At 38.2% G+C, this 57671-nt stretch carries 52 protein-coding genes and 6 tRNA genes (2 of these 58 cut by a window edge); 25 read left to right on the top strand and 33 right to left on the bottom strand.

Annotation, left to right across the window (positions count from 1 at the left end; translation table 11 throughout):
* From AC52J8_RS03425 to AC52J8_RS03410, 4 genes are all read right to left on the bottom strand, one after another.
* A protein-coding gene (locus AC52J8_RS03425; protein WP_005804673.1) for a patatin-like phospholipase family protein crosses the window boundary here: on the bottom strand, window positions 1-291 show its beginning. It extends 684 nt beyond the left edge of the window; only the first 291 of its 975 coding nucleotides appear in the window; its start codon is at window positions 289-291; its stop codon lies off the left edge, out of view.
* 170 nt (window positions 292-461) lie between these two features.
* Window positions 462-1937, bottom strand: coding sequence for an alanine/glycine:cation symporter family protein (locus AC52J8_RS03420; RefSeq protein ID WP_057062565.1), 1476 nt, complete (start codon window positions 1935-1937; stop codon window positions 462-464).
* 99 nt (window positions 1938-2036) lie between these two features.
* Window positions 2037-2177 (bottom strand): hypothetical protein, encoded by a 141-nt coding sequence (locus AC52J8_RS03415; RefSeq protein WP_014207545.1) that lies wholly within the window; start codon window positions 2175-2177, stop codon window positions 2037-2039.
* 183 nt (window positions 2178-2360) lie between these two features.
* Window positions 2361-2564, bottom strand: coding sequence for a hypothetical protein (locus AC52J8_RS03410; protein ID WP_086399865.1), 204 nt, complete (start codon window positions 2562-2564; stop codon window positions 2361-2363).
* A 509-nt stretch (window positions 2565-3073) separates the two neighbouring features.
* Between AC52J8_RS03410 and AC52J8_RS03405 the strand changes: the two genes are divergently transcribed.
* A complete protein-coding gene (locus AC52J8_RS03405) occupies window positions 3074-3781 on the top strand; it encodes a nitroreductase (protein WP_086399666.1) in 708 nt (235 codons plus the stop codon).
* Window positions 3782-3806: 25 nt separating this feature from the next.
* Here AC52J8_RS03405 and AC52J8_RS03400 read toward each other — a convergent pair whose 3' ends face one another.
* Window positions 3807-5021 (bottom strand): multidrug effflux MFS transporter, encoded by a 1215-nt coding sequence (locus AC52J8_RS03400; RefSeq protein ID WP_014207547.1) that lies wholly within the window; start codon window positions 5019-5021, stop codon window positions 3807-3809.
* Between the two features lie 127 nt (window positions 5022-5148).
* On the opposite strand from AC52J8_RS03400, the gene yccS reads away from it, so the two are divergent.
* The 4 genes from yccS (at window position 5149) to AC52J8_RS03380 (ending at window position 11643) form a co-directional block, all read left to right on the top strand.
* Window positions 5149-7323, top strand: a complete 2175-nt coding sequence (gene yccS / locus AC52J8_RS03395) for a YccS family putative transporter (protein ID WP_017400237.1) — start codon at window positions 5149-5151, stop codon at window positions 7321-7323.
* 100 nt (window positions 7324-7423) lie between these two features.
* Complete coding sequence (locus AC52J8_RS03390; protein ID WP_092585839.1) at window positions 7424-7999, top strand: SdpI family protein; 576 nt, start codon at window positions 7424-7426, stop codon at window positions 7997-7999.
* Window positions 8000-8154: 155 nt separating this feature from the next.
* Window positions 8155-10743, top strand: a complete 2589-nt coding sequence (locus tag AC52J8_RS03385; protein WP_496538859.1) for a PepSY domain-containing protein — start codon at window positions 8155-8157, stop codon at window positions 10741-10743.
* A gap of 114 nt (window positions 10744-10857) precedes the next feature.
* Entirely contained in the window at window positions 10858-11643 is a 786-nt protein-coding gene (locus AC52J8_RS03380; protein WP_086399664.1) for a YdcF family protein, read from the top strand.
* 378 nt (window positions 11644-12021) lie between these two features.
* Here AC52J8_RS03380 and AC52J8_RS03375 read toward each other — a convergent pair.
* The 8 genes from AC52J8_RS03375 to AC52J8_RS03340 all read right to left on the bottom strand — a co-directional run bounded on the left by AC52J8_RS03375 (window position 12022) and on the right by AC52J8_RS03340 (window position 13911).
* Window positions 12022-12097 (bottom strand) — tRNA-Val (locus tag AC52J8_RS03375).
* A gap of 66 nt (window positions 12098-12163) precedes the next feature.
* Window positions 12164-12240, bottom strand: a tRNA-Asp gene (locus AC52J8_RS03370).
* A gap of 36 nt (window positions 12241-12276) precedes the next feature.
* Window positions 12277-12352: transfer RNA gene (locus tag AC52J8_RS03365), tRNA-Val, on the bottom strand.
* 89 nt (window positions 12353-12441) lie between these two features.
* A tRNA-Asp gene (locus AC52J8_RS03360) sits at window positions 12442-12518 on the bottom strand.
* 47 nt (window positions 12519-12565) lie between these two features.
* A tRNA-Asp gene (locus tag AC52J8_RS03355) sits at window positions 12566-12642 on the bottom strand.
* Window positions 12643-12666: 24 nt separating this feature from the next.
* Window positions 12667-12742 (bottom strand) — tRNA-Val (locus AC52J8_RS03350).
* Window positions 12743-12948: 206 nt separating this feature from the next.
* Window positions 12949-13452 (bottom strand): cell wall-recycling L,D-carboxypeptidase ElsL, encoded by a 504-nt coding sequence (elsL, locus tag AC52J8_RS03345; RefSeq protein ID WP_032005430.1) that lies wholly within the window; start codon window positions 13450-13452, stop codon window positions 12949-12951.
* A gap of 90 nt (window positions 13453-13542) precedes the next feature.
* On the bottom strand, window positions 13543-13911 hold the full coding sequence (locus AC52J8_RS03340) for a YbaN family protein (RefSeq protein ID WP_017385889.1): 369 nt from the start codon (window positions 13909-13911) through the stop codon (window positions 13543-13545).
* A gap of 103 nt (window positions 13912-14014) precedes the next feature.
* On the opposite strand from AC52J8_RS03340, the gene AC52J8_RS03335 reads away from it, so the two are divergent.
* From AC52J8_RS03335 to dapE, 3 genes are all read left to right on the top strand, one after another.
* On the top strand, window positions 14015-14896 hold the full coding sequence (locus AC52J8_RS03335; protein ID WP_086399663.1) for a DUF1853 family protein: 882 nt from the start codon (window positions 14015-14017) through the stop codon (window positions 14894-14896).
* 123 nt (window positions 14897-15019) lie between these two features.
* Window positions 15020-15163, top strand: a complete 144-nt coding sequence (locus AC52J8_RS03330; protein WP_014207555.1) for an entericidin A/B family lipoprotein — start codon at window positions 15020-15022, stop codon at window positions 15161-15163.
* Between the two features lie 126 nt (window positions 15164-15289).
* A complete protein-coding gene (gene dapE, locus AC52J8_RS03325) occupies window positions 15290-16426 on the top strand; it encodes a succinyl-diaminopimelate desuccinylase (RefSeq protein ID WP_086399662.1) in 1137 nt (378 codons plus the stop codon).
* A 134-nt stretch (window positions 16427-16560) separates the two neighbouring features.
* Here the strand turns inward: dapE and AC52J8_RS03320 are convergent, their stop codons facing one another.
* From AC52J8_RS03320 to pilG, 7 genes are all read right to left on the bottom strand, one after another.
* On the bottom strand, window positions 16561-17442 hold the full coding sequence (locus AC52J8_RS03320) for an alpha/beta fold hydrolase (protein WP_086399661.1): 882 nt from the start codon (window positions 17440-17442) through the stop codon (window positions 16561-16563).
* 309 nt (window positions 17443-17751) lie between these two features.
* Window positions 17752-18219: a hypothetical protein gene (locus AC52J8_RS03315; protein WP_197738970.1), complete on the bottom strand. Its 468-nt coding sequence runs from the start codon at window positions 18217-18219 to the stop codon at window positions 17752-17754.
* The gene (locus AC52J8_RS03310) at window positions 18219-22724 is read right to left on the bottom strand and encodes a hybrid sensor histidine kinase/response regulator (RefSeq protein WP_086399660.1); all 4506 of its coding nucleotides are present in this window, start codon (window positions 22722-22724) and stop codon (window positions 18219-18221) included. The genes AC52J8_RS03315 and AC52J8_RS03310 overlap by 1 nt, the downstream gene beginning before the upstream one ends.
* A gap of 147 nt (window positions 22725-22871) precedes the next feature.
* On the bottom strand, window positions 22872-24950 hold the full coding sequence (locus tag AC52J8_RS03305) for a methyl-accepting chemotaxis protein (protein ID WP_005072794.1): 2079 nt from the start codon (window positions 24948-24950) through the stop codon (window positions 22872-22874).
* Window positions 24951-24992: 42 nt separating this feature from the next.
* Window positions 24993-25529: a chemotaxis protein CheW gene (locus AC52J8_RS03300; protein WP_002116439.1), complete on the bottom strand. Its 537-nt coding sequence runs from the start codon at window positions 25527-25529 to the stop codon at window positions 24993-24995.
* Between the two features lie 60 nt (window positions 25530-25589).
* Window positions 25590-25952 carry a response regulator gene (locus tag AC52J8_RS03295; protein WP_002116220.1) on the bottom strand — a complete coding sequence of 121 codons (363 nt, stop codon included), beginning with the start codon at window positions 25950-25952 and terminating at the stop codon, window positions 25590-25592.
* 22 nt (window positions 25953-25974) lie between these two features.
* The gene (gene pilG, locus AC52J8_RS03290; RefSeq protein ID WP_000389061.1) at window positions 25975-26358 is read right to left on the bottom strand and encodes a twitching motility response regulator PilG; all 384 of its coding nucleotides are present in this window, start codon (window positions 26356-26358) and stop codon (window positions 25975-25977) included.
* Window positions 26359-26641: 283 nt separating this feature from the next.
* Here pilG and AC52J8_RS03285 point away from each other — a divergent pair, with 283 nt between their 5' ends.
* From AC52J8_RS03285 to AC52J8_RS03270, 4 genes are all read left to right on the top strand, one after another.
* Window positions 26642-27280, top strand: coding sequence for a hypothetical protein (locus AC52J8_RS03285; RefSeq protein ID WP_044100316.1), 639 nt, complete (start codon window positions 26642-26644; stop codon window positions 27278-27280).
* 68 nt (window positions 27281-27348) lie between these two features.
* Window positions 27349-28458: an efflux RND transporter periplasmic adaptor subunit gene (locus tag AC52J8_RS03280; RefSeq protein WP_086611500.1), complete on the top strand. Its 1110-nt coding sequence runs from the start codon at window positions 27349-27351 to the stop codon at window positions 28456-28458.
* Between the two features lie 15 nt (window positions 28459-28473).
* Window positions 28474-31572, top strand: a complete 3099-nt coding sequence (locus AC52J8_RS03275) for an efflux RND transporter permease subunit (protein ID WP_068565015.1) — start codon at window positions 28474-28476, stop codon at window positions 31570-31572.
* Between the two features lie 58 nt (window positions 31573-31630).
* Complete coding sequence (locus AC52J8_RS03270) at window positions 31631-33346, top strand: proline--tRNA ligase (protein ID WP_086399659.1); 1716 nt, start codon at window positions 31631-31633, stop codon at window positions 33344-33346.
* 53 nt (window positions 33347-33399) lie between these two features.
* Here the strand turns inward: AC52J8_RS03270 and AC52J8_RS03265 are convergent, their stop codons facing one another.
* From AC52J8_RS03265 to AC52J8_RS03250, 4 genes are all read right to left on the bottom strand, one after another.
* Window positions 33400-33741: a YegP family protein gene (locus AC52J8_RS03265; RefSeq protein WP_005064346.1), complete on the bottom strand. Its 342-nt coding sequence runs from the start codon at window positions 33739-33741 to the stop codon at window positions 33400-33402.
* 211 nt (window positions 33742-33952) lie between these two features.
* On the bottom strand, window positions 33953-34297 hold the full coding sequence (locus tag AC52J8_RS03260) for a zinc ribbon domain-containing protein YjdM (RefSeq protein ID WP_002116259.1): 345 nt from the start codon (window positions 34295-34297) through the stop codon (window positions 33953-33955).
* Between the two features lie 90 nt (window positions 34298-34387).
* Window positions 34388-34744, bottom strand: coding sequence for a DUF488 domain-containing protein (locus AC52J8_RS03255; RefSeq protein WP_057070571.1), 357 nt, complete (start codon window positions 34742-34744; stop codon window positions 34388-34390).
* Window positions 34745-34881: 137 nt separating this feature from the next.
* Window positions 34882-35334, bottom strand: a complete 453-nt coding sequence (locus AC52J8_RS03250; RefSeq protein ID WP_086393562.1) for an SRPBCC family protein — start codon at window positions 35332-35334, stop codon at window positions 34882-34884.
* A gap of 38 nt (window positions 35335-35372) precedes the next feature.
* Here AC52J8_RS03250 and AC52J8_RS03245 point away from each other — a divergent pair, with 38 nt between their 5' ends.
* From AC52J8_RS03245 to AC52J8_RS03230, 4 genes are all read left to right on the top strand, one after another.
* A complete protein-coding gene (locus AC52J8_RS03245; RefSeq protein WP_002116161.1) occupies window positions 35373-35489 on the top strand; it encodes a hypothetical protein in 117 nt (38 codons plus the stop codon).
* 59 nt (window positions 35490-35548) lie between these two features.
* Window positions 35549-36271 carry a CAF17-like 4Fe-4S cluster assembly/insertion protein YgfZ gene (gene ygfZ / locus AC52J8_RS03240; RefSeq protein ID WP_086399658.1) on the top strand — a complete coding sequence of 241 codons (723 nt, stop codon included), beginning with the start codon at window positions 35549-35551 and terminating at the stop codon, window positions 36269-36271.
* 146 nt (window positions 36272-36417) lie between these two features.
* Window positions 36418-37128, top strand: coding sequence for a DsbC family protein (locus tag AC52J8_RS03235; protein WP_017482156.1), 711 nt, complete (start codon window positions 36418-36420; stop codon window positions 37126-37128).
* Between the two features lie 184 nt (window positions 37129-37312).
* A complete protein-coding gene (locus tag AC52J8_RS03230) occupies window positions 37313-38137 on the top strand; it encodes a tetratricopeptide repeat protein (RefSeq protein ID WP_005064315.1) in 825 nt (274 codons plus the stop codon).
* Window positions 38138-38168: 31 nt separating this feature from the next.
* Here AC52J8_RS03230 and AC52J8_RS03225 read toward each other — a convergent pair whose 3' ends face one another.
* The 4 genes from AC52J8_RS03225 to AC52J8_RS03210 all read right to left on the bottom strand — a co-directional run bounded on the left by AC52J8_RS03225 (window position 38169) and on the right by AC52J8_RS03210 (window position 43098).
* Window positions 38169-39092, bottom strand: coding sequence for an AEC family transporter (locus tag AC52J8_RS03225; protein ID WP_039762970.1), 924 nt, complete (start codon window positions 39090-39092; stop codon window positions 38169-38171).
* A 56-nt stretch (window positions 39093-39148) separates the two neighbouring features.
* The gene (locus tag AC52J8_RS03220; RefSeq protein WP_005064310.1) at window positions 39149-40258 is read right to left on the bottom strand and encodes an NADH:flavin oxidoreductase/NADH oxidase; all 1110 of its coding nucleotides are present in this window, start codon (window positions 40256-40258) and stop codon (window positions 39149-39151) included.
* A 9-nt stretch (window positions 40259-40267) separates the two neighbouring features.
* Entirely contained in the window at window positions 40268-42397 is a 2130-nt protein-coding gene (locus AC52J8_RS03215) for a TonB-dependent receptor family protein (protein WP_197738969.1), read from the bottom strand.
* A gap of 134 nt (window positions 42398-42531) precedes the next feature.
* The gene (locus AC52J8_RS03210; RefSeq protein WP_032038267.1) at window positions 42532-43098 is read right to left on the bottom strand and encodes a DNA-3-methyladenine glycosylase; all 567 of its coding nucleotides are present in this window, start codon (window positions 43096-43098) and stop codon (window positions 42532-42534) included.
* 75 nt (window positions 43099-43173) lie between these two features.
* On the opposite strand from AC52J8_RS03210, the gene mutM reads away from it, so the two are divergent.
* Complete coding sequence (gene mutM / locus AC52J8_RS03205; RefSeq protein WP_002133839.1) at window positions 43174-43998, top strand: bifunctional DNA-formamidopyrimidine glycosylase/DNA-(apurinic or apyrimidinic site) lyase; 825 nt, start codon at window positions 43174-43176, stop codon at window positions 43996-43998.
* Between the two features lie 19 nt (window positions 43999-44017).
* Complete coding sequence (locus tag AC52J8_RS03200) at window positions 44018-44308, top strand: peptidylprolyl isomerase (RefSeq protein WP_002051379.1); 291 nt, start codon at window positions 44018-44020, stop codon at window positions 44306-44308.
* A gap of 88 nt (window positions 44309-44396) precedes the next feature.
* On the opposite strand, the gene AC52J8_RS03195 is transcribed toward AC52J8_RS03200, so the two are convergent.
* The 4 genes from AC52J8_RS03195 to typA form a co-directional block, all read right to left on the bottom strand.
* Window positions 44397-45578 (bottom strand): maltoporin, encoded by a 1182-nt coding sequence (locus AC52J8_RS03195; RefSeq protein WP_057070583.1) that lies wholly within the window; start codon window positions 45576-45578, stop codon window positions 44397-44399.
* A gap of 199 nt (window positions 45579-45777) precedes the next feature.
* Window positions 45778-46119, bottom strand: a complete 342-nt coding sequence (locus AC52J8_RS03190; protein WP_017385594.1) for a gamma-glutamylcyclotransferase family protein — start codon at window positions 46117-46119, stop codon at window positions 45778-45780.
* A 134-nt stretch (window positions 46120-46253) separates the two neighbouring features.
* Window positions 46254-46685, bottom strand: coding sequence for a large conductance mechanosensitive channel protein MscL (mscL, locus tag AC52J8_RS03185; RefSeq protein ID WP_014207584.1), 432 nt, complete (start codon window positions 46683-46685; stop codon window positions 46254-46256).
* Window positions 46686-46941: 256 nt separating this feature from the next.
* Entirely contained in the window at window positions 46942-48777 is a 1836-nt protein-coding gene (typA, locus tag AC52J8_RS03180) for a translational GTPase TypA (protein ID WP_002116501.1), read from the bottom strand.
* A gap of 178 nt (window positions 48778-48955) precedes the next feature.
* On the opposite strand from typA, the gene AC52J8_RS03175 reads away from it, so the two are divergent.
* From AC52J8_RS03175 to AC52J8_RS03155, 5 genes are all read left to right on the top strand, one after another.
* Window positions 48956-50314, top strand: a complete 1359-nt coding sequence (locus AC52J8_RS03175) for a uracil-xanthine permease family protein (RefSeq protein WP_002116159.1) — start codon at window positions 48956-48958, stop codon at window positions 50312-50314.
* Between the two features lie 63 nt (window positions 50315-50377).
* Window positions 50378-51391 (top strand): methyltransferase, encoded by a 1014-nt coding sequence (locus tag AC52J8_RS03170; protein WP_002116028.1) that lies wholly within the window; start codon window positions 50378-50380, stop codon window positions 51389-51391.
* 21 nt (window positions 51392-51412) lie between these two features.
* Entirely contained in the window at window positions 51413-52873 is a 1461-nt protein-coding gene (locus AC52J8_RS03165; RefSeq protein ID WP_014207587.1) for an amino acid permease, read from the top strand.
* Between the two features lie 264 nt (window positions 52874-53137).
* Window positions 53138-54343: an RtcB family protein gene (locus tag AC52J8_RS03160; protein ID WP_086611486.1), complete on the top strand. Its 1206-nt coding sequence runs from the start codon at window positions 53138-53140 to the stop codon at window positions 54341-54343.
* A gap of 3 nt (window positions 54344-54346) precedes the next feature.
* Window positions 54347-54505 carry a hypothetical protein gene (locus tag AC52J8_RS03155; RefSeq protein ID WP_044100283.1) on the top strand — a complete coding sequence of 53 codons (159 nt, stop codon included), beginning with the start codon at window positions 54347-54349 and terminating at the stop codon, window positions 54503-54505.
* Between the two features lie 121 nt (window positions 54506-54626).
* Here AC52J8_RS03155 and omp38 read toward each other — a convergent pair whose 3' ends face one another.
* Window positions 54627-55679 carry an outer membrane protein Omp38 gene (gene omp38, locus AC52J8_RS03150; RefSeq protein ID WP_044100281.1) on the bottom strand — a complete coding sequence of 351 codons (1053 nt, stop codon included), beginning with the start codon at window positions 55677-55679 and terminating at the stop codon, window positions 54627-54629.
* A gap of 379 nt (window positions 55680-56058) precedes the next feature.
* Here omp38 and AC52J8_RS03145 point away from each other — a divergent pair, with 379 nt between their 5' ends.
* Window positions 56059-56574 carry a GspH/FimT family pseudopilin gene (locus AC52J8_RS03145; RefSeq protein WP_086399656.1) on the top strand — a complete coding sequence of 172 codons (516 nt, stop codon included), beginning with the start codon at window positions 56059-56061 and terminating at the stop codon, window positions 56572-56574.
* Window positions 56575-56682: 108 nt separating this feature from the next.
* Window positions 56683-57671, top strand: partial view of a thiolase family protein gene (locus AC52J8_RS03140; protein ID WP_014207591.1) — the 5' portion only. The gene runs 187 nt beyond the window's last position; 989 of the gene's 1176 nt are visible here — the first part of the coding sequence; it begins with the start codon at window positions 56683-56685; its stop codon lies beyond the right edge, outside the window.

The following is a 57671-nucleotide window of genomic DNA, read 5'->3' as shown; positions in this document are numbered from 1 at the left end:
CCCAACAATACTACCCGCACTCGTACCTACAATAAAATCCGGGCGAATACCATGTTGTTCTAAAACTTCAATCACCCCAATATGAGCATAACCTCGTGCTCCACCGCTACCCAATACAAGCGCAACAACAGGACGTTTTTGCATTTTTTTAATTCTTGCAAAAGGTTGATCGACAGGACGAGCATAAGCTTCTGTCGTTTGCGGTTTTAGAGCAGCAGACAAGTGTGTGGTGGTCTGGCATCCCGCCAACACCATAGAGAGTCCGAGAACCCACAATTTAAGCTGTTTCATGGCCCATCTTCGCACTATGAGGTTTAAGTTCGGATTGCAATTTTAGTTGCTACTTTCGTGAAAAGCTGTAGTGAATTTATTTAATTTGTCATGTTTAAAATTTAGACTCAAGTATTTTATTTGTCCCCTATATAAAAAAGGCCCCTTATGTATAAGAGGCCTTTTGAAACTTACCAGATATCTGAATCAACTTTTTTCTTCAATTCCGGATACTTGTCAATTTTAAACTCAGGCTCTTTAATGCCTCGTTTTAATTGCTCGCGGTAATCTTTTAACAAAGTACGTGCCATTGGCGTTAATAGTAAAATTGCAATCAAGTTAATGGTTGCCATGATACCCATAAACAAGTCAGCCATTGACCAAACGAGTGGAACACTACCGATTGCACCGAAGTACACCATCACCAATACGAAAATTCGGAAGATAAACATGACTTTCGGGTTGTTATTAATAAACTGTACATTACCTTCTGCATAAGCATAGTTACCTAATACAGCTGAATAACAGAATAAGAATAATAGAACCGCTAGGAAATCAGATCCCCAATGCCCAACTTGAGTTTCTAAGGCACGTTGTGTTAATTCAACACCAACAAAACCTGCGTCTTGGTAAACGCCAGAAACTAAGATGATGATTGCAGTACTTGTACATACAATGAACGTATCTACGAATACACCAAGCATCTGTACTAAACCTTGGTTTACAGGATGTTTTACATCAGATGCAGCAGCTGCGTTTGGCGCAGAACCCATACCTGCTTCGTTTGAGAACAAACCACGTTTAATACCTTGCATCATTGCCATTGACACTGCCGCACCGAAGAAACCACCTGCCGCAGCATTGAAGTGGAAAGCTTCAGTCACAATCAGCTTTAAAATATCAGGCAAAATTGCATAGTTACTAATTGCAATATAGAGAGCAACGGCTAGATAAAGACCCGCTTTTAAAGGTACAAACATCTCTGCAAATTTAGCGATACGTTTAATACCACCAAAAATTGCCAATGCAACCATAACGACAAGCGCAAGGCCAACCCATGAAATTTCTAGATCAACACCACCTAAATGAGCAATAAGATTAGCTTTGTCCCAACCCCAAGCATGTGAAGAAGCATTAGCAATCGCATTAATTTGGACTGAGTTGAATACGAAACCGTAGGTAAAAATGAGTGCTAGTGCGAAAACCACACCAAAGGTTTTACTGCGTAAACCTTGGGTAATATAGTAAGCTGGTCCACCGCGGAACTGTTTAGTCTTGTTATCTCGAACTTTAAAAAGCTGAGCAAGTGTAGACTCAATAAAAGCAGAGCTCATACCAAGTACGGCAGTTACCCACATCCAGAACACAGCGCCAGGGCCACCAATTGCGATCGCAATTGCCACACCTGCAATGTTACCCACCCCAACACGGCTTGCAAGACCCGTTACAAAAGCTTGGAAAGGTGTAAGTCCATGCTCATCTTCGCCTTCTGTACGGCTGCTTTTCATGACACGGATACTTTGCAAGAACATGCGGATCTGCACTGCCCCCGTTAAGACCGTATAAAAAATACCGACAGCCAGCAAGAAAATAACCAGAAAATCCCATAAAGGATCATTAAAAAATTGTACCCACGACATCAGTGTGGCATTGAGTTGTTCGTTCATACTCGGTCCGCTTACGTTCTTGCTAATGTGCTAATAGCACAAGCCAAAATACTGCAATAAACAAAAAAGCCCCTCAAAATAGGGACTTCTTCAGTACATTTAAGGAAAAACTTTTAATGTCACTTGAATAGCAATTAACGTCACAAGTTTAAGCAACATAATGCCCAGCACTAAGCCTTTGAAGGTCGCATGAGAGAAAGCACCCTTCAGATAAAATGAATTCATCGCACCACTGAACATATTCCCATTTGGGTGAACAGAATGCATCGACTCGGCTACAAACTTGGAAACTAACAAATGACCACCGCTAAATCAGCTCGTTTAATGATTCCCATCAATTAATCGAGTTATAAAAATCTGGATTTAAGCCAATAAGCATATTTACATATACTTGAGAGCGAATGTCTAAAATGGATATGAATTTCAAAGACTGTAACGAGCCATCGCCATAACGCGGCTATCTGCGCCCTTTTCCCGCTGAGTGGAGAAGAGTGCATTTAGATCTGTACCAAGCTGTTGTATTTCTTGTGGCTCAGTAGTTGCGTGAGTTACGTTCATTTTCATGGTTGCAATGGTAATCGCCAATCCTTGTTTCATGAACTGCTTGTTGATGAGCGGTAAACTCATGTAAAGCTCCTTATTCCTCGTGTATTTCTCCATTTCTACATTCAAATCCTTTTTGTAAAGGGATTTTGTATGCAGCCATTTCTTTCCTAACATGAGTATGGAGAAATCATACCTGCGTAAAAAAGTCGGTATTATGCAGAAATTTAAAATTTTGTGTATGTTTTTCATTAAAATTTTATGTTATTTCCGATTGTTTTTTATCCAAAATCATCTGTTTTGTACTGTTTTTAAACATATTATACCTTTTTTTCAATTGAGTAATTTTTAATCCAACTGATGCTATAGATTTATTTTTATAGTCAAAAACATCATACTTTTTTGTCTATTTAGATCTAAAGTGGCATATTCACATTAGAGTTAATTAGACATTATATTCAAAATAAACACATCATCATATCTTTAAGGATATCCCTTTTCTAATATTTTTTGCTTATAAATGAAGTACTTTCAAAACATGAAATTAAACTTCAAAAAGTATTAAGTATTTAAGAAAAGATATAGGAGTACGCATGAATCTGGAACAAGTTCGTCTCGTTGATGAAGCTATCACTTCTCGACATTCTGTCCGCGCTTTTTTAAATACTCCAATTGAGCCAGAAGTCATTAAAGATATATTACGAGTCGCAAGTCGAGCACCTTCTGGAACGAACACCCAACCATGGAAAGTCTATGTGGTCACAGGTAAAAAGCGTGATGAAATGGTTGAACGTGTCTGCGCTGCACAAATTGAAGTTTCAAAAAATCCTGAGCTAGCAGAACAATATAAAGAGACTTTTGCCTATTACCCTGAAAAATGGATATCCCCTTTTATTGACCGCCGCCGCGAGAATGGCTGGGGACTCTACGGTTTACTCGAAATCAAAAAGGGCGAAAAAGAAAAAATGGCTGAACAGCAGCTACGTAATTTTAAATTGTTTGATGCACCAGTCGGCCTTTTCTTTACCGTAAATAAAACGATGGGAATCGGCTCTAAAATGGATATCGCAATGATGATCCAAAACGTGATGGTCGCTGCCAAGGCACGTGGCTTAGATACATGCCCACAAGCAGCTTGGAATCATTTTCACCCTATTGTTTTAGATATAGTAGGTGCATCAGATGACGAAGAACTGGTATGTGCAATTGCATTAGGTCATGCCGATCCTAACCACATTGTAAATACCTTTATCACGCCTAGAGAACCTGTTGAAAATTTTGCAGTTTTTCTAGACGAATAAGCTATAAGTGGCCATTCTCTAAAAACTATGAGAATGGCTTGGTTTTGACCTGTTGTGTCGCTTTCAATACGACAATAAAACCACTTAGTGTAAATAACACCATCATTACGCCCATATTGAGCGATGCAGACCAAATCAGGAAGTTAAGAAGCACGCCTCCTAAAAGGCCACAAGCGAATTGCATACTTCCCATAATTGCACTTGCTGTTCCAGCGCGAGCACCTTGTTTGGACATTGCTAACGCCATAGCATTTGGGCCTGTTAAACCAATGCCTGAAATAGCTAAAAATAACCCTACCATAACCAGCCATAAAGGCGCCGCAGGAATTAAACCAGCAATAAATACAATGATGGCTCCAGTCACTTGCACAAGTGAACCCGATTTTAAGCGTTTGGTAATTTCAACACGTGTTGTTAAATGCTTGTTTAAAGAGGACATTAACATGATGCCAAAAGCATTTAGTCCAAATACGTAAGCAAACTCTTGCTGATTAAGTCCGTACTGATCCATAAACACGGCAGGTGCTGAGCTGATATAGCAAAATAGTGCTGCCCCCGTTAAACAGCCTGCAAACATAGGTAAGCGGAAACTTGCATCTTTGAAAATAGCTCCATATAAAGTCACCACTTGATAGAGTGATAGCTTAAGCCTTTTATCATTTGCCAAAGTTTCTTTAAAAAAGAAATGTACGCACAGCCAACACAGCGCACCCACAATTGAAAGCGCAATAAAAATAGCCTGCCACGGAAACCAAATTAAAATCCATGCTCCGATCATAGGAGCCAAAATTGGTGCAAGCCCCATGACAATCATCATACTTGAGAAAGCTTGTGCAGAGCCTTGAACGTCCAATTTATCGCGTATTGCTGCACGAGCCATGACTACGCCAACACAACCACCTAAAGCTTGTAAAATACGGGCCGCAATCAAGCTCCATTCATTAGTAGCCATTACACAAAATAAGCTTGCGACTGCATAAAGCGCGAGGCCAAAGTAAAGTGGTTTCTTTCTACCGATACGATCGCTTAAAGGACCATAAACCAACTGCCCAATGGCTAAACCAAAAAAATAAGCTGGTAGTGTATTTGCCACCATTTGCGTACTTACCCCAAAATCATGGGCCATTTGTGGTAACGCAGGTAAGTACATATCAATGGATAACGGCCCTAAAGCCGTAAGTAAAGCGAGCAACATAATCCAGCCAATAGAGTATTGACGCTGGGCTGTTTGTTCAGACATAACGATATTTCATTTTTCACTCATTTGCATACAGACAAGCTTACACTGTCTATCGTATGATTTGTGCAACATTGGTGTAGAAATACACAAATCCTTTATCACTCAGGTTGATCAGCAAGGACTTCATTTGAAATCTTGGTTTAAACGCCTAAAAAGAGCGACTTATAACACAACATTTATGTATAACGTGCGAATGCTGATAGCCTTTTCAGGAACTGCTTTCGTGCCTTATTTTTTAGGCTATCAATTAGCAACTATTCCACTCACTTTAGGTGTAGTCGCAGCAGGTTTGAGTGATATTGATGATCGCTTTTCCGTGCGAATCATGAACCTAATTTATACTTATATTGGGTTCTTCGTTACCGCAGCTTCCGTACAACTACTTTTCCCCTACCCAATGGCTTTTGCTTTAGGGTTGATTGCTTCATGTATTGGCTGGATTTTACTAGGTTCATTAGGACGTCGTTACGCCACCATTTCTTATGGCTGTTTGGTTGTTTCGGTCTATACCATGTTGGGTGTTCACCTTTTCGATCACTGGTATATTCAACCGGCTCTTTTAGTTGCAGGTGCGGCTTGGTATGGCCTCATCGCAACGATTAGCTTTTTATTATTTCCGGTTCGCCAACTTCAAGATAAACTCGCAGCGTCTTATGCATCTCTAGGTGATTTTCTATTTGCAAAATCAAATTTATTTGATGTAGATATGACTCCTGCCAGCTATCAGCAAAGTATGATTGAGCTGTCATTAGAAAATGGTAAGTTAATTACGATTTTTAATGACTTAAAAACAGCTTTATTGACTCGTTTAAAAGGTGACCGTGGGCAAAAAGATACACGCCGAAGCTTACATTATTATTTTGTCGCTCAAGACATTCATGAGCGTGCTGACTCAGCCCATATCGACTATCAAAAGTTAGCCAAAATTTTTCAGCACAGTGATATTTTATTTAGATTTCAACGAATTTTGGCGGTTCAAGGCAAAGCTTGCCAAGAGTTAAACGAATGTATTTTACAACGTAAACCTTATAACCATAACAAACGTTTCAAGCAGAGTTTTGAGAACTTAAGACTATCTTTAGAGAAACTAAGACGTGATCAGCATTATGATCTGTTATGGGTAAATGCTCTCTTCGCTTTATACCAAAATTTAAAATCTATCGACTCTCAGTTACTCAACTTAGAAACGGAACAACACATTCAGTCTGATAAAGTTAAACAAGCAGAGAACCAGCTTAAAGATGATGATTTACAAGGATGGAACGATATTGTCATCCGAATAAAGCAAAATTTAACTCCTGAATCTGTACTTTTCCGCCATGCAATTCGCGTCTCAATCGTTCTTTTTATTGGGTATGTGCTGATTCAAATGACCAATATCGAGTACGGCTATTGGATTATGCTTACAGCCCTATTTGTAAGCCAACCTAACTTCAACGCAACCAAACGTCGCTTACGCTTACGAATTGTCGGAACATTAGTCGGAATTATTGTTGGTCTTACCATTGTATTTCTCGTGCCTTCCGTCGAAGGACAACTATTAATGTTGATCTTGAGCGGGGTACTGTTTTTTGAGTTACGCAGTAAGCAATATGCTCAAGCAACCGCATTTATTACAATTTTGGCATTAATTAACTTTAATCTAGATGGCTCGGCAATGGCTGCTGCTATTCCGCGATTTGTAGATACTTTAATTGGATGTGCCCTAGCTTGGTTTGGTGTGACCTTTATTTGGCCTGACTGGAAATTCCGACGCTTACCTCGCAACATCAGACGTTCATTACAAGCTCAATGCAATTATTTAGCTGAAGTTGTTAAACAATATCATGAAGGTCGCAATCATGCGTTGAATTACCGTATTGTAAGACGAGCTGCTCATAATACAGATGCCGAGGTTGCTTCACTTATTTCAACTTTAGCAACAGAGCCAGACTTTGACCCTACCCGTAAGTCGGATATCTTTGAATTTTTATGTTTAAACCATACATTTTTAAGTTATATCGCCGCACTTGGAGCACATCGAGAAAGCATTCAAGATCAAGCTGTTCTTAAACTCTTAGACCAAGCGCTAGATGATATTCAGGGGGCTTTATTGAGAGATGAGATGCCTGATCTTACAGCACAAAATATGCTCCAGACGATACGTCAACGTTTGAGCCAAAATAATGAAGAGGATCAAAAATCACTCATCATTTTACAGCAGCTATCACTCATGCTTGGTGTATTGAACCGTTTTAGTATGCTAAAACAACGTCTAAGTCATGATCTTGATAACGATGCCAGCGAGCTTGCATCGTTATAAATTTGAGTCGGAAATTAGTATGAAATTGGCATAATATCCTTTCCTGACTTATGCCAATTAATGCTAAACTTAAAACAGTTTACAATTTGTTATTTGCACTATGACCGCGAAAACTTTATACGCTTATACGCTTCAGCCTGTTCCCTATGACGTGTCAGAAGCTGAACAACGTAATGCACAGCTTCTTATCTGGCGCAGCACCAATAAAATCAGCACAAAAATTTGGGCAATTATGGGTATCGTTTTAGCCCTAGCTATATTAGGTCTTATTTTTATTAAGAACTACTCTACTGTTTTTTGCTGGGTTGCTATTGTTGCTGTAGTACTTTACTACCTAGGTCGTAAATACGGATTAGAATGGTACGTTAAACGCAAAATGAATGAATTTCCGGTACAGGAAATCAAAGGTATTCGTTTAGGTGTGCAGCCTCATGGTATTGTGATGCGTCAACAAATGGGCTTACAAGAAGGCGTAGGTACTATTGGATGGAAAAATATCTACGAATGGTACAATACACCTGATTTTATTTTGGTCAATTTCAAAGTAAAAGACCCTAAAGGCCAAGAACAACAAGGTGCTTATATCCTGCCTAAGCGCATGGATTCTAAAAACTTCTCGTTCAACACAATCCGCACACACTTAAAAGAATCTGTAGGCGAACCAAAAACCTTGTAATTCTAGATTTTATAAAAAGCCTCCTCATGGAGGTTTTTTATTAAGCTAAAAATAAATGATAATGAAAATTAATATTATCTCCAAAATCCATATTATCTCCCCAATCTTCGGCTATACTTCGTTACAAGATCTCCATCATATTTACATTTTCGACCATGTTTAAAAAAATTTTATTTCAAATTCATTGGTTTCTGGGTATTACTGCTGGCCTAATCTTATCCATTATGGGTGTTACAGGTGCAATTTATTCTTATGACCAACAAATTTTAAAATGGGTGAATTCTGATAGTTATGTTGTACAAGCTGAAAACACTCCAAAATTAACTCCTGCTCAGCTATATCAACATTTCAATACAACCCAACCTGAAATCAAAATTAATAGCATTACGATCGCCAAGGACCCAACCTCTTCTTCTATTGTAAATATTGAAAAAGAAGGTGAACGCCGTGGCTACAATATGATGGTGAACCCCTATAATGCTGAGGTTCTTCCAGATGTTAAAGGCCGAAAATTGTTGTTACTCATACAACAAATTCATCGTAATTTAACAGCAGGTGAAGTTGGTAAACAAATTACTGGTGCCTGCGCACTCATGCTAATTTACTTCGTACTCAGTGGGTTATATTTACGTTGGCCTAAAAAGCACTCTGCTCGTCAATGGTTGGCTGTTAAACCGAAACTCAAAGGCCGGAATTTTATTTGGGATCTACATGCTGTTGTCGGTACATGGGTCGTTGTTTTTTATCTTCTTTTCGCATGTACAGGCCTATATTGGTCTTATGATTGGTGGCGTAGTGGCATGTTCAAAGTGATGGGAGTTGAACAACCTAAACGACAAGATCATGGCGCTGCTCCTCAAAATCAAAATCGTGGAATACAACAAGGTAAACCATCTGACCGTAATAATGATAAAAAATCAGAGCCTCAATTAGATAATACTCAACTCATTACAGCACTTAATCAAACATGGAGTGGCTTCAATAGTCAGGTTGGACGTGATTATTCGACTCTAACATTAAGCTTACCGAAAAAAGATGATGGAAAAATTGAGTTAAGCTTTGTCGATGCTACCCCACAACACGAACGGGCACGTAACCAAGCCATCTATAATTATCAAACTGGCAACATCGAAAAGATGGAGCTTTACGAAGACAAAAAGCTTAATCAAAAGATTATGAGCAGCATGTTACCCGTACACCGCGGTAGCTTCTTTGGACCAATTTATCAATTCGTTGCAATGCTTGCTTCTCTAGCAATGCCTTTGTTCTTGGTTACTGGGTGGATGCTGTATCTTAAACGCCGTAAACAGAAAAAATTAACACAGGCGGCTCGTCAGTCTTTAGCAGGACAATACATTGATCCAAATGCAAAGCCTTGGCTTATTACTTATGCAACTCAAACCGGCGTAGCTGAACAACTCGCTTGGAGTACGGCAACAAGTTTACAAGAGGCTCATCAACCTGTTCAGGTAAAACCTGTACAGCAGCTAACACAAACTGATTTAGAGCAACATCAGCAGGTTTTATTTGTGATCAGTACTTATGGTACTGGTGATGCTCCTGATCTTGCTACAAGCTTTGCTAAAAAACTTTTAAAATTGAATGTGGATCTTAAGCACATCAACTATGCTGTTCTAGCGCTGGGCTCTAAAGAATATCCAGACACTTATTGTAGTTTTGGCCATGCAGTAGATGCTTGGCTTAAAGCAAATGGTGCCCATGCTCTCTTCAATACAATTGAAGTTGATAATGCAAACCCATCGGATATTCAAAATTGGAATCAATCTCTCGCGAAGGCAACCAAATTAGATTTACATGCTGTAAATCTGGAAAAAGTATTTGATAGTTGGACATTACATCAACGTGATTTACTCAACCCAAATAGCTTAGGTCAGCCTGCTTATAATATTGAACTTAAAGCAAATCATGAGGCGATATGGCAAGCGGGTGATATTGCTGAAATCCAGCCTGGTAATAGTCCTGAACGTATTCATGCTTTTTTGCAAAAGCATCATATTCTTAAAAATTCAAAAGTTGATTCACTACAGATTTCAATCGAAAAAGCACTTTGGAATAAAGATTTAACTGGTGAAATTGAACCATTTGCCAATCTGGATCATTTATTAGAGCAGCTCCCTACTCTACCAACGCGAGAGTATTCGATTGCGAGCATTCCGTCTCAGCAAGTCCTTCGTTTGGTTGTTCGTCAACAATATGATGCTTCTGGTAATTTAGGTTTAGGTTCGGGTTGGCTGACTCAACATACCCAAGTTAATAATGAAATTGCTTTGCGTATTCGTACCAATGAATCATTCCATCTTATTGATGACAACCGCCCTATTATTTGTATTGGTAACGGAACAGGTATTGCTGGCTTAATGAGCCTATTACACACCCGTACACGTCATGATTACACTGAAAACTGGTTAATCTTTGGTGAACGTCAAAGAGCATGTGATTTCTTCTATGAATCAACTATTGAGGCATGGAAAACCACAGGAATGTTAAAACGCCTCGATTTAGCATTTTCCAGAGATCAAGAACAACGCATGTATGTTCAAGATGTAATCCGTCAGAATGAAGCAGAATTAGTAAACTGGATAGAACGCGGTGCTGTTCTGTATGTATGCGGTAGTATAGATGGTATGGCAAGTGGAGTCGATCAAGCCCTTATCGAAATTCTGGGTGAAGAACAGGTAGATGATTTAAGACAACAAGGCCGTTACCGCCGTGATGTTTATTAAAGATCAATAAAAACTAAAACCGAGTAATAGCTTAAATGCTTTACTCGGTTTTTTATTGCATTCAGAATGATTTTGCATACACTGTCTGCAATTTAAATTGCAACTCTAAGCACAATGCAAGTCAGTAAGTGGATCCGTATTTTCCTAGCAATCATTGGTTCGATTTTATTTCTAGATGGATTAGTTCTAATTTGTCTCAATAAAATTAATGTAGGCACCGTTATTCCTTTAATTTTAGGTACTTTCTTCTGCCTATATTCCTTATTTTATTATCATTTAGAACGCTTTTTCTTCTATCACTATCGCTTACACACACTTTGGCGTTTTGGATGGTTATGCTTCTGGATATGGTTAATTGGCTTAGGCTATTTTTTTAGCTTTATTAAAGAAAATAAAGATACTTCAAATAATATTCCTCCAGTAAAAGCAATTATTGTCTTAGGAAGCGGTGTTGAGAATGGTCAGCCATCCACAATTCTTGCAAAACGTTTAGATACGGCCGCCCCTCTAGCCCTAAAACAGCAGCAAGCACAGATTGTTCTAACAGGTGGTCTTGATTTTTCAGAAAAAGAAAGCGAAGCATTGGTTATGTCTCGTTATCTTGAACAAAAGTATCATATCGCAAGAGATCAAATGATCCTTGAAGATAAAAGCACCAGCACAGAGCTTAACTTAAAAAATAGTAAACCCTTATTAGAACAGCACCACATTACCTTAGACCAGCCAATCGCTATTGTGACAAGTGATTTTCATATTCCTCGAGCAATAGCAATTGCAAAAAAACAGGGCTATACCCAAGTTTATGGGGTAGCGGCCGAGACACCATTAGCTACTCGCTACAATGCATGGTTACGTGAATATTTCGCATATGCAAGTGGATGGCTTTTAAACGAATATTAAAAATAATTTAATAAAAAAACTGCTATTTAAAAAATAGCAGTTTTTTTATTTGTGAAAATATTAGTGATCGGTACAAATACAGAGTTGATCTAAGCTGAAGATCATAAATTGCAAGTTAGATTCTTATCTTTAGCCACTAATAAAGAAATTTAATAAGGAGGAGGAAGCCCATCAACAGCAAGAGTAAAAAAACACTAATGCTAAAAAATTAAGAACTAGCGATCAATAAAAAGAATAACTTAAAGGTATAAGGACTTTAATTTTAAAATAGAAACGTTGTATCTACACTGAGTCACGTAGTAAATAAATTTACATGTAAGTATAAGATATTTATAGATGAATATGAATTTAGGGAATTTAAATTTCTGATAGAAATTATGGTGGGCGCTGACGGGATCGAACCGCCGACATTCTGCTTGTAAGGCAGACGCTCTACCAACTGAGCTAAGCGCCCTTAATGAGAAAAGATAGCGAATGTATCTTTATACTCTACATTCTCTAGACAAGGGAATCAAGAGAATGGCGCAGCGGACGGGGCTCGAACCCGCGACCCCCGGCGTGACAGGCCGGTATTCTAACCAACTGAACTACCGCTGCACTACAATACTTTAAAATAAAGTATGGTCACATATATGGTGGGCGCTGACGGGATCGAACCGCCGACATTCTGCTTGTAAGGCAGACGCTCTACCAACTGAGCTAAGCGCCCCAAGAAGAAAAAACTAATAAATTATTAATTTTTCGATTTAAAATTTTTACATCTTAAATCATCTTCCAAACACAACCCGAACTGAAAAGTGGCGCAGCGGACGGGGCTCGAACCCGCGACCCCCGGCGTGACAGGCCGGTATTCTAACCAACTGAACTACCGCTGCACTTTCACAATATCGCAATTGTGGGGTAAACGATGTTAAGTCTTAAGTGGCGCAGCGGACGGGGCTCGAACCCGCGACCCCCGGCGTGACAGGCCGGTATTCTAACCAACTGAACTACCGCTGCACTTGAGAGCTTAACGTAAAGGCTTGGTGGGCGCTGACGGGATCGAACCGCCGACATTCTGCTTGTAAGGCAGACGCTCTACCAACTGAGCTAAGCGCCCTTAACGTCTTCATCGTTTGTGAGGTGCATTATAGAGAATCTTTAACAGGTGTCAAACGCTTTTCGACAACTTTTCAAAAAAATGCGAATGAATGATTAAAAATAAGTCATTATTAAGTAAAAAACAATTTTTTGTATTTTATTTAAGCACTTATTTTAATATTTTGATCATTCAGCTAATTAAATAAGAATTTTTAAAATCTTATTTTAGGTTAAAGATTGCTCAGACAAATAAACCAATGCATCTTCAGCGACTAAATCAAACAACTCAATGATTTCTTCATTACGCATTCGAATACATCCATGTGACATGGGAACACCCATCGGTTCTTTATCAGGTGTGCCATGAATATAGATATAACGCTGCATGGTGTCATGACCTTCGCCTTTATTGAAGCCTTCTTCTAAGCCATCTAACCAAAGAATGCGTGACAATATCCAATCTCGCTCAGGGAATTGTGCTGCTAGTTCACTACTATAGACCTCCCCTGTTGGCTTACGTGCAATAAAAACCGCATTTTGAGGAGATTGTGCACCAATTTTTTTTGCAACCCTATGCCATCCACGTGGAGTCCTACCAGTATTCTCTTGCTCACCGATTCCGTTCTTTCCAGTAGAAATGACATAAAACTTATTATGTTTAGGCAAAGTTAATGTTTGATTTGCTAAATCGATGAGGACATCTGCTTCTTCGAGCTTAAATTGAGACATTGAACTTATTCTCTTATATCAACTCAAATACTTTGAGTTTAAGTAAAAATTTATATGAAGAACTTGTCTTGCGCCAAAATTAAAAGATTATCAATCTTTTAATTTTGGCTCAGGGCGTAGCCATAACCAAACTGCAACGATGAACATGGTAGTATCAGTAAAAATCTTGACCCAAAGCGGTGCTGAAGTAAATAGCATTATAAGGCCACTGATTGCCATCATTATGCTTGCAATCCATTTTGCTTTACGTGGTACTGTACCATTGGCTCGCCAATCACGTAATGTTGGGCCATATTTGGGATGGTTTAACAACCAATCATCCATTTGTGGCCATCCCTTTGAAGCTGCCCATGCAGCTAGAATCAAAAACACTGTTGTGGGCATACCTGGTAAAATTGCTCCAATAATGCCTAGCGTGATAAAAATCACGACCAAAGAGCGCCAGAACAATGTTCGCATATATAAACCTTAACCTGCTGTTAGCGTTAGTATAAAGTGTTTTTCTAATATTGTTTGTTGATCCCTTATGAAATTAGGATGAATTACTCCGAGTATTAAATATATGAATATTGCCTCAGTGAAAACTTCCTATTTCGAACCATGGCTTCAATTTCAACATCCTATAGTGCGACAGCTAGCTTTTTGTATTGCTAGTCCAAATTTACTTTGCCAATTACCAAAAAGTTTTTCTATACAACACGACTTTAAGCTGCACCCAACCGAAGTATGGGAAGAGCATTTCCAAAATTATTTACCACGGTTAAAAGAGCTTGATCAGTCACCAGAGCCTTTAATCCAGTTTTTATCTCAACTTAAAAGTACACGTTTAGGTTTACGGTTTGAGAATTTACTTTGGTTCTGGCTACAAGAGGATAATTATCATCCTTACCAACTGTTAGGTCATAGTATTCAAAAGATTGATGGAGCAAAAACTTTAGGTGAGCTAGATTTTTTAATTTTAAATAAAGAAACTCAACAAATTGAACATTGGGAGGTCGCGTTAAAATACTATTTGGGCGAGGCAGACTTACATTTAGAACAATGGATTGGATTAAACCGTCAAGATACTTTAAGCAAGAAACTTTATCATTTTACGAATAAGCAATTTCAATTTTCTGAGGCATTAAATTTTAGGATTCAACAACGTTTTGCGGTTTTAAAAGGACAACTCTACCTGCCACTTCAGTTAAATTCTCAAAAGTCGCTACCAGACTGGATAAATTTAAAGCGTCGTTTGGGATATTGGGGGACTACCATTCCCCATTCTTCTTTTTATCGATTGGAAAGACACGAATGGTTGTGTCCAAATAAAGAGCAGACTTCAAATCAAGCACATTGGTGGACAGACGGTCTATATTGTAAAAATAGTGAAGAGGTTTTGTTTTATATGTTTAGACATCTTTCGTACTTAAACATTAAGCCTCACCTGCAAAAATTAAGCTAATTAACAATAAGTTTTAAGCTTCTAGAAACATTTTATAACGTTTTTACTATTAAACAGTCATGTTTCTTTTTCCGTTTGTTTTTTAATCTAAATTTACTTCATTATTAAATTTAAACGGAGAAAATGATGAAAAAAGTTTTAGCTGCGTCTGTAATGGTTGCTGTTATTTTAACAGGGTGTAATACGTTTAAAGGTTTTGGGCAAGATGTTTCTAAAGCAGGTGATGCTGTAACAAATACTGCTGAAAAAACACAAGATAAAATGTAAGTTAGAGTTGTTACTTCAAAAACCTTATCATTCCGATAAGGTTTTTTTATTTTTACGTACCCATCCCCTAGAGATTCGCCTATTATATCGGACTATATTTCACCTGATCAGCACGCAATTTTCGGTATGAACCATTCAGACACTCTCTCGCTTAGCTTAGAACTGTTACAACAACCTTCTGTTACTCCTATTGATCATACATGCCAAACCATCATGGCAGACCGTTTAGCCAAAATTGGTTTTCATATTGAACCAATGCGTTTTGGTGAAGTTGACAATCTTTGGGCGCGTCGCGGAACTGAAGAACCTGTATTTTGTTTTGCCGGTCATACTGACGTAGTTCCGACAGGTAAGTTAGAAGCATGGAATTCAGATCCGTTTGTACCTGAAATTCGCGATGGAAAATTATATGGTCGTGGTTCGGCCGATATGAAAACAGCACTTGCAGCTATGGTCGTTGCATCTGAACGTTTTGTCGCAAAACATCCTGATCATAAAGGTTCAATTGCTTTTCTAATTACTTCTGATGAAGAAGGCCCTGCTATTAACGGTACGGTTAAAGTGATTGAGACTCTTGAAAAACGTAACGAAAAGATGACATGGTGTTTGGTAGGCGAACCTTCTAGTACCCATAAATTGGGTGATATTGTTAAAAATGGTCGTCGTGGTTCACTTAATGCCGTATTAAAAGTTCAAGGTAAGCAAGGTCATGTGGCTTACCCACATTTGGCGCGTAATCCGATTCATGAAGCATCACCAGCTTTAGCAGAACTGTGCCAAACTATTTGGGATAATGGAAATGAATATTTCCCAGCAACATCATTTCAGATTTCAAATATTCATGCTGGCACTGGCGCAACAAATGTCATTCCTGGTGCACTAGAAGTTACTTTTAACTTCCGTTATTCAACAGAAGTAACAGCAGAACAACTTAAACAACGTGTGCATGAGATTTTAGATAAACACGGTTTACAGTACGAAATCGTTTGGAATCTTTCTGGTTTACCATTCCTAACACCTGTGGGTGAACTCGTTAATGCAGCGCAAACTGCTATTTTGAACGTAACCGGTACTGAAACTGAGCTTTCAACGAGTGGTGGTACTTCTGATGGCCGTTTTATTGCTCCAACAGGTGCACAGGTATTGGAGTTAGGTGTTCTGAACGCAACAATTCATCAAATTAACGAACATGTTGATGTACAAGACCTTGATCCACTAACTGATATTTATGAGCAAATTTTGGAAAATTTGTTAGCTAAGTAAAAGTTAAAATCTAATGAATTGAAAAAGCGCCCTTTTGGGGGCGTTTTTTATATTTAAAGTATCAGTACATTCTTTAAAAATTTTAAATATTATTTATATTCAAAAACTAGAAAATTAGTTTTAATATAAAGAGCTTAAAAAGCTGCTTTTGAATTCTTATCTATCCATTGCAATATAGTTGGCCAGACTTCTTTAGCAGCATTTTGGCTAAGTACAATTCGACTATGAGAATAATTTTCTAAGTTACTATTGGAATAGCCAAATTCTCGAAATATATTATTTTCATTTTCAAAAGCTTGCAAATATTTATAGCATCCTTTAGCAGGGGCAATAAATTTATCGCCAGTCCCGCAAATAGAATATATTGGAACTCTAATAGAACTCATAAATTTTTTATAATCTATATCTTTAAATTCACTTATAAAATTTTCCTTTAAGTTCCAATTAAACCATGGACGCATCGTGTAATAGGTTTCATTTATTCGCCCCAACTTAAATTTATTAGCAGGAATCTGACCTAGACCTTTTACAACTAATTTTGCAGAAAACAATTTAATAAAATCAAAGGAATTATTTACTGCTCCAAATGCTTGGCAAGCAACAAAAGTAATACTTTGAATATTTTTTAAATATTCAGGATAATTAATTAAGAACATGGTTAAGCATAGCCCTCCACCACTGTGTGTTACACAGTGCAAGGAGGTTATATTAAAATGATGGCGAATGTAATGAAATGCAGTTTTATATTCATATAATGCAACAGTTTCAAAATTAAATGGTATATCTGTTTTTGGGCTAGTACCATGCCCTCGCCACTCTAAAATAAAACAAATACAACCATGATTTGCCAAATAATCTGCAATGCCTATACAAACAGTTTTATCCGAAAATGCACCATGAGATAAGAAAATTGCTTCTTTTTTTATTAGAGAATTATTTCTTTTAGAAATTTCCCATAAAGCAAATTCACCATGATCATCTGTTTTTAAAATATGTAGCTCTTTATGAATTGACATTTATTTTCTGCTATAGAAGATTTTATTCTAGGTTATTTCGCTATGATTAATATAATAAAATTAGGCTCATCCTTTAACTATAATTTCAATTTATCTCCTTTTAAAATTTAGTATGAGGCTTTATTAAAAGTAAATATGGGTAATTTCTTATATTTTAGCATTTGGAATACATATAAAATATAAATTTACGATATAAATAAAGCAAGCACTTCAATGATTTTTTAAACAAATAAATTTATATTCTATAAAAGAATTTCATCTATTTTTGATAAAAAAAGGAACTCAAAATGAGTTCCTTTTTTAGATATTTTATAGATGAAGTGAATTTTGAATATATTGCAAATTAGGAACATGGTAGCGTTGATTGTCCATACGAACGTATTTAAATACAGTTGAGTGCTGTAAAGACTCTTGTATATCTTCATTTTCATCTACGACTTCAGAAATACGCAGACGAACTGAAACTGGCATCGATTTACACACAAGTGCAAAACGTTGACTAATGTCTTCGCTTTCAATGACTAAAGCTACTGCTCGAGAATCTATTTCGTTGTGAACCGAATAAACAGGGAGTTTTACATCATGCCATTCAATACGCTTGATACCGTTTTTAACATCCATAGCAGATAACACTATATTTTGCGGCAATAGCATCGGCACTTGCTGATGACACTCGATAATATATGCATCAATAAAACCAGTTGAGACAGTAATTAAATGCTGAAGCTCTTGCTGGTCCATTTCATTAATTAAGGATGTACTTATATTACTTTTCATTAGGCAAGTCTCCCTTCAAATGTCATGAATAACGCATCAATATTGTGAAGTAAGTCTTCTTCTTGGAAAGGTTTACCCATGTATTGGTTCACACCTAAAGTAAATGCTCGTTCACGGTGTTTTTCACCAGTTCGTGATGTAATCATAATCACTGGCATATCTTGATGTAGATCATGATGTCGAACGAGGTTAAGTACCTCAAAGCCATCCATTCGCGGCATTTCAATATCAAGTAACATGAGATCTGGTTTAATATTTTCCAACTGCTCAATGGCATCAACCCCATCTTTAGCTGTAACTACATCATAGCCCTGACGTTCAAGTAAGCGAGACGTCACCTTACGTACAGTTACCGAGTCATCTACAATCATGATAAGACGTCGCTCGTCAGACTCGCGTTTTCTATAAATAGTTTCATTAAGCGATTTATGTGGGCGAGTAGATTGAATTTGGCGAGCAATATTTTGTCCATCTAAAATTAGACAAACTTGGCCATCACCTAAAATAGTTGCTCCTGCAATCGCACCAATGCTAGAGAATTGTTGTCCTATTGGCTTAACTACAATCTGTGCGCGTGAGCCAATCAGTTGGTCAATTAATAATGCGACGGTTTGTCCATTATTTGCCTTAATCATTAATACTGGTAATGAATACATCATTCCACTTAAGCGCGGAATTGGTTGATTACCAACAAACTCAGATAAATAACGTAATGGATAACGCTTATTTTCAAATTCAAAGAGCTCTTGTGCACTTCCGAAATATTGTTCTAATGATGCTGGTGAAACTCGTACAATTCGATCAATCTGAGCCAATGGAATTGCAAATTGCTGATCAGCAACTTTAACCATTAAAGCATCACTAACAGCTACTGTCGTTGGAACACGTATGGTAAAGACAGTTCCCTGCCCGTATACAGAGTCGACACTCACATGGCCACCTAAGGCCTTAATATCACTTTGCACGACATCCAGCCCTACACCACGACCTGAAATCTGAGTGACTTGATCGGCTGTACTTAAACCAGGATGGAAAATCAGCTGTAAAATATCTTGATGTTCTAATACTTGCTCTGGATTAATCAAACCAGACATTAACGCCTTTTGACGAACCTTCTCGATATCAATACCTTGCCCATCATCCTTAAATGTAACTACAACATCTGTACCTTGACGATGAATATTGAGTTCAATACGTCCCGTTTCTGGTTTCTGTGCTTGCTCACGTTGCGCACGGTCTTCTAGTCCATGGTCAATTGCGTTTCTAAGCATGTGCTCAAGTGGCGTAACCAAACGTTCTAACATTGTCCGGTCCAGCTCGCCTTCTGTATTATTAACAAAAAGCTCTGCTGGTCGATTTAACGCGGTAGAAGTCTGCCTCACAATTCTTTGCAGACGAGGCAACAATCGAGAAAATGGTACTAAGCGTGTTCGCATAAGACCTTCTTGAATTTCAGCCTGAATACGCGATTGCTGTACCAATAAACCTTCAGTGTCTCTGATCTTTTCAGATAATGTATTTTTAAAATCTACTAAATCTGATGCAGACTCGGCAAGAGACTTTGATAACTGATTTAATGAAGAATATTGGTCCATCTCTAAAGGATCAAATTCCGTATAACGTGAGTTCTCAATACCGTGTTTTGCAATAATTTGGGTTTCTAATTCGCCTTCCATTCGACGCAACTGATCTGCAAGTCGCTGAATAGCCAATTCCATTTCCGCTAAGGTATGACCAAATTGGCTTAAATCCATTTCAATTCGCGAACGGTTAATCGAATTTTCACCAGACAGATCAATCATTTTTTCAATTAAATCTGCCGAGACTCGAATCATCTCATTATTTTGATCAAGGCGTTGTGCTTGTTCCCAATCACTCATCATTGGCGGTGGTTCTGTACCGTCACCTTGCACAAAACTCATTACAGGTTCCGTGCTGAATAGATCAGTTCTAGTTAACTTACTAGGAATTTGAATTGCTGTTTCAATGAACTGGATATTTTCCAGACTTTGTTGTAAACCATCGAAGTGTTGATAATTTTGTTTAAAAATTGCCTCTTTTAACCAGACAATTGCACTCTCTAATAAGTTGTCATAAATATTTGAGCTGAAATGATGAAGCGCAAATTGTTCAAAAGCATTCTCAAGTTGATAAGCAATCGCTTGCACGGTTTCAAGTCCCAGCATACGGGAACCGCCTTTCAAGCTGTGCACTGCCCTTTGTAGTTGAAGCAAGATACTACGGTTAGTACGTTGCTCGAACCATTGTTTTAATAGATGATCGGCCATTTCTAATAGTTCGGCCGCTTCCTCCATAAACGTCTGCTCGACAACAGTATTAATATCTTGATCTGGGATATTCTCTGTATGATTGTGATCAGCATAAAGAACTTGTAATTCGGTTTGCTCAACAAGTTGATTATTAGACTTAGCAATCTGCTCAGAACCAGAAGTTAACTCACTGAGGTTTAACGCCGTATTATTTATCGCTTCTTGTTGTAATACTTCAAAATTTAATTCAGGTATAACATACGTTTCAGGTTCTGTTTTGCTCTCTTTAATATGAGAATCAAATACCTGACCTGCATTTTTAAGTGCTTGAATAGTATGAGAAGCAGCATAATCTAGGTGCTGTTCACGCACTATTTGAAGACGGTCAGCCAAGTCATCTTGAACTAGTCGAATAAAATCAATGAGAGCAGACGAAGCTATCAACTGTTTTTGAATTAAACGCTCATAAATACTTTCTAACTCATGTGCAATTAAACCAATATAAGTTGCCTGAATCATATTTGCCCCACCTTTTAAGGTATGCAAATAACGCATCAGATTATTGAGAGCGGCAAAGTTTTCTTGATCATCAACCCAAAGATTAAGATCTGTATCCATTCCCTCAAGCAACTCATCGGCTTCTTCAAGAAAAATATCTAAAAGATCTGGATCAAAATGACGGTTTACATGCTCAGATGAAATGAATTGTCGATCTAGTTGTACACTCTGCCCTATGGTGACCTGATCAGTGAATACATTTTCTATCAGAGGTTCATTCGCCGTTTGTTCAACTTCAGCATTAAACAATGGTTCAAAAACGTCTTGATGAGTTTCTAATGATTCGGAATTAAGATTTGGAATATATTGAGTATATAGTTTTAGCTCATCCAAGACATTTTGGTGTTGCTCAATGATACTTACTCTTTGTCCCGCAGCTAATGCATCAAATAACTGAATTAATTGTTGGTGCGCTTTTTGATAAATTTCAAAAATATAATCTGATTGCAATAAATCAGGTCGATCAAGCAATATGTCGTAGCTTTCTTTCAACTGGTTAGTATATTCATATAAACCAATCATTGCCTGCGACTGAGTATGTTGCAGCAAAACATCTGCTTGTTCACTTAAACGTTCAAGATAATGAGGAAACTCTGTACGTATTCCCTTCTCAAAGTCTAATTCCGCATCAAGTAATTCAGCAACATCTAGCTGTAATAGCTGAGACACTAAACCATGTGGCGGCATGAGTGGGCTTGAATGCTCTCCATGCTGCTCCATGTAAGTATCCCAAACCTGATTAAATTTCTGTAAATCAGATTCCAATTGCTCAGTAGAGCAATGTGCAGCCAATAGATCTAAACTATTTCGAATAAACTGACGATAATCACGGAGTAATGAAATTTCTTCAGAGTGAGAAGAAAGCTCTTCTTGTAATAGTATTTTAAATAAATGCTCAACTTTGGTACTGGCTTCAAAGATTGGTTCTACATGAGCCATGGCAGAGCTGCCACGTAATGTATGTAACGCACGTATTAAAGCATTATAACTTTCATGCTGATGTATTTCTTTTTCCAAAAACTGATCAATTGTCGCTAAGTGCTCTTCTGCTTCTTCCATAAATAAAATTAAGGTTTCAGCAAGAGTCTGTTCAGTTTCTATAGCAACTTCTGGAGTCAAAATAGTTAAAACTTCTGTAGATTCTGGTTCTAAGTCATTTGTTTCTAAACCAGTTTGAGTTTCAGCAGTAAGAATATCTGATAATAATAAAAGTTCGTCTAACGCGGGTTCTATACTTTGCTGTTGCTGTAGTTGTTGTCCCAATAAAATTAGGGGCCTAAAGTCTAGGGTATGATTTTTTTTAGATTTGAAGTCATCTACTAACTTAAAGAAATAGAACTTAAATACCAACTGAACATATTGTTGGATGTTAGGAATTAATTCGAGACTCTGATTAATTACCCGATTAAGCGTATCTTCTACAGTCCAAGCAAGCTCAGCAGAAGATTTGGCACCAATCATTCGCCCAGAACCTTTCAATGTATGAAAATGACGGCGGATTTCAGTAAGCGTAGCAATATTTTTAGATTGCATCCATTCGTGAATCAAAGATTGTAATTCAACAAAAATTTCTTCAATTTCTTCGACAAATATTTCAAGAAATTCATCGTCTTGTTGAGAGTAGCTATCTTCCGGTAGCATCATTGCTTCAGTTAAAGTTTTTAATATTTCTTTCATAGCAAAGGCTTCTTTTGCTTGTCTCCCAAATGGAGAAAAACGACAGAGTCAACACCAGAAAAATAGCTGTTTCCCCAATATTTATCTGGTGTTGTTAATACTTTTTAGAAGAATAGCTGTACTGAAACAGCTATTCTCATCCCCAATTTAATCAGGTAATTTAAAGTCCGTTACCGATTCACGTAATGACTCTGCCATGTTTGCTAGTTCAGAAACAGAGCGTGCTGTATCAAAGGTTGCAGTTGTCGTTTGTGAAGTAATTTCTTGTACGACTGTCATGGTGGTCGCAATATGGCTGGCAGATGCAGATTGAAGTTTTGCTGCATCAGAAATGCTGGCAATTAAGTTTGCCAAGTCACCCGATACTTTTTGAATTTCATCCAAGGCAATACCCGCGTCTTTTGCCAAGTTTGCACCACGCACAACTTCAGTGGTGGTTTGTTCCATCGAAATAACAGCTTCATTTGTATCAGTCTGAATTGTTTTAACCAGAGTTTCGATCTGTTTAGTTGCCGATGCAGAACGCTCTGCAAGACGCTGTACTTCGTCAGCAACTACGGCGAAACCACGGCCTGCTTCACCAGCCATAGATGCTTGAATTGCTGCGTTTAATGCAAGAATGTTAGTTTGGTCGGCAATATCGTTAATGAGCGATACGATGTTACCAATTTCTTGTGAAGACTCACCCAATCGCTTAATACGTTTAGACGTTTCTTGAATCTGTTCACGGATTGTGTCCATACCTTCAATTGAACGGTTTACCACTTGCGCACCATTAGAGGCAATTTGTACCGAACGCTCTGCTACCTCAGCAGATTCAGATGCATTTGAAGATACTTGGTCAATCGATTGCGCCATTTCATTCATTGCTGTTGATGCACCAGCAATTTCTTGAGCCTGATGCTCAGACGCCTCTGCTAATTGGTTCGTAATACTCTGCGTATCTTGTGTATAGCGAGCAACTTCTTGAGAGGTTTCATGAATACGGGATACAAGGTCACGTAGTTGGTCAATCGCAAAGTTAATCGAGTCGGCAATTGCTCCCGTAAAATCCTCAGATACAGTTGCATATGAACGTAAGTCACCATCTGCAAGATCGGCGATTTCATCAAGTAAACGTAAAATCGCGTTTTGGTTACGGTCATATTCGTCTTGTAATCGAGTAACACGTTGCTTATCCATCACACTACGTAATGTGATCAATTTAAATACAGAGAAGATTAAGCCTGCTAAAGAACTGATTAGCACCGCACCTAACAATAAAGTAAGCCAGTTCTTTCTTGCTACATCAGATAAATGCCCCAAGTTATCTAACATCACATCTGATTTAGAGAAGATCTGAGAAGATGCCTGACGAACATTGACAATCTGGTTACCATTTTTTAATACCGTGGCAGCAGCAGATTTTAAGACTTTGTCATATTCAGATTTAATACTTTCTAATGATTCACGTAAAGCCGGATCAGCAATACGATCAACACCCAATTCAGCATTACCATTAAGTTCAGCATTTAAATACGTACCAAACGTATCAATGTCTACACCAAAATCGCTAGTCGATACATTGCCATCGGTACCACTTAATACCGAGTTAATAGAACGTAAAATACGTTCGGCAATAAATACCTGGTTTTTAGCAATAATTACCTGACTACTTGGCAAACCTTGACGCGCCATTTGGTCAACCATCAAGTTATATTCTGCCTGAATCTCAGGGACGGTTTCGCTAATAGAGATGTTGGTGTCATATAACTGGTTAAGGACTTTTTGATGTGCTGAAATCAAATCGATGTTTTTTGAAAGTTCAGTCCACATAACTTGAACTTTTTGATATTCATCAGTCGATTTACCGTGAATATTTTCAATCTCAAGTAAGTTTTCATTAAAGTCTTTTTGAGACTGCTGTAGCTTGGTGATTGCCTCTTGAGAGCCAGACTCAGTTGCTTCAGTTGCTTGTTTAGAAATCGTTTGAGATAACAAACGCAACTCACCGAGACTTCGAATTAACTGGTTATGACGTGGAACGTTATAGAACAGATAGGCTAGAGAAACTAATGCAAGCACAAAACATAAAAGTGCTGCATATAGGATTGGCTTGGACTTTTCACTTTCCCCAAATAAACTGGCAAATTGCTCAATTTTTGACTGGATTGTTGCAATAAAATTGACACCCGATTTTTCGGACGCAACTCGACTACTGCCTTTCTTTTTAAGCTTAAAGCCCATAGCTTTTCCCCAGAAAAATACTCTGTTTTCACAGCGTAAAAATTAGTTTATAAATTTTGTCGATGCATTCATGTAATGTGGGTTTTGCAATAAACGACTAAATAAAAAGACATGCCAATGCTGGTTATGTTGATGAAAATAACCTTGGCAATATTCTTTTAGATTTTCCTCTAAGTCTAAGCTTTGAGAAAAAAAGCTTTTTTTATTAAAGTGCTGAATCCCCAAAACCTGATCCACGACCAACCCCACATACTGGTCGCGATGGCTAATACACAATACTTTTTGAGTTGACGAAAATGAACTTCGTTGCCCTAAAATAAAATGCGCCAAATCAGACACTGAAAGTAATCTTCCTCGAATATTTGCCAATCCCTTTACCCAACTTTGGGTATTTGGAACAGGTGTATATTTTGGCGGATAGATTACTTCTGACACTTCCCCAAGTGGTGCGACGAAGTATTGCCCTCTCATTTCAAAAGCAATTCCTGACCATCGCTGTGCTTCATTTTGAACTGAAGCGTAATTCTTATTACCCCGTTTAGACAAACGAAGTAACTCGATAAATCCATTCGCTGCCATACTCGATCCTATAAAACGGGTACAAAATGCCCGTTATTTATGTTTTTATGGATGGATGAGTTAATTTAGAAATTGTTTAATTACATCAATTAATTGATTCTCTTCGATTGGCTTAATCAAATAATCGATTGCACCTTGACGCTTGCCCCATACACGGTCAGTTGCCTGATCTTTAGTACTCACAATAACAACAGGGATATGCTTAGTGTCTTCATCACGAGTAATCTGACGTGTTGCCTGAAAACCATTTACACCCGGCATTACAACATCCATCAATACAAGATCTGGTTGCTCTGCTTTTGCAAGAGTTACACCATCTGCACCATTTGATGCTTCAAGCACGTCATAACCATGTTTGGTTAGGATCTCTTTAAAACGGAAAGTTTCTGTTGGTGAATCATCTACAATGAGAATACGTGCCATTTTTTTGCCCTCAAATTATTGTTTATGAACTTACATGATTACGAATCGCGTTTAACAATTCATCTTTGCTAAAAGGTTTCGTCAAGTATTCATCTGAACCTACCACACGCCCTTTTGCCTGATCAAATAAACCATCTTTACTAGAGAGCATGATAACGGGAATATTCTGATAATTTTGAGAGTTTTTTATCAAAGCACAAGTTTGATAACCATCTAAACGAGGCATCATGATATCGACAAAAACAATATCCGGATTTGCTTCTGCAATTTTGGACAAAGCTTCAAATCCATCCACAGCAGTAATCACTTCACAGCCTTCGCGCTGTAATAAGGTTTCTGCTGTACGGCGAATGGTTTTTGAGTCATCAATCACCATTACTTTCAGATTTTGGAATGCATCTTCCATTTAATCTTCCATCCCCATAAAAATAAAATATAAATGCAATTTAACTTAAATTTGTTTTTACACATTTATACGCATTTTTAACATATCTCACCTTCTATTTTCAATGAGGCATTTTTGTCTACTTTCTCATTTATAAACAATAACTTTTAACCTCATCACACTTTAATTAAAATTATCATTTTTTTATAATGACTATATTTTTATTCAGCTAAATAATAATTAATATAATCAAGATTAAATATTTAAAAATAAGCGACTTAGCTATCTTTTTTGGGGATTTTCAATGAATGACAGGATGAAATATGCCTTTTACAGGAACTGTTTGTCTGTATCTATAGGCATTATTTCCTTCGGATCACTCTTTTTCTTACCCTTTAGTGTTGCTATTGCCGATACACCTAAAGCGGTTTGGTATCGTTATTATGATCAACATGGTATTGCCAATATTAGTACATCGGTTACACCTGCTCATATTCGTTATGGTTATGAAGCTCTAGATCGTAATATGCAAGTAATAAAAAGAAACCATTCTTATAATGCTGAAGCTGATTTAAATCAATCAAGTCAACGGGCATTATTAGCGCGACATAAAGAACAAGATATCAAATTAAAAAAAGCTTATAGCAATAGTAAGACAGCTTCGATTAAAAGAGATCAGGCATTAGTGTCTATAAAAAAGCAAATTAATTATCAGCAGGAACAACTTAATCAATTACAACAAGACAAAATTTTATTTAAGCGTCAGGAAATGGAGTATTTCAGAAAAGGAGAACCGATTCCTGAGCGTCATAAGGCTTTGATTGAAAACAATCTAAATAATATTAATCGGGTTAAACAAACACTTGAAACACTTTCCAAGACCTATAACCGAACCAACAATGAGTATGAAAATATTATCGATCGTTTAAAAAAGCTTGAATAACTGCAAAGGTTTATCAAGAATAGGGGCAAAATAAAATTTGAATTATAGGATGATGCTGTATGCACACAATGCATCTCACCCCTTCTACTTTTTTTAAACTAAGTATTATTAGTTTATGTTTAATTTTAGCTGCATGTAATCAGCAAGAAACAACCAAAACTACTGAATCAGCTCCTGTCAAAATTGAGCTTATTCCTCAAGACCTTATTGCAGTTAAAGAAGGAGCTCTTGACTCTCAAACTGCATTTACAGGAACTATTCGAGCGGTTCAGCAAAGTTCCATTCAGGCACAAGTGAGTGCAACGGCGACGAATGTCACTGCAAATGTGGGTCAACAGGTACAAAAAGGCCAAGTTCTGGTGAGATTGAATAATCAGGACAATGTTGCAAGATTAGCGCAAGCACGCGCCAACCTTGCATCAGCTCAGTCACAAGCTGAACTTGCTCGTAATTTGATGAACCGAAAACAAAGATTATTTAATCAAGGTTTTATTGCTCGTGTCGAGTTTGAACAAAGCCAGGTTGACTATAAAGGCCAGCTTGAAAGTGTAAAAGCACAACAAGCGAATGTTGATATTGCTAAAAAAGCGGATCAAGACGGTATTATTACTAGTCCAATTTCAGGTGTGATTACTAAACGCCAAGTTGAACCTGGTCAAACTGTTTCAGTTGGACAAACACTATTTGAAATCGTAAATCCTGATCAACTTGAAATACAGGCCAAGTTGCCAATTGAACAGCAATCTGCACTTAAGGTCGGTAGTAACATTCAATATCAAATTCAGGGTAATTCAAAACAATTAAATGCAACGCTAACTCGCATTTCACCTGTTGCAGATCAAGATAGTCGACAAATTGAGTTCTTTGCTGCTCCTAAAGAAAAAATTGACTCGTTAAGTATTGGAGCTTTCATTAATGGAAACATTCTGCGCAATGACACTCATCAAGGCCAAACTATTCCTTTAGACAGCATTCAAAATATACAACATGACCCGTTTGTATGGGTAATACGCAATCACACCATTCAAAAAGTTAAAATTCGGGTGGTTGAACAGCGTTATAACGACAATATTGCTTTAGTCGAAGGTTTACAAAGCACAGATCTGGTCAGCCGTATTCAATTTGAAGATTCCGACATTAATAAAAAAGTGACGGTTACAACCGACAAAAATAAATAAGGTAGCAAATAGCGTATGTGGTTTACTCGAATCAGTGTGAAATACCCCGTTTTTACCATTATGATGATGCTCAGCTTAATGGTACTCGGGTTGGCCTCTTGGAAACGTATGACTGTCGAAGAGTTTCCAAATATAGATTTCCCATTCGTAGTAGTCACCACACAATATGCGGGTGCGTCACCTGAGGCTGTGGAGTCAGATATAACAAAAAAACTTGAAGATCAAATCAATACAATTTCAGGAATTAAACAGATTACTTCACGCTCAAGTGAAGGCCTTTCAATGGTGATTGCCGAGTTTAATCTTGATACTTCTTCGGCGATTGCTGCTCAGGATGTTCGTGACAAAATTGCACCCGTCACAGCGCAGTTCCGTGATGAAATTGATACACCGATTGTGCAACGCTATGACCCCTCTTCTAGCCCAATCATGTCAGTCGTATTTGAATCAAATAGCATGAGTTTGGCGCAATTAAGTTCGTATGTAGATAAAAAAATCGTACCTCAGCTTAAAACGGTTTCGGGTGTCGGTAATGTGAATTTATTGGGCGACGCTAAACGGCAAATACGAATAAAGGTTATTCCTGCACAATTGCAAAGCTACGGCATTGGTATTGATCAGGTCATTAACACGCTAAAAAATGAAAATATTGAAGTGCCTGCAGGGACCTTACAGCAAAAAAATTCTGAACTGGTTGTACAGATTCAATCAAAAGTTATTCATCCCCTTGCATTTGGTGATTTGGTGATTGCCAATAAAAATGGTTCACCCATTTTTTTAAAGCAAGTGGCAACTGTTGAGGACACACAAGCCGAACTACAATCGAGTGCCTTTTATAATGGAAGAACTGCGGTCTCAGTCGATATCTTAAAAAGTTCCGATGCCAATGTAATTAAAGTCGTCGATCAGACTTATCAAACGTTAGAGAAATTAAAAGATCAAATGCCTGCGGGTTTAGATTACAAAGTCGTAGCTGATAGCTCTAAAGGTATTCGCGCTTCAATCAAAGATGTTGTTCGAACCATTATTGAAGGTGCTGCTTTAGCAGTTCTCATTGTTTTACTCTTTTTAGGCTCTTTCCGCTCTACAGTTATTACCGGTTTAACCTTACCGATTACTTTGCTCGGAACCTTAACTTTTATCTGGGCATTTGGGTTTAGCATTAACATGATGACGCTGTTAGCTTTGTCACTCAGTATTGGTTTACTCATTGATGATGCAATTGTAGTTCGGGAAAATATCGTCCGACATACTGAACTGGGCAAAGACCATGTGACCGCGGCTCTTGAAGGGACAAAAGAAATTGGTTTAGCCGTACTCGCAACCACGCTTACTATTGTGGCAGTCTTTCTACCCGTAGCCTTCATGGGTGGTCTGATTGGACGCTTCTTTTATCAATTTGGTGTAACGGTCAGTACCGCTGTTTTAATTTCAATGTTTATTAGCTTTACGCTCGATCCAATGCTTTCAGCTCATTGGAAAGATCCTGTAAAGAAAAAAGATAATTGGCTACAACGTTTTTTTAACCATATTTCTAATTTGCTAGATCGGCTTACTCATGTTTATGAAAAGCTATTAAAGCTTGCTCTACGCTTTCGTTTTATTACCGTCATTGTTGCAATCGCTTCATTATTTGCTGCATTAGGACTATCTAAACTCATCGGGACCGAATTTGTACCTACACCAGATAAAGGTGAAGTCCGTATCCAGTTCGAGACTCCTGTAGATTCTTCTTTAGAATATACCCAAGCCAAATTACATCAGGTCGATCAAATTATTAGACAATTCCCCGATGTCGTTTCTACTTATGGCGTGGTTAACAGTGAAGTAGACTCTGGTAAAAATCATGCTGGTTTAGGGGTGACCTTAAAACCGAAACAAGAACGTAGCTCAGATCTGAATACTCTCAACAATGAGTTCCGTGATCGTTTGCAAACTGTAGCGGGTATTCGAGTGACCTCTGTTGCCGCAGCACAAGACTCTGTCTCTGGCGGACAAAAGCCAATCATGATTTCTATTAAAGGATCTGACCTAAATGAACTACAGAAAATTTCAGATCGCTTTATTGCTGAAATGGAAAAAATTAAAGGCGTAGTTGATTTAGAAAGTTCATTGAAAGAACCCAAACCTACTTTGGGTGTTCATATTAATCGCGTGCTGGCAAGTGATTTGGGCTTATCTGTTTCCCAAATTGCGAATGCCATTCGACCATTAATTGCGGGCGATAATGTCACCACTTGGGAAGACCGCGACGGCGAAACTTATGATGTGAATTTACGTTTAAATGAAAATAAACGTATGCTTCCGCAAGATGTTCAAAATTTATATATCAACTCTAATAAAACCAATACAGCTGGACAAAATATATTAGTTCCATTGAGTGCAGTCGCAACGACCGAAGAAAAGCTCGGTGCTTCGCAAATTAACAGACGTGATCTTGAACGTGAGGTTCTTATTGAGGCAAATACCTCTGGTCGCCCGAGCGGAGATATTGGTCAAGACATCGACAAAATGCAAAAGGCATTTAAGTTACCTGCGGGCTATACATTCGATACTCAAGGAGCAAACGCCGATATGGCTGAATCTGCGGGATACGCATTAACAGCCATTACCCTATCGATTGTATTTATTTATATCGTGTTAGGTTCTCAGTTTAATAGCTTTATTCATCCAGCAGCAATTATGGCCTCTTTACCTTTGTCATTGATTGGTGTTTTTCTTGCCCTATTCTTGTTCCAAAGCACCCTAAATCTGTTTTCGATTATTGGTATTATCATGCTGATGGGGCTCGTCACTAAAAATGCGATTTTGCTGATCGATTTTATTAAGAAAGCGATGGATCAGGGTGTGAGCCGTTATGACGCTATTTTACAAGCTGGTAAGACCCGTTTACGTCCAATTTTGATGACCACAAGTGCTATGGTGATGGGGATGGTTCCCTTAGCTTTAGGTCTCGGCGAAGGCGGTGAGCAAAGCGCACCAATGGCTCATGCGGTTATTGGTGGTGTGATAACCTCTACTCTGTTGACTCTTGTGGTTGTACCCGTCATTTTCACTTATCTGGATGACTTGAAAAACTTTATGCTGCGTCAAACACGACGATTCATGTCATAATGCAGCGATTATCGTATAATCTGCGTTTTTATAACGCTTAACTTTTAGGACTTTTTCCATGCGCGCAAGCCGCTTTTTATTTGCAACGTTGAGAGAAACCCCAAATGATGCTGAAGTGATTTCACACCAGCTCATGTTACGTGCGGGGATGATTCGTAAATTGGCATCTGGTTTATATACATGGCTGCCGATGGGAACACGTGTGCTTAAAAAAGTAGATGCGATTGTTCGTGAAGAAATGAACCGTTCAGGCGCAATGGAAGTATTCATGCCCGTGACTCAACCTGCAAGTCTTTGGGAAGAATCAGGTCGATATGAACAATATGGCCCTGAGTTATTACGTTTTAAAGATCGTCATACGAACCCATTTGTACTTGGGCCAACGCATGAAGAAGTTATTACAGATATGGCGCGTAACGAATTAAAAAGTTATAAGCAGCTTCCTGTAAATTTCTATCAAATTCAAACTAAATTCCGTGATGAAATCCGTCCACGTTTTGGTGTAATGCGTTCACGCGAGTTCATCATGAAAGATGCTTATTCTTTCCATGCAACTCAAGAATCATTACAAGAAACTTATGATGTGATGTACGACACTTATAGCCGTATTTTCACTCGCTTAGGTTTGGATTTCCGTCCAGTTCAAGCAGATACAGGTTCTATTGGTGGTTCAGCTTCACACGAATTCCACGTATTGGCGGCTAGTGGTGAAGATGACATCGCATTTTCAACTGAATCTGATTATGCAGCAAACGTTGAAATGGCTGAGGCTGTTTTGGTGGGTGAACGCGCAGCACCGACACAAGAATTTAAATTGGTTGAAACGCCAAACCAAAAAACGATTGATGATGTCTGCCAATTCTTAAATGCTGATCCAAAGCAATCTGTTAAAGCATTATTGGTTCAAGGCATTGCTGATGAAAAAGGTAATGTTCCTGTTGTTGCTCTATTTGTACGTGGTGACCACGAACTTAATGAGATTAAAGCTGAGAAACATCCTTTAGTTGCTGCGCCTCTTACTTTTGCAACTGAAGAACAACTTCAAGCATTTGGTTTAACTGCTGGCTTTACAGGTCCACAAGGTTTAGTTGAAAAAGGCTTAACTGTAATTGTTGACCGTGCTGCATCTGTTCTTTCAGACTTCGTTGCTGGTGCAAATGAAGCTGACAAACATGCGGTTGGCGTAAACTGGGAGCGTGACGCGCAAATTAGCGAAGTTTTTGACTTACGTAATGTGGTTGAAGGCGATCCATCTCCAGATGGCAAAGGCACACTACAAATTAAACGTGGTATTGAAGTAGGTCATATTTTCCAGCTTGGTACTAAATACTCTGAAGCTTTAGGCTGTAAAGTTTTAGGTGAAGATGGCAAACCATTTACAGTAACTATGGGATGCTACGGTATTGGTGTAACACGTGTTGTTGCAGCTGCAATTGAACAAAACTACGATGACAAAGGTATTATCTGGCCTCAAGCCATTGCACCATTTGAGATTGCAATTGTTCCAATGAATGGGCACAAATCACCACGTACTCTTGAAGCAGCAGAATCCCTTTATGCAGAACTTCAAGCTCAAGGTTTTGATGTGTTACTTGACGATCGTAACGAACGCCCAGGCGTTAAATTCTCTGACCTTGAGTTAATGGGTATTCCACACCGTATTGTGATTGGTGAAAAAGGTCTTGATGCTGGTACTTTTGAATATAAAGGCCGCCGCGATGCTGAAGCGAGCAATTTAACTAAAGAAGAGCTTTTAGCTAAATTAGTGCGTTAATAAATACATAAATAAAAAAGCAGCTTTTCGAAGCTGCTTTTTTTAACTCAATTTTATGCCTGAACCGTTAAGTCCTTAACAGTCGTTGATGAACCATTGTTTTTAACCGACTCAATTCCTTTATCTCGTGAAGCTTCACTCGCATAGAACTGACTCGTGCCAATAATTTGATGATTTGCAGCTTTTAAATTGAAATAAGGTTTCCCATTCTTTGCAGTTAAACGCTCATATCGGGCGTCATCACCACTGTTTTTCTGAATTGACTCAATACCATTTACAGCAGAGGCTTTTGCCTTATATAGCTCGCTATTTAAAATAGGCTCACCATTTCCTGCCTTTAAAATAAAGCGGTATTGTCCATCACTCGCCTGTGAAATTTCGTACCATCCTGCCATAAAAACCTCATTTTTTTGTTGGTGTGGGTATGACTTTCGTTATTATTCTGGACGAAAGTTATTTGTTATGAATGACAATATAAAGGCGTAAATATTCCTTGAACAGTCCATTTTTTATACTTTTTCGTAATAAAATTATAATGATGTTAGGAATTTAAAAAGCAGAGATATAAACGTATATCTCTGCTGAAATGTAATAATAATTAACAGTTTAAGCTTTTTTTACAAATTCAGATTTAAGTTTCATCTGACCAATACCATCAATTTTACAATCAATATTGTGACCATCACTTGCATCTGGAACTAAACGAATCGTTTTTACCTTCGTACCTACTTTAACGACTGAAGAAGAGCCTTTAATTTTTAAGTCTTTAATTACAGTGACGCTATCACCGTCTGCCAAGACATTTCCATTTGCATCTTTAATAATTTCTTGTTCTTCAGTTGCTGATGCTTCTCCTTCTTTCCACTCATGTGAACATTCAGGACAAATCAATAAGTCGCCATCTTGGTAAGTATATTCTGATTGGCATTTTGGGCAGTTTGGCAAAGACATGAAAAAAATCTCAAAAAGTATATTATGCGAGAAATGACTCATTTTTTAAAGTTTTAAATAAGAGACTTTTACCAAAAAAAAATTTATATATTATTTTAAGTTTTTACTTAATAAATATTCCTTCAAAATAATTGCGTGATTGTTTTCAACATCTTTTGCTGAATATAAAAGTGTGACTGTATTCCTTGATGCGATTTGTTGTAGCTCTTCAACGGCGGAGTTGGTTTCAAGTTCCTCTAAATAACGCTGTTTAAATTCTTCCCAATGATCTGGTGTTGCAGCATGGAACCACTTTCTAAGTTCAGTTGAAGGAGCCACTTCTTTTAGCCACAAATCTAAATGAGCGTTCTCTTTACTAATTCCCCTGCTCCATAGGCGGTCAACCAAAATTCGCTTACCGTCACTAGGGTCGGCCTTTTCATAAATTCTTTTAATATGTATATCCATCGTTTTTCTCTGTATATTGTTTATATTTTGAAGTGATAAAATTATTCTATATTTTATTCATTTTGAATAAAGCTCAAAAAGAAAAAGTGAGCAGAAATAAATCTACCCACTTTTCATGTGACCTAAAAAATAACTTTTTATTGATCTGGAATTTCAGCTTCAATCAATAAGGTAAGCAAAGATAGGGATTCTTGCCACCCTAAATAACAAGCTTCTACAGGAATAACTTCCGGTATTCCTTCTTGCGTAATATGCACTTCTGTACCTACCAATACGCTTTTTAATGTAATAGTAACCTGCATAGTCCCAGGTAAATTTGGATCATCGAATTGATCGTTGTAGCGAATTAGTTCATTTGGAACTAACTCCACATATGTTCCGCCAAAAGCATGGGTTGAACCTGTTGAAAAATTGCTAAAACTCATTTTGTATGAGCCACCAACATTTGCATCAAAACTATGAACTTTCGCAGTAAAACCGTGGGGCGGTAACCACTTGACTAAAGCATCTGGATCTAAAAATGCACGGTAAACTCGCTCGGCTGGAGCCTTAAACACGCGATGAAATTTCACTGTTCCTGTTGCCATCATATTCTCCTTATTTTAATTTCCTTAAAATTATTGAAATTATGGCTATTAGCTTAAACCTTCCGATTTATCCGAACGTATATTTTTGGTGTTTTTTTAAACAAAAAAGCCAGCTTCAGGACAAACTCAAATTACGAAAACTATGGCTGATTTTTTAGTAAAAATGGAGCAAAATAGTCAGCAATCATAAAGAAACATATTGAATTTGAGATTAATCATGAGTCTGCTCGCTTTCTCCTCATATGCTTTAAACGGTGTAGATGCACAAAAGTTTTTACAAGGCCAAGTTACTGTAGATACTGAACGTTTAGCTGAAAATGAAACTCGCTATACAGCGATTTGTGATCTTAAAGGCCGTATTCACTTTGGCTTATGGCTAAAGAAGATTAATCCTGAAAGTTTTGAAATTGTAGTTACTCAAGATCAAGCTGAAGAGTTTGCCAAACATATTAAAAAGTATGGTGCTTTTTCAAAAATGATCTTAAGTGAACAAGGCATTGTGTTCCCAAAAGTTGTGAATCATCAAACTGAGTTCAATACTGCTGAAACTGATATTTCCGAATGGCAAAAACAAGCCATTATGACAGGTCAAGCTTGGATTACACAGGCTACTGAACATGAATTCCAGCCCCAAGAATTACGTTTACATCAACGTGAAGGCGTCAATTACGATAAAGGCTGTTACCTAGGTCAGGAAATTGTGGCGCGTCTTTGGTTTAAAGCAAAACCAAAACACTGGTTACATCTGGTTCAGGGTACAGGTGAAGCGCCTGCTTCAGCAACTCAATTAAATAATGATGTTGAAGTCGTCAATAGTATTGCAAATGATCAAGGTTATCTTGCTTTAGTTGTTGCGAAACCTGCTTCTCTACAAGAGTTAGGGCTTCAAGTTCTTGGGTTACCTGAAGCTTTAAGTGGCGACGTTGCAAGACCACAATAATAATTTTTATTAGTCCAAACTGCCCACTGCTAAGTTAGTGGGCTTTTTTATAGATACAAAACACTAATGATTTCATTAGATTAGAACGTCAATTTTTTAAGCTTTATATGCCATCATTAGCCCTGTTGAAATTAAAGAGAAAAAAGATGAAAACTAAACTTGCTACACTCATGTTGAGTCTGGCTATTTTCGGTTCTGCTCATGCTGATGTTAAAACACTTGAACAAAATCTTAAGACAAATTATCCCGATTTGCCTGTAAAAGGTGTTTATCAATCGCCTGTGCAAGGTATTTATGAAGTGTATACAAGCGGCCGCATTGTATATACAAACCAAGATGCGAAGTACTTTTTTGTTGGTAATTTAGTCGACATTAAACAACAAAAAAATATGACTGAAGAACGTATTGCTGAGTTAGGTAAGATTGACGTTAAAAGTTTGCCATTAAATCAGGCAATTAAATATGTAAAAGGTAAAGGTGAACGTACGCTCTATGTCTTTAGTGATCCAGATTGCCCATATTGCCAACGCCTAGAACAAAATATGGTTGGGGTTGATAACGTAACCGTATATGTGTTCCTTTATCCTCTTACTAGTTTGCATCCAAATGCTGAAAAAGTTTCAAATCAAATCTGGTGTTCAAAGAATCCGGCAGAAGCTTGGACAAACTATATGCTTAATCGCAAATTACCGACTAATAGCAAAAGTTGCTCAAGCCCAATTCAGAAAAATATTGCTTTAGGCCAAAAATTAAATATCGATGGAACACCTACCCTGTTCTTGCAAGATGGCCAAAGACTCTCTGGCGTACCAACTGATGCCAAGCAAATTGAAGCATTACTTCAGTCAGCAAAATAACAATATTACCCACTCTGTTTTATAAATATGAGTGGGTATTTTTTCTCCACAATTTGTCCAAAGTGCAGTGCTTTATATACAAATCGGCTGTTTACTTTCAGCAATCAATATTTATGATGAGAAATTGAAACTCTTTCATGCATCAATGGATTGATGTAGCTACGAAGTAAAAGGTTAAAAAGAAATGAAGAAATTACTAATCGCAAGCCTAATCACCCTTTCAAGTGCATCAATTTTTGCAGCTGATAACACAGCGACTGCTGCTAAAACCGATGTTTTTAAACAAGCTGAGCAACTCTACGCAGCAAAAAATTACTCTGCCGCATTTCAAGAAATGCAACGCCTTGCCCAATCAGGTAACGCCCAAGCTATTTATAACTTAGGCTATATGACTCAAATGGGCCAAGGTACAGCAAAAGACTCTTCTAAAGCTCTAAAATATTATGAGGATGCTTCAAATAAAGGTTACGCCCAAGCGAGTTACACCCTTGCACAAATTTATGAGACTGGTGAATTAGGGGTTGCCAAAGATAGCAACAAATTCAGTCAATATATTCAAAAGGCATCAGCTCAAGGTTCTGATGATGCAACTGTGAAAATTGCGACGATTTTATTTGCTCAAAAAAAACCACAGTCACATCAAATTGCCCTTCAAAAATTGGCGCCTTTAATTCGAAAAGGTAACTACCCTGCTATTCAGGTCAAAGCACTCTATGACATTAGCCAAGGTGTTGAAAATAAAAATCCTTTAATGAAACGCCAAGGTATCGAAGCTTTACAGTCAATTGCGCAAAAAGGCTATGCGCCTGCGTCGATGGCTTTAGCAACCATGATGGCGAATGGCAATATCATTCCGCAAAACCTACCGCAGGCTAAAAAGATCTTTACTGAACTTGCCAATCAAAATGTGCCTAACGCTAAAGAATCGTTAGCTTCGGTTGATAAAATTATTGCAGAAAAGAGCAAACAGGCTGCAAATGCTCCCGCACAGCCAGCGCCTAAAAAATAGTAAGTAATTAGCCCCTTATGGGGCTTTTCTTTTACCACCACAAAGCAATAAGCCAGCTCACACCAATAAAACCAACAATTGTACTAATCATAAGTGGTGTTAACGCCTTTTCATTTAAGCCATAGGCTTGTCCAAAAATGCCGAAAGCAATCGGCATCGGTAAAGCAGCGATTAATGTTCCTGCGTAAAGCATTTCACGGCTTACATTTGGAGTTATTAAAAAAAGTGTAAAAATAACAGATGGCATTAGTACAACTTTAAAGGTCGCTAACAAAACACTTTCTATATTTACCGTTGTTATTCCAATACCTACTAAACTTCCGCCAATTGCAAACAAGGCCAAAGGCGAAGCTGTACGCCCAAGTAACTCTAAAGATTGGTCAAGCGTTGCAGGAAGATTAACATCTAAAAGAATGCATCCCATCCCAACCAAAATAGCGATAATGACAGGGTTCTTGAGTAAGTTTAAAAAAGTCTGTTTTAACAGCGGTAAAAGATTTTGCTGTTGATGTAAACCAGCTTCGGCCAAAATGAGCATCAGCGCCACAATCAATAAATTCTCAATGATGAGTGTTAAAGAAATATAGATCGCAGCGTGATTACCTATCAACATGGTTAGAATAGCTGTTCCCATAAATCCAGTATTCGACATAGATGCCCCCATCGATATGACGGCGCTATGGGTTAAGCTATTTTTAAAATATTTTCTATAGAGAATAAAAGCAAAGAAAAATAAAATTAAAGACCCGCCACCATAAGCAAGAAAATAAGCTGGGTGCCAAATGTCTTGTAAGTTTTTATTTGCCAATGAGTGAATTAAAAAAGCCGGTAAGGAAATTTTAATTACAAATGCGCTAAGAGCCCTGATCTGTTCAGGTGTTACCAATTTGATGAGGACACAGACATAGCCCATCAATAGCAATATCAAGATAGGTAAAATAACCTGAAAAACCACTGACCATCCTCACTTCACGAAAGAAAAATGGGCAAAGATGACTTTGCCCAATACAATTAAAAAGAGTTAAAAAGCTGCTTTAATCCATGTGGTTGGCAACGTAAATACTGAGGCGCAATTTTAACTTCTGCCCCTAAAGCCGCTGCTGCATGCCAAGGCCATCTTGGGTCATATAACATTGCACGAGCAAGACCAATAGCATCAGCTTGCTGGTTTTCCAAAATTTGTTCAGCATGTTCTGGCTCAGTAATTAGCCCTACAGCAATGACCGGAATAGACACATGCTTTTTGACTTGTTCAGCAAATGGAACTTGGTAACCAGCCCCAATCGTAATAGATTGATGCTCGTGCAAACCACCACTAGACACATGCACATAGGCTGCGCCCAATTGCTCTAAAGCTTTTGATAAACCAACCGTAGATTCAACATCCCAGTGCTCGATACTCTCTAACCAATCGGTTGCAGACAGTCTAACACCAACAGGATAACCTTCTGGTACAGCGAGTTTAATTGCCTGAAGAACCTCAAGAGTCATACGCATACGGTTTTCTAAAGAACCGCCATATTCATCAGTACGCTGATTGGCAATTGGCGATAAGAATTGATGAAGTAAATAACCATGTGCAGCATGAACTTCAATCAACTCAAACCCAGCTTCTACAGCACGTTTTGCAGCCGCTGCAAAGTCTTGTTGAACTTGTTTAATCTCAGCAATGGTCAAAGCATGGGGCGCTGCATCATGCACTGAAAAGGTACTTTCACTTGGAGCAACCGTTTGCCAACCATGAGGCTGATCTTTTGCAATCTGACCTTTACCTAACCACGGTTTTTCAGTAGACGCTTTACGTCCTGCATGTGCTAACTGAATTCCAAATGGCATCGGTGAAAGTGTATGAACCTTAGCTAACAATGCTTTGATCTGGTCACGTTGCTGATCATTCCAGAGCCCAAGGTCAGCATAGCTAATCCGACCCTCAGGTTGTACAGCTGTTGCTTCTACAATACAAAGGCCTGCACCAGACAATGCATAATTTGCCCATTGCTGTTCATGCCAATAAGTAATTTCACCATCATCTGTAGCCGAATATTGGCACATCGGAGCAATTACAATTCTATTGACCAGTTGTAGTGAACCAAAGTTAACCGTTTCAAATAATTTTGCCATTTTTAATTCCTAGAATTGCTTAATTACACGTAAACCTGCACTCCAGTTACGCCCATCCGCTGGTTCAAAGTAACGTCCATTACCATCATTTACGATCACTGAACCTGCATAGTTTTTATCAAATAGGTTATCTACACGGGCAAAGCTATTCACTTTCCAGTCGCCCATTACCCATGCATAACCCACATTAGCTGAGGTTACACTGTAGCTTGGTGCTGCGTCACTGTTGGTATCATTCACGTATACTTTATCCATATACTGTACATCTACACCACCATATAGACCATGCGATGGCTGCCAAGCCAAAGAGGCATAAGCTTGATTTTTAGCAATTCCAGGGATGGCATTGCCTGATGGGATTTGAGCAATACTTCCTAAAGCTGGAATATCAGCATCAAAAGTTGCATCTAAATATGTATAGCTAGCAGTCGCTGTTAAATCTCGCCACAACTTTTTATTCCATGCAAACTCTACGCCTTCACGTAAGGTTTTATCTGCATTACGAAAGGTTGATCGGCCATTTGAGTTTCCTGCTGAAACGATGTCATCTTTGGTTTTAGTTTGAAAAACTGCCAAAGTAAAATCACCTAATTGGTTTTGTGATTTTAAGCCTGTTTCATAGGTATCGCTTGTGGATGCGGTTAAATCAAAATTAAAACCACTTTCTCCATCTGGGCGATATGCCATTTCAGTAAAAGTTGGCGTTTCAAATCCTTTGGCATAACTCACATAGGCCATGAGTTCAGGTAAAATTTGCCAGCTTAAAGCAGCCGAAGGCAAAACTTTACTGTAATCAGTCTTACCACTATCGTCGCCATTACTTAAATAGTTATCTTTAGATTTGTAATGGACATTGCTATAGCGAACACCCGTATCTAAACGCCAAGTTGGTAAGAACTGCCATGATGCTTGTAAATAGGGATCGATATTCCACAAAGTATTATCTTCATCACGACGCAAATTACCTTTGATGCCATAAGATTCTTTACCATTTACCATTACAAAATTATTATAGCCTTTACGATCTTCATCCATTGCATCGAGTGCAACACCAACACTTAGAGTAGTATTAGGAAGTAACTCTTTGCCCGTCCAGCGGAAGTCAGCGCCATAATAATCACGCTCAAAATCAATCACCCCACCTGCATGATTGATGCTGGCATCTTGTGTTGATTTAGGAATAGATTGATATTGAGTGACTTGGCGATTACCTAAATATGCCATGGCATAGAGTTCATTTTTATCATTAATCGGTTTAGACCACGTCACACCCGTTTGAGTTTGTTCAATATCTTTACGAACATTAAATTGCTTTAAAAACGGAACTTGTTGCTTTGGATTTGCATTCCACTGGTCACGGGTTAAACCCTGCGGATCGTCTGCATGAATTTTTACATAGTTGGTTACCCAGTTGATTTTACTACCATCATCAAGATTCCAACTGAGCTTTGCATTATTTAGTACTTTTTCTGCACCGCTATGTTCTCGGTAACCATCAGTATCGAAGTATGATGAACTAATAACATAGCTTGGTTCATTCGCACCCTTTGCTCCACCTTGTAGCACGAGCCCTGCTCGGCTTTTATGGTGACTGCCTCCCGAATAGCTCAGCTCAATTGAATCTTTGCCTTGCCCTTCTTTAGTAGAAGTTAAAATTGTCCCACCCGATGAGTTTCCATAAAGTGAAGAAAAAGGTCCTGTTAGAACTTCGACATGGTCCAGACTACTTAAATCGATATTAGACGTTTGGCCTTGTCCATCCGGCATTGTTGCAGGAATACCGTCCACATATAGGCGAATGCCTCGAACACCAAAAGTTGAACGTGCACCAAAACCACGCATAGATAATTGTAAATCTTGTGCATAATTTTCACGATTGCGAAGCTGTAAACTCGGTATACCCTTTACAACTTCGGTTAAATTTACTTGTGAAGAAGTATGAACTTGAGGTGCATCTATTCGAAAAACCGAGGCCGGTGTCTGCAAATAGGTTGTATCGGTACGAGTTGCTTCCACATGTAATGTTGGCAATACAGTTACGTCTTGTGTTAAATCTTCTGCCCAAACAAGTGGGCTAGAAATACAGCCCATACTCATCAAAATACAGTAATGAAGTCGGTCTAAGCGTAATAAGGACATGCTTATTTCCTTTATTTATATTGTAGTTATGATAACAAAAAGCGGTGTCTTGTCTGGATATTGAATTCGATCTGCATTGTTGTAAATCTGGAACACTCTTCCTCGATATCTAAAAACTGATTTCCAGATTAAAATTATCGACTCAAAGATGGATGATCTTTCCAGCAATATCGTTCAGGCCAATGTTTTGCTTCTTCGGCATAATCAATTCCAATCCGTGGCGTTAGAACTACTTCTGGTTGCGTTGATGCCGCTTCAACCCATAGTCCAGATTCCTCTCCCAAGGTTTGTCCTTTTAAAGTCCGATCAATCCCTAAATAGCGTGTCAATTTGCCGGGTCCAGCTAAAAGCTTATATTCTTTTTTGGTTGAAGCACCATTTAAGAATGCAGAACGAATCATTACCCCTTCAGGCACACCTTTTGTCTGAGTAATAAGATTGAGCATTTCATACATGCCATAAATTAAATAGACGTAAATTGTGCCACCAGGGCAATACATTACCTCTGTTCGAGCGGTGCGTTTGTCATTGTAACTATGGCAAGCTTTATCACGAACGCCCAAATAAGCTTCAGTTTCACTAATTGTACAGCGGATCACTTGGCCATCAGGTTGTCGCTTACACAATACGCAGCCGATTAAATCATAAGCTACTTCTGAGGTTTCTCGTTGAAACCAGCTTAATGGTAAAATATCTGACATAGTAATCTCTGAAATATTACATACCACACGTTATACTTGATTAATCCAGTATATCTGTTAATTCTGCGAGTTGGCATGCCTGAGTTACCCGAAGTCGAAACCACCAAAACCAGTTTATTTCCATTATTGAATCAAAAAGTTCTAAGTGTTGAAGTACGCAATCCTAGCTTACGCTGGCCTATACCAGATGATGTTCAGAAACTTGTTGGGCAACGTCTCATTGGGTTAAATCGACGTTCAAAATATATTTTGGCAGAGTTTGAACAAGATCAAATGCTTTGGCATTTAGGCATGTCAGGAAGCTTTCGTCTGACCGAACCAAATGACGAACTGAGAAAGCATGACCATCTAATTATTCAATTTGAAGATCAGCAATTACGTTACCATGACCCTCGCCGTTTTGGTTGTATTCTTTGGCTTAACCACGAGACTCAAGGCAAACTCATAGATACTTTAGGACCTGAACCTTTAAGTACTGACTTTCATGCAGAATATTTAGCTTCAAAACTCAAGAATAAGTCTGTCGGCATAAAAATTGCACTTATGGATAATCATGTAGTCGTCGGTGTAGGCAATATTTATGCAACTGAAAGTTTGTTTAATGTTGGTATTCACCCAGCACAGCCTGCTGGTGACTTAAGCATGCAACAAATTGAGAAACTTGTTGTCGAGATTAAGCGTATTTTAAAGTCGGCAATTGATTTAGGTGGCTCGACATTACGAGACTACAGCAATGCCATGGGAGAAAATGGTTATTTCCAGCAAACACTTCTTGCTTACGGTCGTGCTGGAGAAATGTGTGTTAACTGTGAAACCACATTAGAAAACTTAAAACTCGGTCAGCGTGCCAGTGTATTTTGCCCACAGTGCCAACCGCTTAAAAAGCTGAGAAAGCCTTAATTTTTTGGAGGAAGACAACATGCAAACAGCAATTGTCCGACATATTTTAGTTAAAGATAAAGACTTAGCTGAGCAGTTAAAAAAGAAGCTTCAAAGTGGCGCTGACTTTGCCAAACTTGCCAAGCAATACTCTACCTGTAATTCGGCAAAACGTGGTGGTGAACTTGGTGAAGTCAAAAAAGGGCAATTGGTGCCCGTCATCGACAAAGTTGTTTTTACAGCTGCTGAACGTGTGTTACAAGGCCCAATCAAAAGCCAATTTGGCTATCATCTTTTAGAAGTTAAATTCAGAATGGGTAGCTTAAGATAAGCCCCCTCACAAGTTAATTTAAACTCATAACCGATAGCCCAGTTACTCAATAAAAGAGGGCTTTACCGACCTCTTTTATTTTTTAAATTTACCACCAATATTCTAGTTGCATGCCAAAATTTGACCCATGTCCTGTGTTATAAAAATCACTATCAGGATATAAACGATCTCTCAAATTTTGTTCATCCTTGTTCCAAAAAGCATAGGTGTAATACAACCGAAGTTCAGGTCTGTCGTAATATCCTGTCTCTTTTAGTGACCAAGTTGGTGCAATAGTCAATTTTGTTAGGCTTCGATTTTGATCATTGCTATCTATCCGGTCATAGCCAATTTCAGTCGATATTTTAAAATGGTCTTGTACAACATAAGCCATTCTGGAGCCTATCGAAAACCATTCGCTATCTTTCTGATTCTTAAATTTATCTTTTTGATATATAAATTGAGCCTGTCCATTGAAAATTTTATTTTCAGATTCCCAATCTAAAACTTCAATGAATCTTAAAGAAGAATTATCCCGGTCCAACTCAGGGTTGCCAGTATAACTTAGCCCCATACCTGCTCCTTCGCCATATTGCAAAGCAACTGTATTCTTACCATTTAAGACATCGGAAGTTATATTCTGCAATGTTAAGGCCCAACCTGTATGATCTGCATCAATAATAGATAAGCCTGTATTGAGTTTATTTGTACCATTTAGCTGAATGTCTTTTATGGTAAAGTCATGTCTATTAATATATTTTTTCTGAAATACATTATCTTTTCTAGAGAAAACATAGCTTAATGACAGATCATTAATTTTATAATTATCGATCCCGAACCCTGTTCCGCTTTGGTTCCAATAGAATAAATCAGACATGTGAATATCATTTCGATTATAAAACCTTCTGCCTAACCAAAGATTTGCTCCATTTAAATAAGAAATATTTTTCCAATCTAGATAGATCTGGTTTAAGCGCGTATAGCCATCGTCACCACTAAAACTTAAACTTTGACCATACTGGTTATAAAATTGAAGCATTCCATTAATACTAATCTCAGAATTATCATTCAATTTTAGAAGATTCTGTTTGGCAAATAGCTCCGCATATTGTTCACATTCATTTCCAAGACGGTATTTTGAAGGTGCGCCAGTGAGCTGAAAACATTCTTGTAATTCCCCGCTCTCTGTAACTCCTATGCCTGTACGTACATATCCTCCAATTTCAGTAGCAAAAGTAATTTGCGATATAGCATAAAACGTAGTTCCAATAATCCAAGGAGACTTCTTCATTTAAAATTCCTTTTTAAGTGTGAGTTTTCCACACTCACTTATATTCCAAGCAAGGTTGGATAAAAGGACTAATGGTTATTAGAAAGAAAACGAAGACTATTTGATTGATTTGAAAAGGCTCAAACAAGAGCCTCTATATATTATTTTTAAAACTAGATCTAAAAGAGAAAAATTGAGTTCGTGAAGTCAGCTTTTGTATTTAAATATTTTTAGCATGAGCATTCATTTGATATGTCCAAGCTTTAACAATTTCCCCTGATTCAAGCATTACATCTACTATAACTCGTTCATATTGAAAGCCTTCAAAATCATCAAGCATCTGCCAGTTTTCAGCAAGTTTTTCTGTGCTAAATAGATAGCCTTCTACCCACTCTGCCTGAGGATCTAACACAATTGCTTTTAAGCCTTGATCTGGTCCCCAATCTAAAATATGTATGATTCCTCTTACCGAAGCTTTGGTCCACGTTCCCCCAATCTGTTCGAGAATATGAGCATTTGCTTTATTTGGACATAATGTTCCATACACAAAAAGCTGATTCATTAATTGATCCCTTTTTCAATATTCATAGTTGGTCTGATCTGCGATTTTGCAATTTTATCAATATCTTGATTCCAATATAAAATATGAAGTAATAAAAAACGGCACTCAAGGTACCGTTTTTATTTCAAATCTTATTAGGCTTGCTTTTTCAACTCATCACGAATTTCACGTAATAATTGAATATCTTCAGGAGTTGCAGCTGGAGCTTCTGGTTCATTTTTATCACGGCGAAGTCTATTTAATAATTTCACCATTAAGAACACAACCCAAGCCAAAATAATGAAGTTAATTAAAATGGTGAGGAAATTACCATAAGTTAAGACATTAACACCTGCTTTTTGCAAAGCATCTAAAGATTGTAAATTATTAGGGTTTGCACCTAATACAATGAATTTTTGTGAAAAATCAACACCACCACCAGTAATTACAGTGATAAGCGGCATGATAATATCTTTTACTAAAGAGTCCACGATTTTGCCAAAAGCACCACCAATAATCACACCAATGGCTAAATCCATCATATTGCCTTTAATGGCAAATTCTTTAAATTCTTGAATAATACTCATCTAAACATCTCCAGATGTCGGGGGGCCGAAACACGTCATATTTTTCTTTTTCATTGGCATCTTATCGAATTAGATAGTACTCGCCATGATATTGATAATTTAATATTTTTATCAAAAAAAGAAAGTTATTTCACACTTTAACAACATATTCTCTTACAACAAAAATATGATTTTAAGCCCACTTTAATTTCAAATATAACGATTAAAAAAACCGCTAAATTAATTTAGCGGTTTTTTCTTTTTCATTTAAGAAAAATTATTTATCACGGTTACGTTTACGTTCATTTTCAGTCAAGTAACGCTTACGGATACGGATTGATTTAGGTGTTACTTCTACTAACTCGTCATCTTCAATGAATTCAAGCGCTTGTTCAAGCGTATATTCAATTGCAGGTACTAAAGTTAAAGCATCATCTGTACCAGACGCACGAACGTTAGTTAATTGTTTCGCTTTAGTAGGGTTTACAACCATATCGTCTGAACGAGAGTTAATACCCACGATCATACCTTCGTAAACTTCTAACTGTGGTTTAGCGAACAAACGACCACGGTCTTGTAAACTGAACAATGCATAGCCCAAGCAAGTACCTTGAACCATAGAGATCAATACACCGTTTTGACGTTTCGCAACAGTACCTTGTTTAACAGGACCATAATGCGAGAAGCTTGAAGTCATGATCCCTGTACCAGAAGTCATGGTCAAGAATTCAGAACGGAAACCAATCAAACCACGTGAAGGTACAGTTGCTTCAATACGGATACGGCCTTTACCGTCAACTTCCATATTGGTCATCTCGCCTTTACGGTGACCCATTTGTTCCATTACAGCACCTTGATGCTGTTCTTCAACGTCAAAAGTTACGTTTTCGTAAGGCTCTTGTCTTTCACCATCAATTTCTTTGATGATTACTTGTGGACGAGATACGCCCATTTCGAAGCCTTCACGACGCATGTTTTCAATTAAAACTGAAAGATGAAGTTCACCACGGCCAGATACTTTAAAACGGTCTGGACTGTCAGTGTCTTCAACACGTAAAGCTACGTTATGAATTAATTCGCGATCAAGACGTTCACGAATATTACGTGAAGTTACGAATTTACCTTCTTTACCAGCAAACGGAGAGTTGTTTACTTGGAAAGTCATAGATACTGTAGGTTCATCTACAGATAAAGCTGGTAATGCTTCAACATTTTTCGGATCACAAATCGTGTCAGAAATGTTAAGTGCGTCGATACCAGTAATACATACGATATCACCAGCAGATGCTGATTCAACATCGATACGCTCTAAACCATGGTAACCCATGATTTTTAAGATACGACCGTTACGTGTATTGCCTTCTTTATCAATTACAGTAACAGGAGTATTTAATTTTACTGAACCACGTTGAATACGACCAACACCGATAACACCTACGAAGCTGTTATAGTCAAGTGATGAAATCTGCATTTGGAATGGACCATCAACGTCAACTGCTGGTGGTTCAACGATGTCTACAATCGTTTCGAACAACGGAGTCATGTCTTCTGCAAGTTCTTCTGGAGCAGGACCCGCTACACCACGTAAACCTGATGCATAAACGATTGGGAAATCTAATTGCTCATCAGTTGCACCAAGGTTATCAAATAAATCAAACACTTGATCAATAACCCAATCTGGACGCGCACTTGGTTTGTCAACTTTGTTGATAATAACAATTGGTTTTAAACCACGAGCAAAGGCTTTTTGTGTAACAAAGCGAGTTTGTGGCATTGGGCCTTCTTGAGAGTCAACTAAAAGTAATACGCAGTCAACCATCGACATAACACGTTCTACTTCACCACCGAAGTCGGCGTGTCCCGGGGTATCCACGATGTTGATACGGTAAGTTGTATCAGTACGTTTATCTAACCAAGTAATAGAAGTGTTCTTTGCAAGAATGGTAATACCACGTTCACTTTCAAGCGCATTTGAGTCCATGACACGCTCAATCTCGCCTGCTCGTTCACCGAGAGCACCAGATTGCTGAAGTAGTTTATCGACAAGTGTGGTTTTCCCGTGGTCGACGTGCGCAATAATTGCGATATTACGGAGATTTTTGATATCTGACATGAAAATTCGAAACGCCTGAAATTTGAGGGCAAATTATACAGAAAAACACTACTCTTGAGTAGTGACAGTTTATTGACATTGACAAAAAAATTTTCCAATAGCCTGTATTTCGTTTTGTAAAGATAGGTATCTCGATTAGAATAGCGCCAATTTGCAAAATTGCGGCGGACCTACACCCATGTCCAATCAACACTCTCAAGACCATCTTGACCTTGTTTATGGCTTAGATGATCGACCAAAACCTTTGATCGCTTTTTTAGCAGCTTTCCAGCATTTGCTTGCGATTATTGTACCAATTGTTACACCAGGGCTTTTAATTTGTTTAGCTTTAGGCGTATCACGCACCGAAACCAACATGATTTTATCGATGTCTTTGGTGATTTCGGGTATTGCTACATTTCTTCAATGTAAAAAAGTTGGCCCGTTTGGTGCTGGCCTTCTGATTGTACAAGGTACAAGCTTTAACTTTATTGGTCCAATTATTGGTATTGGTAGTGCAATGGTTGCCGCAGGAACGCCTGTAAACCAAGTTATGGCTGCAATTTTTGGTGTAGTAATTGCTGGCTCCTTCATTGAAATGGGTGTTTCGCAAATTCTTCCATGGGTAAAAAGATTAATTACTCCTTTGGTGACTGGTATTGTTGTTTTATTAATTGGCTTAACACTTATTAAGGAAGGCTTGATTAGTATGGGTGGTGGCTACCAAGCCATGCAAGACCATACTTTTGCAAGTGCAGATAACCTTATTATGTCATGTACCGTACTTGCTATTATTATTGTGCTAAACCGTATCCGAGTGGTGTGGATTAAAAGCTCAGCAATTTTAATTGCTTTAGTGATTGGTTACATTCTTGCAGGATTTATGGGTTACCTAGATTTCTCAGGTATTAAAGATGCGCCTCTTGTACAGATTCCAACGCCGATGCATTTTGGTTTAAGCTTTTCTTGGGGCTTATTCATTCCAATGGCTTTTATTTATTTAGTCACATCTTTAGAAGCGATTGGTGACGTGACTGCAACCAGTAAACTTTCAAACCAACCCGTTAATGGTCCAGAATGGATGAAACGTATTAAAGGTGGTGTTTTAGTGAATGGTGCGAACTCTTTACTCGCAGGTTTATTTAACACCTTCCCTAGCTCTGTTTTTGCTCAAAATAATGGTGTCATCCAACTCACTGGGGTTGCAAGTCGTTATGTGGGTATCTGGATTGCTGCTTTACTTATTTTATTAGGTTTATTTCCAGCAGTAGCTGGTGTAATACAAGCCGTACCACAGGCGGTATTAGGTGGTGCTGTGATGGTAATGTTCGGTGCCGTAGCTGCATCAGGTATTAACATTCTCTCATCGATTCACCTTGATCGCCGAGCACTTTTAATTATCGCAATTTCACTTGCATTAGGTTTGGGTGTTGCTCAAGTTCCTCAAATTTTGGAGCACCTTCCAGAATTATTTAAAAATATTTTTAGCTCTGGCGTAGCGACAGGTGGTATAGCAGCATTAATTTTAAATGTTGTACTTCCCGAAACACACAAATAACTATTTTTTAATTTTGATTATTGCCCAGTTTCCACTGGGCATTCTTCTTCATGAGAGATGTACATGGATCCTAGAAGTGAAGTGATATTAAGACAGCAAGACTATTTAAAAGGTAGAATCTTGTTCATTAATGCACCGAATGATGCCTTAGTTAGCCAACTACCAGCTGATATTGATGCTTCAGTCTGGACATGGAACCATGCTGACTACCAGAGCTTTATAAATAGTGGAACAAATGCGCATTTCTCAGTTGAGTTTCCATTACAAGAATTCGATCAAGCTGTCATTTTTGTTCCCAAATCTAAAGAACTGTTAAATTACATATTGCATGTCGTAATGAGCAATCTTAAAACTGCTCAGTCTGTTTTTTTAGTAGGTGAAAAAAAAGGTGGTGTTGAACGCGCTGCCAAACAATTACAAAGTTTCGGCAAAGTACTTAAACTTGATAGTGCACGTCACTGTCAGCTATGGCACTTAAAGATTGAAAAAACAGAACAGCTTAAACCTCTCGAAAGTTGGCTTAAAACTTACACTGTTCACGTTAATGAACAAGAACTTACGATTTGTGCCCTTCCCGGTGTGTTTAGCCAAAATCATCTAGATGTCGGAACTGCTGTTTTACTCCCTTATCTTAATCAGGTGAAATCAGGTAGAATTGCCGACTTCGGGTGTGGTGCTGGAATTATCAGTTGCTATTTGGCAAAAATAAATTCAAGTAATATTATTCATGCCCTAGATATTGATGCTTTCGCTTTACGGTCAACGGAAATGACTTTTAGTCGAAATGGAATAGGTTCAGACCAGTTGAGATTGCAGCCTGTTACAGGAATTGCAGACGCTCCAACAGAACTCGATGCCATTGTCAGTAATCCCCCTTTCCATCAAGGTATTCATACCAACTATGATGCAAGTGAAGGACTCTGCCAGAACGCTAAAAAACATTTAAAGGCATCAGGTGAGCTATGGATTGTAGCAAACCGTTTTTTAAACTATCCGATCTTAATTGAGAAGCACTTTGGTCAGTGCCAGATTAAAACTGATCATCAAGGCTTTAAGGTGTTATATGCCTGTGCATAACAAACTATGTAAGGAATCTCCATGAGCGAAACACATGCTCCTGAAAAACTCCAGCGTAAGCTTGGGGCTCGTCATCTGAATATGATCGCCATTGGTGGTTCCATTGGTACAGGCCTCTTCCTTGCTTCTGGATCAACCATTGCAAACGCTGGCCCTGGTGGAGCGCTACTCGCCTACTCACTCATTGGCATTATGATTTACTTCTTAATGACCAGCTTAGGTGAGCTTGCAACTCATACACCAACATCCGGCGCCTTTTTTACTTACGGCAGTCGTTATGTCGAAGAAGGCTTTGGTTTCGCTCTAGGCTGGAACTATTGGTATAACTGGGCAATTACGGTTGCATTCGAACTTGTTGCGGTTCAGTTTATTATGAAGTTCTGGTTCCCTGATATTCCAGGGTTCTATTGGAGTGCCCTGTTCCTTATCGTTATCTTTCTGATCAATGCCATGACAGTAAAGGGATTTGGGGAAAGCGAATTCTGGTTTTCGATGGTTAAAGTAATTGCGATTGTTGCATTTATTATTATTGGCTTAGCCATGATCATCAAGATTATGCTAACTCCAGGTGTGGCAACTTTCGGAAACTGGACCTATAAAGAGGCACCTTTTGTAGGCGGTTTACAAGCCATGATTGGTGTCGCCATGATTGCCGGATTCTCTTTCCAAGGAACTGAAATGGTTGGAGTTGCTGCTGGCGAATCAAAAGATCCAAAGAAGACAATTCCACTTGCAATCAAACAGATTTTCTGGCGAATCTTATTATTCTATATCCTATGTATTTTCATTATCGGCACTCTGATTGCCTATGATGACCCGAATTTACTGCAAGCAGCTGCCACTGAAGATATCGCACTATCTCCTTTCACCTTACTTTATGAAAGAGTAGGTTTTGCTTTTGCTGCGAGTTTAATGAATGCTGTCATTCTTACTGCTATTTTATCAGCAGGTAATTCAGGCATGTATTCCTCAACTCGTATGTTGTTTAAAATGGCTCAAGAAGGCCGTGCACCAAAGTGGTTTGCAAAACTTGATGGTCGTGGCGTTCCAATGAACGCGCTATACGCAACGACATTTATTGCTGCATTCTGTTTTTTAACGACATTTATTGGTGAAAAACAAGTATTTAACTGGCTACTCAATATGTCGGGTATGTGCGGTTTTATTGTTTGGTTAGGAATTGCGATTTCACATTATCGTTTCCGTAAAGGATATATTGCTCAAGGCTATAAATTAGAAGATTTAGCATATCGTGCCAAATTTTTCCCATTTGCCCCTTGGTTTGCTTTTATTCTCTGTTCAATCATCATTTTAGGGCAGAACTATCAAGCCATTTTAGGTGGAAAAATTGATTGGTTAGGCTTACTTTCAACTTATATTAGCTTGCCTTTGTTCTTGATCATTTGGTTAGGCTATAAGTGGAAAAATAAAACCAAATTGATCTCTTACGATCAAATGAATGTGAAGCCTGAGCAAGATTAAAACTGGTCATTAAAGTAAATCAAAAATCAAAAGCTTGATCTTTGATTTAAAAAGCGTAAAATGCCGTTCAGATTTTCAACGGCACTTTTAAATAAGGAGGACATCATGCCATTAGCACAAGGTAAAACAGATTAAATTATTTGGCACGATGTCAGCTCACGGACAAGTGTACAAATTCACACCACTTGTCCGAATGCTTAAATTTAGAACCTAGCATTCGCTAGGTTTTTTTATGCCTGCTCGGACAAAAATAAGAGAAAAATTATGGGCATACAAAAAATATTAAACAAGGAGGCACTCTATGGTGTCCCTGTTAAAATTTTCACTCAAGACATAGATAGTGAAAGTATCGAACAACTCAAGAAAATGGCACAGCTGCAATTCATCTATTCTCATATTGCAGTTATGCCTGATGTGCATGTGGGCAAAGGTGCTACCGTAGGTAGTGTTATTCCTACTAGACACGCCATTATTCCTGTTGCTGTAGGAGTTGACATTGGATGTGGAATGAATGCAATTCGCTTGAGTTTAAAGGCTTCACAATTACCTGATAACTTAAGTCGTTTGCGTGATGCGATCGAACGCAAAGTCCCGGTTGGCTTTGCTTTACATAAACAGGTTAAGGCAAAGGCTTCCAGCATTATTCCACTTGAAAAACGCTTAGAGCCAATTATCAAAAAGCATCCTGGCCTTGTTCGTATGCTTCGACAATTTGATGCAACATGGCAAAAGCAACTTGGGACTTTAGGTGGTGGTAACCACTTTATAGAGTTATGTATTGATGAAAATCAAGACGTATGGGTAATGCTACATTCAGGTAGCAGAGGGCTTGGTAATGTTATTGGTACTTACTTTATTGAGTTAGCCAAAAAAGAAGCGCAGCATCACTTTGGTCATGTACCGGATAAAGACTTAAGTTATTTTGCTGAAGGTTCAAACAGTTTTAATGATTATGTAGAAGCTGTAGAGTGGGCACAAGAATATGCTTTTGAAAATCGAAAAGAAATGATGCGATTAGTCTTAGAAGCAATTCGACCTCTTCTACCTTCGTTTCAAATGACAAAAGAAGCGATTAATTGTCACCATAATTATGTAAGCCGTGAAACACATTTTGGCGAAAATCTATTGATTACCCGAAAAGGTGCAATTAGAGCAGGCTTAGATGAGTTAGGTATTATTCCAGGTTCAATGGGCGCACGATCTTATATCGTTAAAGGCAAAGCAAATCCTGAATCATTTTGTTCTTGTTCTCATGGGGCTGGGCGTAAGATGAGCAGAAGTAAAGCAAAAGTTCTTTTTAATCAGCAAGATCTTATTGAACAAACCCAAGGTATTGAATGCCGTAAAGACAATGGCGTTGTCGATGAAATTCCAAGCGCCTATAAAGACATTGATGAAGTCATGGCGAATCAGTCAGATCTCATTGAAGTCGTTCATACACTTAAACAAGTTTTATGTATTAAAGGTTAAAACATGAAAATTAAAGAAATGCCAAAGATCAAAGTCCGTAATCAAGTAGCTCTATCCCCTTTACTTCACAAAGGTGGTATGCACGAAACGGAAAAACCTCGTGCTCAACATCGCAGAGATAGACATGACACTAAACAGCAATTGAAGAAAGGTAATTGGTAACTAATTTAAACCAAGATCGAAAGTCATTATTAAGGAGACACAGAAATGACTAAATATTTTAAAAATCGCCATAAAAAAAGCGACTCTAACGAGTCGCTTTTTTACTGTTCAAGAACTCAAATTATTGAGCTTGTTGACCAGGTTGAACTACTACAGTACGGCTACCAGTGATTGTCGCGAATACACGACGGTTCATAGCACGACCTTCTTTAGTTTTGTTGTCAGCAATCGGTTGATCCCAAGCGAAACCTTGAGTAGACAAACGAGATGCATCAACGTTGTATTCGTTTACAAGAGCTGATTTAACAGAGTTAGCACGAGCTAAAGATAAACGTTCGTTCAACTTACGTGGACCAGTGTTATCTGTGTGACCTTCGATACGTGCAGTAGCGTTAGGGTATTCAGTTAACTTCTCAGCAACTTTAGCGATTTCTGGCTTGTATTGGTCTTTGATGTTTGATTTGTTAGTATCAAAGAACACACGAAGTTCCATGTTAAGGTCTTCAGTTAACTCTTGTGGTTGTGGAGCAACTGGAGTTGGTTCAACTGGAGCAACTTCTACTACAGGAGCAGCAGGCTTCAAGTGACCACCAAGAACTACGTTCAAACCAGCAAGAGCTGTATAGTTCCAGAACTCTTCATCAGCGTTATAAGTAGCACGAGCTTCTGTACGAAGAGATAAAGCATCGTTTAAGCGCCAGAAAGCACCAACACCTGCATTACCTAAAGTACCTTCTTCTGAGTTACCACGTGTACCACGGTTTACGCCATCAAAGTCATACTTGTAGTGACCAGCACCTAATAATACGTATGGCTTGATTTTGCTGTCGTAGTTTTTAGTGATTAAATCAGAAGTAACATAGAAGTTACCGTTGATTTGTTTTTGTTTATATTCAGCACCAGCAGCAGCGCCGTCTACGTCGCCTTTAACTTGGTTATATTCAGCTTCGAAACCTAACCATGGTGTTAACTCGATACCAAGAGCTGCACCAACGAATAAATCGTCTTGTAACTCAGGTCCGTTAGTTAAGTTACCATCTTTACCGCCATTGTTGTGTTGGCTGTCTTGGAAAGTGTAACCAAGCAATAATGGAGTAACTGTTACGCCAGCATTAGCAGCAGCTAATGGAGCAGCAACAAGCATAGTAGCAAGTGCAATACGACTCAATTTCATGGATATCCTCCAGAGATAACAATTGTTGTTCAAGCTCAGCCTAAATTTATTGGCCCCTGAGATATTTTCACCCCAGTATTATTTTTAAGCTATTCACATTTGAATCATACAAACACTTGATAGACTTTCCAAGTGCTTGATAATTTTAATCAAGTAAATTATTGACAAAATTACTTACAATTTCCGTTGTAATTCGGTAATTTTTCACTCAACTAGCAAATATGAACAACTTCTTTCTTTCGCTTACGGTGATTTTACCAGTATTCTAGCATCCTGATAACCTTTATTTAATTTTGTGTTTCCTCACTATAAAAATCATTATAAATCATTGATAGAAAGCATAAAATCAAAATATTTATTTATATATTAAGGAATTTTAATGTTTAAATCTCCCGGTTTCACGTTGTTGGAACTCACTATAACGCTCGCAATTCTTATGATTATGGCCACTATAGCGCTTCCTTTATATCATCAATTTATGGCTTCTGTAGAATTAAAAAATTCGTCTCGACTACTCACAATTCATATACAAAAAGCTAAATACGACGCAGTTCTACGACATAAGAGTGTCGTACTTTGCCCAAGTGTTGATTTTTCTACATGTAATAGTAACTGGGATACAAGTCTTATAAGCTTTGTAGACATGAATCAGAATCTACAAAGGGAAAACAATGAAGAAGTATTAACCAATGTTGAACTTGCTCATCGCTACGGTTCTTTAAAATTTCAAAAGTTTGGAAAAAAACTAAATAGTATTGTATTTCAGAGCGACACAGGACTGCCACGCGAATCCAACGGCACTTTTACTTACTGTTCTTATAACCAGCTTAAAAACTTTAAATTAGTTCTCAGCAAAATGGGACACACCCGTTTAGAAGATCTTAAAAATTGTTAGAACTCTACAGTCTAATGCAGAAGATATCTCTCTTTGATTTTTGCAATATACTGCCTAGGTTTTAAACATTTCTTATTTTGAGATTAAGAACAATCGGAGATTACAACAATGACTGACATCGTAATTGTAAATGGTGCTCGTACTGCCATGGGTGGTTTTCAAGGATCACTATCAGGACTTACAGCGCCTGAATTGGGTGCGGTAACGATTAAAGAAGCAATCGCACGAGCAGGTTTACAGCCTACTGATGTCGAAGAAGTCATTATGGGTTGTGTACTGCCTGCTGGCCTAAAGCAAGGTCCAGCACGTCAAGCGATGCGTAAAGCTGGCTTACCAGACTCTACAGGTGCAGTAACGATTAACAAGCTTTGTGGTTCTGGCATGAAAGCTGTTATGCAAGCCGCTGATATGATTAAAGCAGGTAGTGCTGAAGTTGTTGTTGCTGGCGGTATGGAGTCTATGACAAATGCACCTTATGTTTTACCAAAAGCACGAGCTGGCTATCGCATGGGCCATGGCGAAATTAAAGATCATATGTTCTTTGATGGGCTTGAAGATGCTGAAACTGGGCGTTTAATGGGTTCATTTGCTCAAGATATGGCCAATACTCGTGGCTATACACGTGAACAAATGGATGACTTTGCGATTCGCTCTTTAAAACGTGCTCAAACAGCAATTACTGAAGGTTATTTCAAAGACGAAATCGTTCCAGTTACTGTACCTAGTCGTAAAGGTGATGTCGTTGTTGATCAGGATGAACAACCTTTAAATGCCAAGATTGACAAGATTCCTTCACTCAAACCAGCTTTTGCAAAAGACGGTACGATTACCGCCGCAAATGCAAGTTCTATTTCGGATGGTGCGTCTGCATTAGTATTAACTTCAAGTGAAGTTGCAGCACAGCGTGGTTTGCAACCGCTTGCAAAAATTATCGCGACAGCGTCAAACTCTCAGCATCCTTCAGAATTTACGATCGCTCCAGTTGGTGCTATTGAAAAAGTTCTTAAAAAAGCGGGATGGAATGCTCAAGACGTCGATCTTTGGGAAATCAACGAAGCTTTTGCTATGGTTACTATGTGCCCAATTGATGATTTCAA

Source organism: Acinetobacter sp. S-1 (genome assembly GCF_059579785.1).
This window is presented reverse-complemented; position numbering and strand designations above follow the sequence as displayed.

Coding starts and splice junctions, on each gene's coding strand:
- pilG (WP_000389061.1), bottom strand. CDS start 26,358: ATGGAAGATGCATTCCAAAATCTGAAAGTAATGGTGATTGATGACTCA.
- ygfZ (WP_086399658.1), top strand. CDS start 35,549: ATGAGTCTGCTCGCTTTCTCCTCATATGCTTTAAACGGTGTAGATGCA.
- mscL (WP_014207584.1), bottom strand. CDS start 46,685: ATGAGTATTATTCAAGAATTTAAAGAATTTGCCATTAAAGGCAATATG.
- AC52J8_RS03330 (WP_014207555.1), top strand. CDS start 15,020: ATGATGAAAAAAGTTTTAGCTGCGTCTGTAATGGTTGCTGTTATTTTA.
- AC52J8_RS03220 (WP_005064310.1), bottom strand. CDS start 40,258: ATGGCAAAATTATTTGAAACGGTTAACTTTGGTTCACTACAACTGGTC.
- AC52J8_RS03250 (WP_086393562.1), bottom strand. CDS start 35,334: ATGATGGCAACAGGAACAGTGAAATTTCATCGCGTGTTTAAGGCTCCA.
- AC52J8_RS03380 (WP_086399664.1), top strand. CDS start 10,858: ATGCAAGTCAGTAAGTGGATCCGTATTTTCCTAGCAATCATTGGTTCG.
- AC52J8_RS03145 (WP_086399656.1), top strand. CDS start 56,059: ATGTTTAAATCTCCCGGTTTCACGTTGTTGGAACTCACTATAACGCTC.
- typA (WP_002116501.1), bottom strand. CDS start 48,777: ATGTCAGATATCAAAAATCTCCGTAATATCGCAATTATTGCGCACGTC.
- AC52J8_RS03260 (WP_002116259.1), bottom strand. CDS start 34,297: ATGTCTTTGCCAAACTGCCCAAAATGCCAATCAGAATATACTTACCAA.
- AC52J8_RS03175 (WP_002116159.1), top strand. CDS start 48,956: ATGTCCAATCAACACTCTCAAGACCATCTTGACCTTGTTTATGGCTTA.
- mutM (WP_002133839.1), top strand. CDS start 43,174: ATGCCTGAGTTACCCGAAGTCGAAACCACCAAAACCAGTTTATTTCCA.
- AC52J8_RS03255 (WP_057070571.1), bottom strand. CDS start 34,744: ATGGATATACATATTAAAAGAATTTATGAAAAGGCCGACCCTAGTGAC.
- AC52J8_RS03235 (WP_017482156.1), top strand. CDS start 36,418: ATGAAAACTAAACTTGCTACACTCATGTTGAGTCTGGCTATTTTCGGT.
- AC52J8_RS03295 (WP_002116220.1), bottom strand. CDS start 25,952: ATGGCACGTATTCTCATTGTAGATGATTCACCAACAGAAACTTTCCGT.
- AC52J8_RS03390 (WP_092585839.1), top strand. CDS start 7,424: ATGACCGCGAAAACTTTATACGCTTATACGCTTCAGCCTGTTCCCTAT.
- AC52J8_RS03210 (WP_032038267.1), bottom strand. CDS start 43,098: ATGTCAGATATTTTACCATTAAGCTGGTTTCAACGAGAAACCTCAGAA.
- AC52J8_RS03215 (WP_197738969.1), bottom strand. CDS start 42,397: ATGTCCTTATTACGCTTAGACCGACTTCATTACTGTATTTTGATGAGT.
- AC52J8_RS03275 (WP_068565015.1), top strand. CDS start 28,474: ATGTGGTTTACTCGAATCAGTGTGAAATACCCCGTTTTTACCATTATG.
- AC52J8_RS03270 (WP_086399659.1), top strand. CDS start 31,631: ATGCGCGCAAGCCGCTTTTTATTTGCAACGTTGAGAGAAACCCCAAAT.
- AC52J8_RS03300 (WP_002116439.1), bottom strand. CDS start 25,529: ATGGCAGCGAATGGATTTATCGAGTTACTTCGTTTGTCTAAACGGGGT.
- AC52J8_RS03310 (WP_086399660.1), bottom strand. CDS start 22,724: ATGAAAGAAATATTAAAAACTTTAACTGAAGCAATGATGCTACCGGAA.
- AC52J8_RS03385 (WP_496538859.1), top strand. CDS start 8,155: ATGTTTAAAAAAATTTTATTTCAAATTCATTGGTTTCTGGGTATTACT.
- AC52J8_RS03335 (WP_086399663.1), top strand. CDS start 14,015: ATGAATATTGCCTCAGTGAAAACTTCCTATTTCGAACCATGGCTTCAA.
- AC52J8_RS03190 (WP_017385594.1), bottom strand. CDS start 46,119: ATGAATCAGCTTTTTGTGTATGGAACATTATGTCCAAATAAAGCAAAT.
- omp38 (WP_044100281.1), bottom strand. CDS start 55,679: ATGAAATTGAGTCGTATTGCACTTGCTACTATGCTTGTTGCTGCTCCA.
- AC52J8_RS03410 (WP_086399865.1), bottom strand. CDS start 2,564: ATGAGTTTACCGCTCATCAACAAGCAGTTCATGAAACAAGGATTGGCG.
- AC52J8_RS03340 (WP_017385889.1), bottom strand. CDS start 13,911: ATGCGAACATTGTTCTGGCGCTCTTTGGTCGTGATTTTTATCACGCTA.
- AC52J8_RS03160 (WP_086611486.1), top strand. CDS start 53,138: ATGGGCATACAAAAAATATTAAACAAGGAGGCACTCTATGGTGTCCCT.
- AC52J8_RS03265 (WP_005064346.1), bottom strand. CDS start 33,741: ATGGCAGGATGGTACGAAATTTCACAGGCGAGTGATGGACAATACCGC.
- AC52J8_RS03305 (WP_005072794.1), bottom strand. CDS start 24,950: ATGGGCTTTAAGCTTAAAAAGAAAGGCAGTAGTCGAGTTGCGTCCGAA.
- AC52J8_RS03420 (WP_057062565.1), bottom strand. CDS start 1,937: ATGAACGAACAACTCAATGCCACACTGATGTCGTGGGTACAATTTTTT.
- AC52J8_RS03320 (WP_086399661.1), bottom strand. CDS start 17,442: ATGTCAATTCATAAAGAGCTACATATTTTAAAAACAGATGATCATGGT.
- elsL (WP_032005430.1), bottom strand. CDS start 13,452: ATGTCTCAATTTAAGCTCGAAGAAGCAGATGTCCTCATCGATTTAGCA.
- dapE (WP_086399662.1), top strand. CDS start 15,290: ATGAACCATTCAGACACTCTCTCGCTTAGCTTAGAACTGTTACAACAA.
- AC52J8_RS03315 (WP_197738970.1), bottom strand. CDS start 18,219: ATGAAAAGTAATATAAGTACATCCTTAATTAATGAAATGGACCAGCAA.
- AC52J8_RS03165 (WP_014207587.1), top strand. CDS start 51,413: ATGAGCGAAACACATGCTCCTGAAAAACTCCAGCGTAAGCTTGGGGCT.
- AC52J8_RS03405 (WP_086399666.1), top strand. CDS start 3,074: ATGAATCTGGAACAAGTTCGTCTCGTTGATGAAGCTATCACTTCTCGA.
- AC52J8_RS03195 (WP_057070583.1), bottom strand. CDS start 45,578: ATGAAGAAGTCTCCTTGGATTATTGGAACTACGTTTTATGCTATATCG.
- AC52J8_RS03170 (WP_002116028.1), top strand. CDS start 50,378: ATGGATCCTAGAAGTGAAGTGATATTAAGACAGCAAGACTATTTAAAA.
- AC52J8_RS03285 (WP_044100316.1), top strand. CDS start 26,642: ATGAATGACAGGATGAAATATGCCTTTTACAGGAACTGTTTGTCTGTA.
- AC52J8_RS03155 (WP_044100283.1), top strand. CDS start 54,347: ATGAAAATTAAAGAAATGCCAAAGATCAAAGTCCGTAATCAAGTAGCT.
- AC52J8_RS03230 (WP_005064315.1), top strand. CDS start 37,313: ATGAAGAAATTACTAATCGCAAGCCTAATCACCCTTTCAAGTGCATCA.
- AC52J8_RS03200 (WP_002051379.1), top strand. CDS start 44,018: ATGCAAACAGCAATTGTCCGACATATTTTAGTTAAAGATAAAGACTTA.
- AC52J8_RS03280 (WP_086611500.1), top strand. CDS start 27,349: ATGCATCTCACCCCTTCTACTTTTTTTAAACTAAGTATTATTAGTTTA.
- AC52J8_RS03400 (WP_014207547.1), bottom strand. CDS start 5,021: ATGTCTGAACAAACAGCCCAGCGTCAATACTCTATTGGCTGGATTATG.
- AC52J8_RS03415 (WP_014207545.1), bottom strand. CDS start 2,177: ATGTTCAGTGGTGCGATGAATTCATTTTATCTGAAGGGTGCTTTCTCT.
- AC52J8_RS03245 (WP_002116161.1), top strand. CDS start 35,373: ATGGCTATTAGCTTAAACCTTCCGATTTATCCGAACGTATATTTTTGG.